This is a genomic window from Pseudomonas sp. UW4 (assembly GCF_000316175.1).
Taxonomy (GTDB): Bacteria; Pseudomonadota; Gammaproteobacteria; order Pseudomonadales; family Pseudomonadaceae; genus Aquipseudomonas; species Aquipseudomonas laurylsulfatiphila.
The window spans coordinates 1655053-1710341 of sequence record NC_019670.1 but is presented as its reverse complement, the minus strand read 5'-3'; the positions used below and the strand labels follow the sequence as shown (position 1 = coordinate 1710341).

Genomic DNA, 55289 nt, shown 5'->3' with positions numbered 1-55289 from the left:
CGGCAACAACGGCCCGATCACGCCCAAGGGCGCGAGCAAGGCCGCGCAGTTCATCCAGCTGTGCGATCAGAGCCAGACGCCGTTGCTGTTTTTCCACAACACCACCGGGTTCATGGTCGGCACCGAATCGGAACAGCAGGGGGTGATCAAGCACGGCGCGAAGATGATTCAAGCGGTGGCCAACGCCCGGGTGCCGAAGCTGACCATAGTCGTCGGCGGCTCCTACGGTGCCGGCAACTATGCAATGTGCGGGCGCGGCCTCGACCCGCGTTTCATCTTCGCCTGGCCCAACAGCCGCACCGCCGTGATGGGCGGCGCGCAAGCGGGCAAGGTGCTGCGCATCGTCACCGAGGCCAAACAGGCCAAGGACGGCCTGGTGCCCGATCCAAAAATGCTCGACATGTTGGAACAGGTCACCGCGCAGAAACTCGACAGCCAGTCCACGGCGCTCTACGGCAGCGCCAATCTGTGGGACGACGGTTTGATCGACCCGCGCGATACCCGGACCTTGCTCGGTTACTTGCTGGACATTTGTCACGAGGCCCAGGTGCGGCCATTGCAAGCCAACAGTTTTGGCGTAGCCCGGCTCTAGGCCGGCTCAAGGAGAACAATAAAAATGATCTTCACCCAGGAACACGAAGCACTGCGCCGCACCGTACGCCAATTCGTCGAGCACGAGATCAACCCGCACGTCGAGGAATGGGAAAAGGCCGGGCGCTTCCCCATCCACGACATCTTCCGCAAGGCCGGCGATCTCGGCTTGCTGGGCATTTCGAAACCGGAAAAATTCGGTGGCATGGGGCTCGACTACAGCTATTCGATCGTCGCCGCCGAAGAGTTCGGCACCATTCATTGCGGCGGCATCCCGATGTCCATCGGCGTGCAGACCGACATGTGCACGCCGGCACTGGCCCGGTTCGGTTCCGATGAGCTGCGCGAGGAATTCCTGCGCCCGGCCATCAGCGGCGAGCAGGTCGGCTGCATCGGTGTTTCCGAAGTCGGTGCCGGTTCCGACGTCGCCGGATTGAAAACCACCGCGCGCAAGGACGGCGACGACTATGTGATCAACGGCAGCAAGATGTGGATCACCAACTCGCCGAGCGCCGACTTCATCTGCCTGCTGGCCAACACCTCGGACGACAAGCCGCACATCAACAAGTCGCTGATCATGGTGCCGATGAATACGCCGGGCATCAGCTTGAGTTCGCACCTGGACAAGCTCGGCATGCGCAGCTCGGAAACCGCCCAGGTGTTTTTCGACAACGTGCGCGTGCCGCAGCGCAACCGCATCGGCCATGAAGGCGCGGGGTTCATGATGCAGATGCTGCAGTTCCAGGAGGAGCGCCTGTTCGGCGCGGCCAACATGATCAAGGGCCTGGAATATTGTGTCGACAGCACCATCGAATACTGCAAGGAACGCAAAACCTTCGGCAATGCGCTGATCGACAATCAGGTCATCCACTTCCGTCTCGCTGAGCTGCAAACCGAAATCGAATGCCTGCGGGCGCTGGTCTATCAGGCCACCGAGCAATACGTCAAAGGCCAGGACGTCACGCGCCTGGCTTCGATGGCCAAGCTCAAGGCCGGGCGGCTGGGCCGCGAAGTCAGCGACAGCTGCCTGCAATATTGGGGTGGCATGGGCTTCATGTGGGACAACCCGGTGGCCCGCGCTTACCGCGACGTGCGGCTGGTGTCGATTGGCGGCGGCGCCGACGAAATCATGCTGGGGATCATCTGCAAGTTGATGGGCATCCTGCCGGGGAAAAAGAAATGAACAACCTGCCGGTTTGCCAGACCTTGCTGCTGGAGCTGCACAACGGCGTGTTGCACGTCACCCTCAACCGCCCGGAATGCCGCAATGCGATGAGCTCGCAGATGGTCGCCGAGTTGCGCTCGGTGCTGGCGGCGGTACGCGATAAGCCAGGGGTTCGCGCGCTGGTGATCGGTGGCGTCGGCGGGCACTTCTGTGCTGGCGGCGACATCAAGGACATGGCCAACGCCCGAGCTCAAGGCCCCACTGCGCACCGGGACCTGAACCGGGTGTTCGGCGCACTGCTGCAAGAGGTGCAACACGCACCGCAAGTGGTGATCACGGTGCTGCAAGGCGCGGTACTCGGCGGCGGTCTCGGCCTGGCCTGCGTCAGCGATATCGCCCTGGCTGATCACCAGGCGCAATTCGGCCTGCCAGAAACCAGCCTCGGCCTGTTGCCGGCGCAGATCGCACCATTCGTGGTGCAACGCATCGGCCTGACCGAGGCCCGGCGACTTGCCCTGACCGCGGCGCGGTTTGATGGTCACCAGGCACGGCGCATGGGGCTGGTGCACTTTGTCGAACATGATCCGCAGGCCCTGGCCGAGCGTCTCGATGAGGTGTTGGCCCATGTCTTGTGTTGTGCGCCGGGGGCGAACGCGGCGACCAAGAAACTCTTGCTGGCGAGTGCGGGTCAGCCGTCGGATGAGTTGCTTGATCAGGCAGCCGAATGGTTCAGCGAAGCGGTGACCGGGGCAGAAGGCGTCGAGGGAACGATGGCCTTCGTGCAAAAACGCAAACCGGGGTGGGCCTCCTGAAAAGCTTCGCTGGCAAGCCAGCTCCCACACTGGAATGCATTTCAAATGTGGGAGCGGGCTTGCTCGCGAAGAGGCCAGCACTTTCACCGCACAATTTGAGAGACGCCCCCTATGCCCGGACTCAAGAAAATCCTCATCGCCAACCGCGGTGAAATCGCCTGCCGCATCCAGCGCACGGCCCAGGCGCTGGGCTATCGCACGGTTGCCGTGTTCAGCGACGCCGACGCCGATGCCTTGCACGTGCAGATGGCCGACGAGGCGGTCAACATCGGTCCGGCCGCGGTGCAACAGTCTTATTTGAACATCCCGGCGATCCTCGACGCCGCCCGGCGCACGGGCGCGGATGCGATTCATCCGGGCTACGGTTTCCTCTCGGAAAACGCCGGGTTTTCCCGCGCTTGCCAGGATGCCGGCATCACCTTCATTGGCCCCAGCCCCGAGGCCATCGAACTGATGGGCAGCAAGCGCCTGTCGAAGATTGCCATGATCGAAGCCGGTGTGCCCTGCATCAAAGGCTATCAAGGCGCCGAACAGGACGACGCCACCCTGAGCCGCGAAGCCGAACGCATCGGCTATCCGTTGATGATCAAGGCCAGTGCTGGCGGCGGTGGACGCGGCATGCGCCTGGTGCACGAAGCCGGCAACCTGCTGGAACAGATTCGCACTGCACGCTCCGAAGCCCTGAACGGATTTGGCAGCGGCGAACTGATTCTCGAACAGGCACTGATCGAACCCCGTCATGTCGAGGTTCAGCTGTTCGGTGACCGGCAAGGCAACCTGATTTACCTCGGCGAGCGCGATTGTTCGGTGCAGCGCCGGCATCAAAAAGTCATCGAGGAAGCACCCTGCCCGGTGATGACCCCTGAACTGCGCCAGGCCATGGGCGAAGCGGCGCTCAAGGCCGGCCGGGCAGTGCATTACGTCGGCGCGGGCACCGTGGAGTTTCTGCTGGATGCCTGCGGGCAATTCTATTTCCTGGAGATGAACACCCGACTGCAAGTCGAGCACCCGGTGACCGAATTGATCACCGGGCTGGACCTGGTGGCCTGGCAACTCAACATTGCCGAAGGGCAACCGCTGCCCTTGCGCCAGGAGCAGGTGCAACTCACGGGCCACGCCATGGAAGTGCGCCTGTATGCCGAAGACCCGGCCCAGGGTTTCCTGCCGCAAACCGGTCGCGTCGTGGCCTGGGAACCGGGATTGCAGGACGGCGTGCGGATCGACCACGGCCTGATCGAAGGTCAGCTCATCAGCCCCTTCTACGACCCGATGCTCGGCAAGCTCATCGCCCACGGCGCCACCCGCGAAGAGGCCCGGCGCAAATTGCTGCGAGCGGTGCAAGACAGCGTGCTGCTGGGGGTGCAAAGCAATCAGCGTTTGCTCGAAAGCCTGCTGGACCACCCGCAGTTCGCCAGCGGTGACTTCAGTACCGGGTTCATCGCGCAGCACTTTGCCGACCCTGCCTGCCTGCAGTCCCATGCCCCGGGCGCGCAACACCTGGCCATCGCAACCGCCCTCTTCTACCAGGCTTCGACACAGCCTCATCCCGCCCCGCTGGGCGGTTGGCGCAACAATGCCAGCGTGCCCCTGCACTATCGCATCAGCCTTGAGGATCAGGACTGGGTGGTGACGTTGCAGGCGATCCCGGGTGAACCATTGCGCATTCAGGTCGCCGAACGCAGCATCGAGCTGAAGATCCTCCACTGCGACGGGCGCCGTGCCACCCTCGAAATCGATGGCATCCGCCAGCGCCACGCCTATCGCCTGGAGGCAGGGCAACTCTGGCTGTTTACCCGGCCGGGCAGCTTGCAGTTTGCCGATCGCACTCAGGCGCAGGTTTCCAGCCGGGCCAGTGTCAGTTGCGGCACCCTCAAGGCCCCGATGGACGGTGCGATTGTCGACGTCCTGGTCAATGAAGGCAGCCCGGTCACCAAGGGCCAACTGCTGGTGGTACTGGAAGCGATGAAAATGGAGCACCCCTTGAAATCAGGCATCGACGGTGTCCTGAAACGCTTGCAAGTCAAAGTCGGGGATCAGGTGAAAAACCGGCAGATACTGTTGGAGGTCGAATAAGGCGCTAGGCGGAACCGCCGGGTTTGGCTACGCTCAAAGCCTATCAGGACGCGGATACCAGGAACCCTGCAATGCCTCATTGGCTGGTCATTGATCTGGAGGCCACCACCGATGAGGGTGGATGGCCCGTAACGGATATGGAAATCATTGAAATCGGCGCCACCCTGGTGGACCGCAAGGGACGCGAACTGGACCAGTTCCAGCGCTTCGTCCGCCCCTTGCGGCGGCCTTTGCTGACGCCGTTTTGCCGCGAGCTGACGCACATCACCCAAGCCAACATCGATGCGGCGCAACCGCTGGGCGAAGTCTGGCCGGCGTTTGAGCGCTGGCTCGGCAACCACCACACGCGACTTGAAGGCTGGGCCAGTTGGGGCGACTACGATCGCAAACAGCTGCTTCAGGATTGGCAGCGACTGGGGCTCGTCAGCATGCTGGCCAACGTGCCCCACATGAACCTCAAACAGCGCTTTGCCAAGGCCAGGCGTCTGGAACGCCCGCTGGGGCTCAACGGCGCCCTGCAACTGGCCGGCCTGCAATTCACCGGCCAGCAACACCGGGCGCTGGAAGATGCGCGCAATACCGCACGCCTGCTGCCGCTGGTTCTTGCGCTTTAGACAGGTGACGACACTCGGGGCCTTGTGCATACTGGCCGGCCCTTTTTAGCCCTTTTCGAGGAATCGCCCATGTTTAAAGTCAACGAGTACTTCGACGGCACCGTCAAGTCGATCGCCTTTGGCACCGCAGAAGGTCCAGCGACCATCGGCGTCATGGCTCCGGGCGAATACGAATTCGGCACCAGCCAGCGTGAAATCATGCACGTGGTCAGTGGCGCATTGACCGTCAAACTGCCAGACAGCAGCGACTGGGAAACCTTCGCCGCCGGCAGCCAGTTCAACGTGCCGGCCAACAGCAAGTTCCAGCTCAAAGTGGCCGTCGACACCGCTTACCTGTGTGAATACCGCGGCTAAACCGCAGGCTTTGCCGAAATAAAGGTCAGCGCAATAAAAATGCCCGTGTTTTTCGGCACGGGCATTTTTTTGTTCTGCGCAAAATTATTCGAGGATCTCCACCGACATGCCGACTTCGAGTCGACCGTTGCCGTCGTTGACCAGGTTCTGGCCAAACATCGCGCCGTCCGCCTGCGAACGGTATTTCTGCAAGGTTGCCAGGGGTTCTCGGTCGTCGCTGCGCTCGCCGGTTTGCGGGTCGATGGTGGTCAGGATGCAGCGTGAGCATGACTTGACCACGCGGAACTCGACATCGCCGATGCGAATACGCTTCCAGCCGTCCTCGGCGAAGGCTTCACTGCCTTCGATCACCAGGTTTGGCCGGAAACGCAGCATCTCCAACGGACGCCCGACCCGTTTCGACAAGTCCTCGAGGGAGGCCTGGCCAATCAGCAACAGCGGATAGCCATCGGCGAACGCCACCTGGTCGTCATCCTTGCCGTAGCCCGCCTCCGTCATCCGCGCCCGATCCAGTGGCACTTGCACCAGACGTGTCGGTTTACCAATAAATTCGCTGACCCAGGCTGCGGCGGCATCGCCTGCATCGGGGACCCGCAAGGTATCGCGCCAGATCGTCACGCCACGCAGTTCTGCATCAAGGCCGGGCAAGGCTACGTCGATCGGCGAATGACCAGGCGCACTGAGGGTCAGGCCGCCTTCGGCATTCCACAACGCCGACAACTGGCTCATCTGCGCCACCGCACGCTGGGTCAGGAAACGACCGCTGGCTTCATCCACCAGCATCCAGCGGCGATCGCCGTCCAGACCGAGTTTATCGAGACCGATCCGTTGCAGCGTCTCGCCCCTGGCGGACTTCAACGGATAACGATACAGCGCGCTCAGACGCAACATGGCCAGCTCCCTCTTAGGCAAAACGCCACCCTATACGAGCTTGATGATCGAATCAAAGAGTGACGATCAAACACTGCCCCCTGTGGGAGCGAGCCTGCTCGCGAAGTGGGAGTATCAGTCGATAACCATGCCAACTGTCACACCGCCTTCGCGAGCAGGCTCGCTCCCACAGGTTGTCCGCAGTTTTAATCAGGCCGGTACTTCGTCAAGCATCAGGCGCTGGCGTACCACGTCGACGAGTTTGTCCGGCTGGAATTTGGAGAGGAAATTGTCGCAGCCGACCTTTTTCACCATCGAATCGTTGAAGCTGCCGGACAAAGAAGTGTGCAGCACCACGTACAAGCCGCGCAGGCGCGGATCGTTGCGAATTTCGGTAGTCAGGCGATAGCCATCCATTTCCGGCATTTCCGCATCGGTGAAGATCATCAGCAGTTTTTCGGTCATGTCCACGCCGCTGTCCGCCCAGGCCTTGAGCATGTTCAAGGCCTTCAACCCATCGCTGGCGATGTGCATCTTCACGCCCAGCTGTCCCAGGGTATCGCGCAATTGCGCCAGGGCCACGTTGGAGTCATCCACCAGCAGCACCTCTCGGCCACGGGCGCGTTCCAGTACCGGGTCTTCGAGCTTGTCACGGGAGACCTTGGCGTTGTACGGGACGATTTCGGCCAAGACCTTTTCGACGTCGATGATTTCCACCAGTTGATCATCGACCTTGCTGATTGCCGTCAGGTAGTGCTGGCGGCCGGCGCTGCTCGGTGGCGGCAGGATGGCTTCCCAGTTCATGTTGACGATCCGGTCCACGCCGCCGACCAGGAAGGCCTGAACCGAACGGTTGTATTCGGTGACGATAATCGTGCTGCCAGGCCCCGGCACCAGCGGGCGCATGCCGATGGCCTGGGACAGGTCGATCACCGGCAGGGTCTGGCCGCGCAGGTTGACCACGCCGCAGACAAAAGGATGGCGCTGCGGCATCAGCGTCAACTTTGGCAGCTGCAGGACTTCCTGTACTTTGAAGACGTTGATCGCGAACAATTGCCGTCCGGCGAGGCGGAACATGAGGATCTCCAGGCGATTCTCACCCACCAGTTGCGTGCGTTGGTCTACCGTGTCGAGAATGCCGGCCATCAATGACTCCTGGTCTTGTTCGGATGAATTCACTTAGAGAAGGTTATCGGCTGTTTTTGCCGAAGCTTGACCCTCTCTAAAATGCCACGCACAGGCATTGATGTCACATTAACATCATGCTTTACTGGCGCTGTGATTACATCTGCGGCACTTCTGCACCGCGACCCCGGTTCTTGCGAAAGGTTCCGTTGCGTAAGGGATTCCCCTATCAACAATCAGGTGCAACCTGATGTTCGCAATATCCAATAGCCATTAATGTGACGCCATTCTCATTGCATGAACGGAGTCAGGCTTTTGTGTGCGATCGCAAGCCAGTGGCCAACCACCCTCTCGTGTTCCCCAGCCAGCCTCTGGGCCAGCCGCCGTTCGTTCACCCGACGACTCGGCAATGCCGGGGTTCCGACCGCCCTCGTCGACACACACGATATCCCCTCATTTGACATGACGTTGTGGAGATAAGTATGCCGAACGATCGTAAAGAGTGGGCCCAGCGGCTCCCGGAGTTTCTCGTCGAGGCTGAAACACTCCTGGCTAAAACCGAGGAATGCCTGAGCCATCTGCAGTTGATCAGCAATGACAAGGACGCCATCGACTGCATGCTCAGCACGCTGCTCAAGCTGGCCAACAAGGCCGATGCCCTGGCTTTGGCGGCCGTGTCTGAATTTTCGCTGCACATTCATGGTTTGCTGAACCACGCACAGAACACCATGAGCCTGCACGACGAGGCGCTGAGCGCCCTGAAAGACTGTCTGACCCTGATTGCCTGGCAACTCGAACTCATCGACCAGACCACCGGGCAACTCAGCCTCGACGACAGCGAGCAGGTCACCCTTATCGAAGCCTTTGCCTTTCAGGTCGGGCAAAGCCGGTTTCAACCACCGGCCAATTCCAGGCCGCTGACCCTCGTGCCCTATTCGGAACGACGGGCTTGAACTAATCCAACTATGCCGTATGGCGGGGTTTGGTTATCAGTACCGCACTGTTAATTGAGTGCGCATATGTCGCAAGTGAATATTTCATAGCTATAAGCGACATCCTTAAAACAACCACTATTGCCTATCGACAATTGCGCGCCAGCCTTGATCAGGTATTGCCTGGTATCAACAGCCCCCCCCCCCGGGGCTATCGGTATTTTGCGATGGCAACAACCAACTTGTTCCATTATGGAAGCATTGTCGAAACGACTGGATTCCTGACTTTTCGGACATGCATACGGACGCGACCAACGGTATCTTAAGTGCTACTATGCCGCCTGTTAGTTGACGCCAATTAATGGCTGCGTGATCGCAGCCGGACACAGCTCGCTGCAGTTCGCAGCTGAACTCGTCGGCGCTCCACATAAAAAACAGGGGCCTGTCAGCCAGCATGACCGGTCAGCCCGCAGCGAACATCCATTGGCTCCATCCGCTATGTACGCCAGCCTCAAGTCAATCGCCAAGTGGCCGCCCTCCCGGGAAAATGCTCGCAGATTCACGCTGTTGCTATGCGCCTGCTCGACCCTCGGCAGTTTGCTGGTCCATGGTTTGTCCATTCCGTTGCCCTTGTCATTGCTGGTGCTCAACATTGCAGCGCTGACCAGTGTTGCCGTGCAGTACTGCCTCTCGCGCAAATCGATCAAATTCGAGCCTCAGGAGCTGGCCGACCGGCTGTTGCAGGTCCAGGAAAACGAGCGTCACCGACTGAGCCGCGAACTGCATGACGACATCGGTCAATTGCTGACCGCCGCAAAATTGCAAAGTGACTGGCTCAAACGCCGGATGCCCGAAGAGCTCCGGGGACAATGCACGGTCCTGTGCGACACACTGGAAGAAACCCTGGCCAAAGTTCGTGACGTATCCGCCATTCTCAATCCCCGGCAGTTGACCAGCCTCGGGCTGGAAGCCAGTCTGCGGGCACACCTGCTCAAGACCCTGGCCAACACCCCGGTACACTGGAGCCTGGAATGCCAGCAGCGCCTGACCGGCATACCGGAGGAAATGGCCGTGGCGGCTTTTCGCATTACCCAGGAAGCGGTCACCAACATCCTGCGACATGCCCGGGCCAAGAACCTGCTGGTATGCCTGCAGCGCCTGCCCCAAGGCCTGAGGTTGCAGATCAGCGATGATGGCCAGGGCTTCGCACCCGCAACAGACCCAGGTCGCGAAGGGCAACGCGGTATGGCCGGGATGTCGGAACGTATCGATCAACTGGGCGGCACGTTGACCGTTACCAGCGAGCCGGGCAAAGGCACTCAAATCGAAGCTCTATTTCCCTGGGCGCCCCGTGCGCTCGAACGGGCCAGTTCGAATAAGGTTATGCATTGACTTGTAATTTACTACTGGTGGATGACCACTCGCTGATCAGGGCTGGCGTGCGCGCCCTGGTAATGGACCTGCCCGGCTACGCCGTCGTCGGTGAGGCCAATGACGGCTCGCAGTTACTCGAAATGGTCGGGCATCTGTCCCCGGATATTGTCCTGCTGGATATTTCGATGCGCCAGACCGGCGGCCTCGAAGCCTTGCAACAGCTCAAGCGGGTGCACCCGCAGAGCAAGGTGCTGATCCTGTCGATGCACACCGACCCGGCCCTCATCATGCAGGCCCTGGAGTCCGGAGCCCACGGCTATCTGCTCAAGGACACCACGGCGACCGAACTCGAGCACGCGCTGGACGCCTTGCGCAACAACGAGCGCTATCTGAGCCCGGCCATTGCCCACACGGTGATCACCCAGGCCCTGATCCGAAATCAGAAGCACCAACCCGAACCTGCCGACTCGCACAACCTGACGGCACGCCAGCTGGAAATCCTGCGGTTGATCGTTCGCGGCAAATCCACCCGAGAGATTGCCAACGGCCTGGGGTTGAGCGTCAAGACCGTCGAAACCCACCGTTCGCAGATCATGAAGCGTTTGCAGATCTACGATGTGGCCGGCCTGGTGCTGTTCGCCGTGCGTGAACAAATCATCAGCCTTGATGACTAGCCACTTCACTGGCCCGTAACAGCGGCGAGTCTTCAGGCAAATGCACGAGCAACGCCGCCGGGCGGACCGAGAAACGCAGGTTATCCCCGACCAGCGGCTCACCATCAAGGTTGATGCAGAGCCCTTCCGAGGCCTTGATCTCGACCCATGGCAGGCGCACCCGGACAAACATGCTGTCGATGCCAAAACCTTCGGTCAGCAGGTTTTTCAATGTACCGACCACCTCCTGCGGTGCCGGCAGGATACTGATGTCCAGCAAACCATCATCGACCAGGGCCTGTGGGCACAATTCCCGCCCGCCACCGGCCTGCCGGCCATTGCCGATGCCCAGCGCCAGCAGATCGCCGCTCCAGTGGAAATCCGGTCCCTGCAATTCACCGTAGGCGGTATGCAGCTCATTGAAGCGTGACAGGCCGGTGAACAGGTAAGCAGCACCACCGAGGATTTTCTTCAACTCCTCCGAGGTGTTCGCCGTGACATGACTGCCAAACCCACCGGTCGCCATGTTCAGGAATATCTGCCCGTCGACCTCCCCCAGATCAATGGGGGTCGGCGCGGTATCAAGCAACGCCAGCGCCTGATCAGGCTGCAGGGGCACGCCTGCCGCACGCGCAAAATCGTTGGCGGTTCCCAGCGGCATCAGTATCAGGCTGGCTTTTTTCGAGTGCTCCGCCATGGCCTCGGCGATATCCCGCAAGGTGCCATCGCCGCCACCGGCGATGATGTGTCGATAACCGGCCGCCAACGCTTCGCCCACCAGTCTCTGCGCATCGCCGGCTTCCCAGGTCAATCGCACAGCCAGCTCCCAGCCTTGTTCACGACGGTTTTCGACGGCGGCGCGAACCGCCTCGTTGAGTGCCTGTTTGCCATGCAGAATCAACAGCGCCTTGCGATCGCTCATTACTTCACTCCCGTTTGAATGGCATCTGGGAGATGTTGACCGCGCAGGCGCTGTTAAAGGTCGCCAGAAAACCAATTATTTCCAGTCAGGCAACTTGATCCCCTACGGCAGGATTTTTCTTACAGGACGTGAGGAATCAGCTCAATTGACCGCAAATCCGAATTGGTAGACCTTGGGGTTTCAGCAGGACACCACAGGGACGTGCCAAGCAAGGCCAAAACCCTGGATTACCGGCCAGCACAAGAGCCACGGGAGAAATTGATATGGAACCTCGCGTCACCGAGCTGGAAACACACCTCAAGCACATACGCAGGGACCTGGACGAAATCCGCGGTGACGTCAAATCCATCAAGCACAGGCTCGCCTACTCCGCCTGCGGAACGGTCGTGATCCTCGGACTTATTGGCTGGATCGCCAATAGCCGTTTCGAGCAGGTCATTTCATTGTTCCTGGCACATTGAATGGCCATCAAGCAAAAACCCGGTTCAATCAACCGGGTTTTTGCCTGGCTAATCCGCTGAAGCGGTCAACTCAGTACTTCGCTCAACGGAATGAAGAAAACGCTATCGCCCTGAACCAGCGTGCGACCTTCCAGGACTTCTACCAGTCCATCAGCCCAGGCAGCGCTGCGCAATACACCGGAACTCTGGTTTTTGTAGATCGTCGCCCTGCCGTTTTCCAGCCGTCCACGCAAATACTCCCGCCGATTGCCAGGTTGGGGCCAGTCAAACCCTGCCGGTACCTGCACCTTCAGCGGCTCGACTTCCTTTACACCCTGACGACGCAGGAGATAGGGCCTGGTCAACAAGGCAAAAGTCACAAGGGTCGATGCCGGATTGCCCGGCAAGCCGATCACGGGCACACCGCGAAAATGTCCGAACGTCAACGGTTTTCCGGGCTTGATGGCGAGCTTCCACAGCGTCAGTTCGCCCTCTTCACGCAAGGCGATACCCAGAAAATCGGCTTCTCCCACCGATACGCCACCGGTCGAGAGGATCAGGTCGACATCCTTCAACTCACCCAATCGGGAACGAGTGGTTTGCAGATCGTCCGGAAGAATGCCCGCGTCGACGACCTCACAGCCCAGACCCTGCAACCAGCTGCACAACAACACCCGGTTGCTGTTGTAGATCTGTCCCGGACCCAGCGTCTGGCCCGGCTCAACCAATTCGTCGCCGGTCGACAGCACCGCCACACGTACCTTGCGAACGACCTCCAGCTCGGCGTAGCCCAATGAGGCAGCCAATCCTTGCTCGATCGGCCCCAGGCGTGTGCCTGCCGGCAGAATCAACTCGCCGACGGTCGCTTCCTGGCCTTGCGGACGGATGTTCTGGCCCTGGGTAAAGGCTTGCGTGAAACGCACTCGCTCATCCGCCTGGACCTCGGCGTTTTCCTGCATCTCGACGCAATCGGCACCGGCGGGAACAGGCGCTCCGGTGAAAATGCGCGCACAGGTTCCAGGCTGCAACGGATCGGGGGCCTGGCCAGCAAACACCTTCTGGCTGACCACCAACGGCTCTCCCGTCCAGTCAGCCGTGCGCAGGGCATACCCGTCCATGGCACTGTTGGGCCAGGGCGGTAGATCAAGGGTCGACAGCAGATCTTCAGCCAGTACACGCCCCTGCACCTGCGCCAATGGCAAGCGTTCACGCTCGACAATCCTCGAAGCCTCGGCCATTTCCAGCAAGCGTGCCAACGCCACCTCGACGGGCATCAGGCTGCCGGTCTTGCCCGGCTTACCCACGGGATTCACAAGGCGCTGCCTGTTTCAGGTGGGGCACGAAATTGCACGGGCGATGCCGCGAATCCAGCTGTTCGGCCAGAATGCCGTCCCAACCGGTGCGCACGGCATTGGTCGAACCCGGCAAGCAGCAAACCAGCGTGCCATTGGCCAGACCGGCCAACGTCCGGGACTGGACGGTCGAGGTGCCGATATCGGCAACCGAGATCTGACGGAACAGCTCGCCGAATCCATCGACCTGCTTGTCCAGCAGGCAGCTGACGGCTTCCGGTGTGCTGTCACGCCCGGTAAAACCGGTTCCGCCGGTGATCAGCACCACCTGCACGACATCGTCGGCAATCCAGTTGGCGACTTGCGCACGAATTTTGTAGAGGTCATCTTTGAGCAACACCCGGGCTGCCAGGTAATGACCGGCGGCGCTCAGGCGATCGACAAAGAGCTGACCCGAGGTGTCGGTTTCCAGCGTGCGGGTATCGCTGACAGTCAGCACTGCAATGTTCAGCGGTGCGAAAGGTACATCAGCCTTGGCTTTCATAGGCTCGTCCAGTTGTAGGAGAAACAGCCCGGTGTTATATCACAGCGCTCCGTTTTTTCGCCGCTCCCATGGAGACCTGCCATGATCATGAATTCACAATTGCCACCCTGCTCCATTCTGCTCCTGGCAGGCGGTCGCGGCCAACGTATGGGGGGGCGGGACAAGGGGTTGCTGGACTGGCGAGGCGAACCGCTGATTGCTCACTTGCATCGCAAGACCCGCCCGCTGACCGATGACCTGATCATCTCCTGCAATCGCAACCTGGAGAAGTATGCGCCCTACGCCGACCAGTTGGTCCACGACGATGAAGGTGACTTCCCCGGGCCCCTGGCGGGAATTCGCGCGGGCCTGGAAGCGGCCCGCCATACCCATATGCTGGTCCTGCCCTGTGACGTTCCGGGCATTGATGCGGCGCTGATCGGCACCATGCGCGAGACCGCCAACCTGAATCCGGACAAGCCACTGATGGTGCGGCACGATGACCACTGGGAGCCGTTGTTGTGTGTAATTCCAGTGCTGCACAGGGCAGCCTTTGAAAAGGCCTGGAACGAGGGTGAGCGCAGCCCTGGCCGGTTGATGCGCAAGCTCGGCGCGACCGCGCTGCAATGCCCCGACAATGACCCTCGGCTGGCCAACCTCAACACGCCGGAACTATTAAGCGGTCATGCAAGCGGTCACGACACTGTGTCAGACTGACATTGATCAGGAACTTGCGCGGACGGTTCACGTCTCAAGTTCAGCAACCAAAGAATTCATATTCGGAGACACACTCATGATGCAACGGACACTCGCCACTTTCATGCTCGCACTGGGCCTCGCCACCCTCGCCGGTTGCGCGTCGCCTACGGTGATCACCTTGAATGACGGTCGCGAAATCCAGGCCGTCGACACGCCAGAGTTCGACAAGGATTCCGGCTTCTACGAATTCGAACAGCTCGATGGCAAACAGACTCGCATCAACAAAGATCAGGTCCGTACCGTCAAAGAGCTGTAACCGGGTGCCACCGGATACAGAAAAGCCCGCTTGATGCGGGCTTTTTCATGCCTGAAGAACAGCACTTCAGGGGCGCCGTTCAGGATCACCATTGCAGGGTAATTTCACTCTCGAACACTCGCTCCTGGCCTGTGACCGGATCGATGAATCTCAGCCCCTGGGCCAGCAGCTTCAAAGGATTGGCGTAGTCATCCTGCGCATCCTTGAGCACCTCGGGGTAAAACGGGTCGTTGCAGATAGCGGCGCCCAACGCCGCCATGTGTACCCGCAACTGATGTTTCTTGCCCGTCACCGGGTAAAGACCATACCGCCAGAGTTTCTCCTGTTTCTCCCTGACTTCGATCGCCGTCTCGGTGTTGCAGGCCCCAGGCCCTTCCTGCATGCGGAAGAATGGCTCGCCATCGACCAGCCGGCTTTTATGAACCAGCGGGAAGGCAAGTTCAGGCAACGCCGCTGCGATGGCCTCATAACGCTTTTCGATCTGCCGGGTTGGAAACAACGACTGATAAGCCGAACGACTCTGTGGATTGGCGGAAAACAGTACCAGCCCTGCGGTATGCCGGTCGATGCGATGCAATGGCACCAGATGCGGATTGTCCAGGCGACGGATCAAGCGCCTGAGCAGCGTCTGTTCGACGTATTCACCAGCCGGCGTCACCGGCAGAAAGTGCGGTTTGTCGGCCACCACCAGATGCTCGTCCGCGTACAGAATCGACTCGATCACCGGGATCGGCTTTTCATCCGGCACTTCGCGAAAATAATGAATCCGCAAACCTTCCCTGTAGGCCAAATCGAGGGCAATCGGCATGCCCTGCCCATCGAGGACCCGGCCACGGGCGATTCTGTCCAGCCATTGTTCCCGACCAATGGCGCTGAAATGCTCGCACAGGCAATCGACAACGGTCAGCCACGGGCCAGGTGGCAAGTACAGCGTACTGGCCTGGCTGTGTGCCGCGGAAAAAGAAGAAGTGGACATACGAAAGTTCTAACCCTCAGTGCAGGGCGGCATTATCCAACAGCACGGGGAGTGAGCCTAGCCTCAAGCCGGAATCCGTGTGCGCGCCGCCGCTTCGGTGTATTCCTTGAGCCAGCGCAGTACATCAACCGCCTCCCAGCGAGCGGGGTCATAGAGGGCATACAACAATCCCTGATAACCCACGACATCGAGTTGCCGGTGATAACCCGCGCGTTGAAACAAGGCTTCGATCTCTGCGAAACAGGTATTGAAATGCGTTTTGTTGAAGGGTGTCTTGCCCTCGGTCACCAGACCATCCAGACGCAACTCAAGAACAGCTTCACTCACGACGTCTGCGGACATCCGGTTCACGCTGTTCTTCAACTGTTCGACATTGACCACGATTCATCCCTCTCACGCCCGGGCTTGTCTGCTCGCTGCCGAAAATCAGCAGCGGCCATGCAAGCGCCACGAATAACTGTATGCGCATACAGTATCCGATCAGTACCGGATAAGCCAAGGGGATCAATCGCAAAGTTCGACAGACGGGAAACACCACCAGCGCAAAAGCCGCTCAAAGCAAGAACGCCACCACCTCATCGGCACTGAATGGCCAGCCCAGTTCAGCACCGGTGTCGACCCGCCGCAACACCGGGATGCGCAGGCTGTAGGCGGCGAACCAGGTTTCATCTTCGGCGATATCCACCAGCTCCACCAGCAGACCGCGCTCGACAAACTCCATCAACATGGCTTCGGCTACTTCACAGAGATGGCATCCAAGGGTGCCGAACAGCTGACATTCGGGAAGCATGAGCACTCAACCGGAAAATGAAGTGACCATTCTAGGCCTGCTCCGAAAAACCGTCGAGCCATTGAGTCTCCTGCCTGATGCCAGCGATGATCAGACCTGTGTCAGTCCTGGCTGACGGCGCCGATCTTGTGGATCGAAAGGTCCGCGCCGTAATACTCCTGCTCCTGACTCAGACGCAATCCATGCAGAGCCTTGATCACGCCATACACGGCGAACCCGCCGGCCAGAGCCACGGTGACGCCCAGTGCGGTGCCGATCAACTGGCTGATCAGGCTGACCCCACCCAGCCCGCCCAAAGCGCTCTGGCCGAAAATGCCGCAGGCAATACCGCCCCACACGCCGCACAAACCGTGCAGCGGCCAGACACCCAACACGTCGTCTATGCGCCACTTGACCTGAGCGGCGGTAAAGCACCAGACAAACAACGCCCCCGCGACGGCGCCGGTCACCAGCGCCCCCACCGGATGCATCAGGTCGGAGCCGGCGCAGATCGCCACCAGTCCCGCCAACGGTCCGTTGTGCAGAAAGCCGGGGTCGTTGCGCCCGACGATCAGCGCGGCCACCGTACCGCCCACCATGGCCATCAATGAGTTCACCGCCACCAGTCCGCTGACACCTTGCAGGGTTTGCGCGCTCATGACGTTGAAGCCGAACCAGCCAACAATCAGGATCCATGAGCCCAACGCCAGAAACGGGATGCTCGAGGGCGCGAACGCGACCAGCCGACCTTCGCGATAGCGGCCATTACGCGGCCCGAGCAACAGCACCGCCGCCAGTGCCAGCCAACCGCCCATGGCATGCACCACCACTGAACCTGCGAAATCATGGAAACCGGCGCCAAAACGCTCCAGCAGCCAGGCTTGCAAACCCAGGTTGCCGTTCCAGACCATGCCTTCGAAGAACGGATAGATGAACGCGACAATCAACGCAGTTGCACACAGCTGCGGGACAAACCGGGCGCGCTCGGCGATTCCTCCGGAAATGATCGCAGGGATAGCCGCGGCAAAGGTCAGCAGGAAGAAAAACTTCACCAATCCATAACCATGGTCGGCATTGAGCACGGCCGCCGGTTGCATGAAGGTCACGCCATAAGAAATCCAATAGCCTATAAAGAAGTAAGCCAGTGTCGATACGGCGAAGTCACTGAGGATTTTCGACAAGGCATTGACCTGGTTTTTCTGTCGCACGGTTCCGACTTCGAGAAAGGCAAAACCGGCGTGCATGGCCAGAACCATGACCGCACCGATCAGAATGAACAGCGTGTTGGAGCTATGGACCAGGGTGTCCACGGCGCTTTGCAAATTTTCCATGGGATGGGCAGACCTTATGGCAGAAAAAAGCACCAAAGCAGTTCGCGATGACCGCCCACGCACCAAGTTGCAGCTTCGAAGCATCAGAGGACTGATCTCGTTGAACCGCCATGGTGCACGGACACCGTCCGGGAAAAACGTGATCCGGACGTTTGCGCGCGTTTTTGATTGTTGGTCCTACGGTTTTACTGAAATCATGCCCGGCTATAGCGCAATGGTGCGGACCGGCGCACCACGACACAGCAAAAGTTGTACCAGTCATTTGTACTGAACCTTCGCAGAAGGCTCATACTCGAACCCATCAGAAAGCCACTTATGGAGATCCACCATGGCCCGCATCCAGGCAAAGACTGCTCAAGAAATCCTGATGAACGATTTTCAGACACTGGTCAGTGACACCGAACGGTTGCTGGAGCACACCGCGACCCTGGCCGGCGACCAGGCCGACGAGTTGCGCGAGCAGATTCACGAAAGTCTCTTACGTGCCCGTGAAACCCTGAAGCTGACCGAAGACTCCCTGCGCGAACGCGGCAAGGCGGCTGTCACCGCCACCGAAGACTATGTCCAGGCCAACCCTTGGCAATCGGTCGGAATCGCGGCCGGCGTGGGTTTCCTGATCGGCCTGCTGGCCAGCCGGCGCTGATATGTCGATCGGTGAATCCGGCCCGTCTGCGACGGGAACAAGCTCCTCATCGCGGCGCCTGGGTGCTGCCTTCCTGGGGTTGCTGCACAGCCATGTCGAACTGTTCGGCATCGAGTTGCAGGAACAGAAAGCCCGCACCGTCAGCCTGTTGCTGTTTGCCGGTCTGGCGCTGGTGTTTGCGTTGCTGCTGCTGGTAGGGCTGTCGACGCTGGTGCTGATCGTGTTCTGGGACACCTATCGCCTGACCGCCATCATCGGGCTCTGCGTGTTCTACACCCTCGCCGCCATATTCTGCGCGATGCGTTTGAGGGCAGCGATTTTCGATGAGTCCTCGCCCTTCCACGGGACGCTGGAAGAGCTGGCCAACGATCGGGAGCGCCTGCTGCCATGAACCTGCCTGAATTGCCACGCAACAGCTCACGCACGGAAATGCGCAAGGCGCTGATTCGCCTGCGCATGGAAATGCACCGCCAGGAAATCCGCCACGAATCCGCGCAACTGCTGCAACCGTTGCAACGCGTGCGCGGGATGACGCAGAACCTGCAGGACGGTTTCGGCATCAAACACGCGCCACTCTGGGGCGTGGCCGCCGTCACCTTGCTGGGTTTTCTGACCGGCAAGGGCGCAAAGAATGGCGGTGGCCTCAGCAGCCTGACCCGGCTCATCCGCCTCGGCACCACACTGGGGCCGCTGATCAGACTGATCATGCAGGGCTCTTCGCGCAAAGACTGATCAGTTTCTTTCTGGCTACGCTCTTGCAGTATCGACGGGATGCCCCCTCTATCGAGGGGGGGCAATCCTTTGCGCCTACCCGGTCAATTGCCCCCCTGCGAAAAAAGCTCTTGCAAGGTGGCCTAGATATCGACGGCGCCCGGTTGTAGTTCCGCTTGCAGGTCATGACGCGAAACGGGAAGCTAGGCCATCAGTCACCTGACGGAGAGTCCCGCCTTGGATTGGCACACCCTGCTTACCCGCGAACGCCTCGGAAAGCCTCTGCACAGCCCTGAAGAACTCGGCCGCAGCCCTTTTCACAAAGACCACGACCGCATCATTTTCTCGGGGGCTTTCCGCCGCCTCGGGCGCAAGACCCAGGTCCATCCGGTGTCCAGCAATGATCACATTCATACGCGCCTGACCCACTCGCTGGAAGTCAGTTGCGTGGGGCGCTCGCTGGGCATGCGGGTCGGCGAAACCATCCGCAACGCCCTGCCCGACTGGTGCGAACCCAGCGACCTGGGGATGGTGGTGCAATCGGCCTGCCTGGCACACGACATCGGCAACCCGCCGTTCGGCCATTCCGGTGAAGACGCGATCCGTCACTGGTTCCAGCAAGCCGCCGGCCGTGGCTGGCTGGATGCGATGAGTGAAGCCGAGCGCAATGACTTCCTGAACTTCGAAGGCAACGCCCAGGGCTTTCGGGTACTCACTCAACTGGAGTATCACCAGTTCGACGGCGGCACCCGACTGACCTATGCAACCCTGGGCACCTACCTGAAGTATCCATGGACGGCCAGGCACGCCGATTCGCTGGGCTACAAGAAACACAAGTTCGGCTGTTATCAGAGCGAGCTGCCGCTATTGGAGCAGATCGCCCATAAACTCGGCCTGCCACAACTTGAGGAACAACGCTGGGCGCGGCATCCGCTGGTGTACCTGATGGAGGCCGCCGACGACATCTGCTATGCGCTGATCGACCTGGAAGACGGCCTGGAAATGGAATTGCTGGAGTACGCCGAAGTCGAGTCCCTGCTGCTGGACCTGGTGGGCGACGACTTGCCGGAGACCTACCGCCAGCTCGGTCCCGGCGATTCGCGCCGACGCAAACTGGCGATCCTGCGCGGCAAGGCCATCGAACACTTGACCAATGCCGCGGCCCGCGCCTTCGTCGAGCAACAGCACGCACTGCTGGCCGGCACATTGCCCGGCGACCTGGTGGAGCACATGCACGGGCCCGCCAAGCGTTGCGTGTTGAACGCCAAGGACATGGCCCGCAAGAAAATCTTCCAGGACAAGCGCAAGACCCTGCACGAGATCGGCGCCTACACCACCCTGGAAATTCTCCTCAATGCCTTTTGCGGCGCAGCACTGGAGCAGCACAACGGCCGGACCCCGTCATTCAAGAGTCGCCGCATCCTTGATCTGCTGGGTAACAATGCACCCGACCCTCACGGCCCGTTGCACACGTCGTTTTTGCGCATGATTGATTTCATCGCCGGCATGACCGACAGCTATGCCAGTGACATGGCCCTGGAAATGACCGGACGTGCCAGCCACTGAGGTGCTTCGTTTGATCAGCCATTACGGCGTTCGTTTTGGCTGATCCCCCCCCTCAACCTCCAACAGCGCTCAAGTCTCGTCGAATCGCCCTACAACACATGGCGAGCGAACTGATCGCCTGTCCGGCACTCTCGCGAAACAATCGCCCTCCCTCTGTTCGACAGATGAAGTGTGCACCATGGCCGAAGACGATCTACGCATCCTCGTGGTGGAGGACCACCCCTTCCAACTGATAGCCACTCAATGCCTGCTGGAAAGTTATGGCTTCACCCGACTGACTACCGCCGACAGCGCCAGAAGCGCCATGCTGCAGATGCTCGGGGTCGACCAGCCATTCGACATCCTTTTATGCGATCAATGCCTGCCCGATCTGACCGGACTCGATCTGGTCCGGTTCGCCAGTCAGCGAGGGCTGATCAGACAGGCGATCATGCTGAGCAGCCTGACGACGTCTGAACTGGATGAACTTGTAAAAACGGCCAATGAACACGGACTGCCATTATTGGGCTACTTAATAAAACCATTGAAACAATCTGAATTGAGAGACCTGTTGACCCTGGCACCAACATAAACAAAAAGCACATATAAGAACCGACAAATACACAGCGTAAAACCTACAAACAACTTCCAAAAAAAATCCACCAGACCGCCAAATTCCCCAGACTTCCTAATAAGAAACCTAGTTAATACGTAGTCCTATTCCTTTTAATTTGTAGGATTTCTCCTATATTGCTGCTACAGCCCGGTCCGTTCATGCGTCCCTTCAAGCATCTGAGCTAAGGTGCGCGCTTTATTTGAGCTCGCATGGGACTTGATTATGAACTCCGTTTTTATTGTCGACGATCACCCGGTTATCCGCCTTGCCGTTCGAATGCTACTGGAACACGAAGGTTACAAAGTCGTCGGCGAAACTGACAATGGGGTCGACGCCATGCAGATGGTTCGCGAATGCATGCCGGACCTGGTCATTCTCGATATCAGCATTCCAAAACTGGATGGACTGGAAGTGCTGTCCCGGTTCAACGCAATGAGTAACCCTCCTAAAACACTGGTACTGACCGCACAATGCCCGACACTCTTCGGTATTCGTTGCATGCAATCCGGAGCCTCGGGTTATGTTTGCAAACAAGAGGACATCAGTGAACTGGTGAGTTCCATAAAAGCAGTATTTTCAGGTTACAACTATTTCCCGAGTGAAGCCTTGAACCCCATCCACGGAGATGAAACACGCTGCATCGAATTGGAACTGTTCAAGTCCGTAAACGACCGGGAACTGATGGTCCTGCAACTTTTTGCCCAAGGTCGCACAAACAAGGAAATCGCCAAGGGCATGTTTCTGAGCAACAAGACCGTGAGTACCTACAAAAAGCGACTCATGCAGAAACTCAAAGCCAAATCCCTGGTTGAACTGATCGAGATGGCAAAACGTAACGCACTCGTGTGAGAACCTGGATGCCCAGCCGTTTGAAGGTCTATCTGATTCAAGTGACCGCAGGTCTATGCGTGAGCACCTCGTTGTTCGGAGCACCGGGCGATGAATTCTACACACTGCTCAGTCGCGCGAAGGTCGGGGCGCTGGAGATTCGACTGGATGAATCCCAGCAACAATGGATAAACAACAAAAATCAACTGACGCTCGGCACGTCGGCCCCGGACTACCCCCCTTTCGACCTGACCACCAGTGGTCAGGACTATGAAGGCTTTACCGCCGATTACGCTGGCCTTCTGGAAAAAGCAACCGGGTTGCCGGTCAAGGTTCGGCGTTTCGAATCCCGAGGGGCCGCGATCGCTGCGCTGCAGAACGGCGATGTCGATCTGCTTGGCAGCGCCAATGGATTCGAAGCTGGAATTGCCGAGATTGCCCTGTCCATACCCTATGCCGTCGACCAACCCGTATTGGTGACCCGCGAAGGGGAAACCCGATCCCTCACCGATGGCCTGGCCGGATTGCGCCTGAGCATGGTGTATCACTATTTGCCGCTGGCGGAAGTCAAGGCGTTGTACCCAAAGGCGATCATCACGTCCTATCCGTCCTACCAGAATGCGATCAATGCCGTTGCCTTCGATCAGGCGGATGTGTTTCTCGGCGACACGATTTCAACTCACTACATGATCAACAAGGGGTACTTGAACAACATCCGGATGGCCAACTTCGGCAAACATGAAGCCCATGGCTTCAGCTTTGCCGTCAACAGGAACAACCCCGAGCTGCTCGGCATCATCAACACGATGATCAGGGCCATTCCCTCCAGTGAGCGAGAAAACATCGCCAAACGCTGGAGCGCCGGCAGCGACATTCTGCTGACCGATCAAAAGCTGCAACTCACTGACCGGGAAGAACGCTGGCTGGCACATCACCCGACAGTGCGCGTCGTCGTCAACGAAGCCTATGCGCCACTGACGTTTTTCGATAGCAATGACAACTTTCGCGGGATCAGCGCGGATTTGCTTGAGCTGATCAGGCTGCGCACCGGCTTGCGCTTTGACATCCAGCGCAGTCGAAACGATGACGAGATGATCAAACAGATCAAAAACAACCAGGCCGATGTGATCGCCGCATTGCTCCCCAGCACCAAACGTCAAACCCAACTGAACTTTACCCGCCCCTTCCTGGAAAACTCCTACGTCCTGCTGACCCGCAAAGCCGCCGACAGCCCGACCAACCTCGAGCAGTTGCAGGACAAACGCCTGGCCATTGCCCGCGGCAATCCACTCATGGATTACCTGCGCATGGAATTTCCCCGGATCAGGTTGATCGAAGCTCCAGATACCTTCAGCGCCGTAGAGTTACTCGACGAAGGTCAGGCCGAGGGCGCGGTGAACTCACTGGTCATTGCCAATTACTTCATTTCCTCGCGGCTGTTCGAACACACCTTGCAAATCAGCACCACCATCGGCACCGAGCAGGCAGCGTTCTCGCTGGCCACTGCACGGGACGCCAAAGAGCTGAACGCCATTCTGAACAAAGCGCTGCTGAGCATCTCGCCGGAGGAACTGGGCATCATCAACAGTCGCTGGCGCGGCTATTCGGCGTCCTCGCAAAGCACCTGGCGCAACTATCAAAGACTGTTCTACCAAATCGTCATTGGTGCCGGTGCGCTATTGCTGATTTCCATTGCGTGGAACGACTACATGCGACGCCAGATCAAGCAGCGCAAGACCGCCGAGCGTGCATTGAACGATCAGTTCGAGTTCATGCGATCGCTGGTCAATGGCACGCCCCATCCTATCTACGTACGTGATCGCCAGGGATTGCTGCAAAGTTGCAACGACAGTTACCTGCAAGCGTTCTGCGCCAGGCGGGAAGATGTCATCGGCAAAAGCGTCATGCAGGGGGCGATGAGCAATGTGTTCGAAGCCCGGGAGTACCAGGCTGACTATCAGCGCGTGGTGACCGAGGGCAGACCGTTGATCGTCGATCGCGAACTGCACATTGGTGGCCGGCGGCTGACGATCTATCACTGGATTCTTCCCTACCGCGATTCCAGCGCGACAGTGCAAGGCATTATCGGTGGCTGGATCGACATCAGCGAACGCCGGCAACTGCTCGATGATCTGCGTTGCGCGAAAGAACACGCCGATAACGCCAACCGGGCCAAAAGCACGTTTCTGGCAACGATGAGCCATGAGATCCGCACGCCGATGAATGCAATCATCGGCATGCTTGAACTGACACTTAAGCGTCTTGATCATCGGCACTCGGAGCGTCCGGCCATCGATGTCGCGTACAACTCGGCGAAAGGGTTGCTGGAACTGATTGGCGACATCCTCGACATTGCCAGAATCGAATCGGGACGCTTGAGCCTTAGCCCGGAGCGCGTCAATCCGGGTGAACTCGTGGCCTCGGTCGTACGGATTTTCGATGGCCTTGCCCGACAGAAGGAACTCGAACTGCAGCTGGAGTTTTCTTCGGCCAACCCGACCTTCGATGTGTTGCTGGACCCTTTGCGCTTCAAGCAGGTGCTGTCCAACCTGATCAGCAATGCCATCAAGTTTACCGAGCAAGGCAAGGTCCGGGTCATTGTCGACCTGCACCCGGCAATGCAGCCTGATCGTGTGCAAATGCGGGTGCAGGTTCACGACAGTGGAATCGGGATCAGCGAACAGGATCAATACCGACTGTTCGAGCCCTTCGCCCAGGCCGACAACGCCACTCAATCGGCCAGGGGGGGCGCAGGGCTGGGGCTGGTCATCAGCCGCAATCTCTGCGAGATGATGGGCGGCAGTCTGCAACTGCGCAGCGAGCCGGGTGTCGGCACTCAAGTGGAGGTATTGCTGCACCTGGAAACATTACCGCTGCAACCATCTGCCCAGGTGGCCGAGACGCAAATTGTCGTCGCCACAACCCCATTGAATGTTCTGGTCGTCGACGATCATTCGGCCAATCGCTTGCTCACCTGCCAGCAACTGGAGTTTCTAGGCCATCGATTTACCGTCGCGGCCGATGGCCAGGAGGGATTGGAGGCATGGAAAGACCAACCGTTTGATCTGGTGATCGCCGATTGCAACATGCCGGTCATGAACGGTTACGAGCTGGCCCGTGCCATTCGCCAGCACGAAAGACAAAACCATCGCCCTCCCTGCACCGTGCTCGGTTTCACCGCCAACGCCCAACCGGAAGAAATACAACGCTGCAAACAGGCCGGGATGGATGACTGCCTGTTCAAACCCCTGAGCCTCGGTGCCTTGAGCCAGTGGATGGAAAACATTGAGCCCCCCCATGCAACCCCGGCGTTCAGCCTGCACGGGTTGAAACTGCTGACCGGAGGCAACCCGATTTTGAACCGCAGATTGCTCAACGAGTTGGTCAACAGCAACCGCCAGGATCTGCAAACGCTGCAGACACTAGCCAGCTCCGGGGATACGCAGGCGCTGCAGGACATTGCCCACAAAATCAAAGGCGCAGCCCGGATAGTGCAAGCCTCCCCCCTGATCGACCGTTGCGAGGCGCTTGAAGCCGCCTGCCATGAGGATTTCGATCGCGAAAAAGTGGCCGGATGCTGCCAATCCATGGAACGCACCATGCTTGAGCTGGAGGAGGCGTTACTACGTCAGATCAAGCATTACGACGAAGGCACAATGACAGAGCCTTAACTATGCTTGGACCCTCAGCAGGGTGTTGACCCTCATGGAGAAACCCGCAATGCCTGACCCACTGCGCACGGATCCACGCCGGTTTCCACTGCATGTCCATATCAGCGTGATGTTCACCTTTCTGTTGTTGCTGACCGGAGTGCTGCTGGGGCTTTTCAACTACCGGCAAACGACCCAGATCATACTGTCCAGCAGTGAAAAACTCTTCAACCGTATCGAGCAGGATGTCCGGCTGGACCTGCACGCAACCTATGAACCCATTCGCCACCTGTTGAGCCTGCTGGCACTCAATCCGGCGGGCCAGTCCACTGATCTGGAACACCGCCTGGCACTGCTCGAACCGTTCAGCCAGTCACTCGAGGACAACCCCAATCTGGCGTCGCTGTACCTGGGCTACGACAACGGCGACTTTTTCATGGTCCGCCCGCTGCGTACTCCGCAGGTCAAAGCGCTGGTCAAGGCCCCGGACACGGCGTTTTACCAGGTCTGGAGCATTGAACACGACAGCAGCGGCCTGGCTCGTTCCCAGTCTTTGTTTTTCGACCGGGACCTGGCACTCGTCAGCCGCCAGGACAACCTGAACGACACCTACGACCCTCGCAGCCGTGCCTGGTTTACCAGCGCCCGTAGCGACAATGACCAGATCACGACCGAACCCTATATCTTTTTTTCCACCCATGACATTGGCACGACGCTGGCGCGACGCAGTGGCGACAAAGCAATCATGGCCGCCGACCTGACCCTGGCCGAACTCAGCGCGACCCTGGCCAAGCACGTCGTGACCCCCCATACCGAAATCGTGCTGTTCGATGCCGAAGGCAATGCCATTGCCTACCCCGACAGCCGCAAGCTGATCATCGATGATCAGACATCCCGCCTGATCAAGGCCGCGGACCTGAGCCCCAGCCTGGGTGCGCTGCTCAACAACCCCTCTCAAGGCAGCCGCCTGGATGCCAACGGCCGGCAGTGGATCGTGGCCCGCAGCAGCATGCAGGAGGGCGGCCCCCAAGGCCTGCAACTGGCGCTGCTGGTACCGGAAGACGAGTTGCTTGTCGATGCTTACCGAATGCGCTGGCAAGGTGCGCTCATTACCCTGGCAACGCTGCTGTTATGCGTGCCGCTGGGTTGGCTGACCTCCAGAGTCCTGGTCAAACCCTTGCGTGCGCTGGTGCAGGAAGCCGATGCGATTCGCAGTTTCGATTTCAATTTTCCGCTTTCCCGTCGCTCGCCGGTGCTCGAAGTCGACCAACTGAGCGTGTCGATGGCACGGATGAAAGACACGCTGGCGAGCTTCTTCCAGATCACTGACAGCCTCAGCGCCGAAACCCGTTTCGCCCCGCTGCTGGAACGCGTGTTGTTTGAAACCGTGAAAATCGGTCAGGCACAGGCCGGCCTGATCTATCTGCGCGAAGGTGATGGCGGGTACATGGAACCCCACGGACTGGTCATCAATGACACCACCGAAAACCTGCAATCCTTCGACATCCGCGGACACTCACTGGAAAACCCGCAAAGCCCCCCATGGCTGCAGCAACTGGCAAACGTCGACAACGTCGTCAGTAACCTGGGGTTCGAGCAAGCGGGCGACCTGCAGAAAGTCTTGCTTGCGCTGGAAAGTCCCCGAGTCCATTTGATCGGAATCCGCCTGCATAATCGTCACAACGAAACCGTGGGCCTGCTGGTGTTGCTATTGGCCGACAGCGGCGAGCACAGCGATCTGGACAAACTGCGACCGGACCGCATTGCGTTTCTCCAGGCGGTGTCCGGCGCGGCGGCCGTGTGTATTGAAAGCCAGCGCCTGCAGGCCCGGCAAAAACAGCTGCTGGACGCCTTCATTCAACTGCTGGCCGGTGCCATCGACGCCAAAAGTCCCTATACCGGCGGCCATTGCCAGCGCGTGCCGGAACTGACCCTGATGCTTGCCCGGGCGGCAGCAGCCAGCCAGGAACCCGCCTTCAGCGCCTATCAGCCGACCGAAGATGAATGGGAGGCACTGCACATCGCTGCCTGGCTGCACGATTGCGGCAAGATCACCACGCCGGAATACGTCGTCGACAAAGCCACGAAGCTGGAAACCCTGACCGATCGCATCCACGAAATCCGCACCCGCTTCGAGGTACTCAAGCGCGATGTCTGGATCAACTACTGGCAGGCCATTGCCCTGGGCGGTGACGAGCAAGCGCTGGCAGAACTGCGTGATGCCAGCCTGGCCGGGCTGGATGATGATTTCGCCTTCATTGCCCGTTGCAATCTGGGTGGCGAAGCCATGGCCGACGCTGACCTGCAACGCCTGCGCAGCGTGGCTGAACGCACCTGGACCCGAACCCTGGATGACCGGCTGGGCGTGTCCTGGGAAGAGAACCGGCGCCAGTCCAGAACGCCCGCCCCCACCCTGCCCGTCAGCGAACCCTTACTGGCGGACAAGCCCGAGCACCTGTTCGAACGCAGCGAAAACGAAGTGATACCGCAAGACAATCCCCTGGGTTTCAAACTCGACGTTCCGCCCCACAAATACAATCGGGGTGAGCTGTACAACCTGAGCATTGTCCGGGGCACCCTGACGAGCGAGGAGCGTTATGTCATCAATAACCACATCGTCCAGACGATTCTGATGCTCAACCATCTGCCGTTCCCCGGACACCTGCGCAGCGTCGCGGAAATAGCCGGCGGGCATCACGAAAAAATGGACGGCAGTGGTTATCCGAAACGCTTGAAGCGAGAAGACATGAGCCTGCCGGCGCGAATGATGGCGATTGCCGATATTTTCGAAGCGCTGACGGCCGCCGACCGCCCTTACAAAAAAGCCAAGACCCTGAGCGAGGCGCTGGGCATCATGGCGTTCATGTGCCGTGATGCCCACATCGACCCGGAACTGTTCGGGCTGTTCATCAGGGCACAGATCTATTTGCAGTACGCCAGGCGCTTCCTCGACCCTGCGCAGATCGACGCGGTGGACGCATCGGACCTGCTGGCCAAGGCAGGCCTGGCGTCTTGATCAGCAGTCGGTCAAACGCAGGAAAATCGCCGCCAGTTGCTCGATACCGGCCTGGTCCTGCGGAGTGAACCGCGCCAGTTTCGGGCTGTCGAGGTCGAGCACGCCGATCAATCGGCCGTCCTTGACCAGCGGCACTACCAGTTCGCTGTTCGAGGCGCTGTCACAGGCAATGTGACCAGGGAACGCGTGCACATCTTCGACCAACTGGGTCTGCAAGGTAGCGGCTGCCGTTCCGCAGACACCACGTCCGAACGGAATCCGCACGCAAGCGATCTGCCCCTGAAACGGGCCCAGCACCAGTTCCTCATTGCGGTTGAGGTAGAAACCGGCCCAGTTCAGGTCATCGATCTGATTGAACAGAAACGCCGAGAACTGCGCGGCATTGGCGATGAAATCCCGCTCGTCCGCCAGCAAGGACTCAAGCTGCGCGTGCAGCATGCCGTAGCCTTCGAGGCCCTGGCCGCTCTTTTGTAAATCGATCATGCCTTGTGCTCCAACAGTTTCAGCCCGACCCAGTAACGGGCAAATTGATAAGCGCAACGTCCATTGCGATTGCCTCTGCCGGTAGCCCAGCGTACCGCCAGGATGTCCAGCTCTTCGCTGCGCTGCCATGCCAGCCCGGCTTTGCCGGCCAACTGGCCGATCCAGTGTTCGACGACGTTGAGGAAGTGTTCCTGGGTAAACGGATAGAACGATAGCCACAGGCCGAAGCGGTCCGACAGCGCGATCTTGTCTTCCACCGCCTCGCTCGGATGCAGTTCGCCGTCGACCCGCTTCCAGTTCTCGTTGTCACTTTCCTTTTCCGGCACCAGGTGGCGACGGTTCGACGTGGCGTACAGCAAGACGTTGTCCGGCGCCTGTTCCAGCGAGCCATCGAGTACGCTTTTGAGCACTCGGTAATCGCCCTCGCCCGACTCGAACGAGAGGTCATCGCAAAACAGCACGAAACGCTGGGGCAGTTTGCCGATCTGTTCGACCACTCGCGGCAGGTCTGCCAGGTGATCGCGTTCAATCTCGATCAGACGCAAACCGACTTGAGCGTGCTCGGCCAACAAGGCGCGCACCAGCGAAGACTTGCCGGTGCCGCGCGAGCCCCAGAGCAAGGCGTGGTTGGCGGGCATGCCATCGAGGAACTGTCGGGTGTTGCGCCCAAGCTGCTCAACTTGCCGGTCGACGCCGATCAGGTCCGACAGGCGCATGTCGAGGCTGACCTGCAGCGGCATCAGATAACCGCCGCGAGACTCACGCTGCCAGCGCGCGGCCAGGCATTGCGTCCAGTCGATGGCTGGCCGGGGTGCCGGCAGCAACGGCTCGATACGCGCCAGAACGGCATCAGCGCGTTCAAGAAAAGCATTCAATCGGGAATCCACGACTTCTCCTCGGGCACGTTCACAGTAATGATGGTGATACAGCGACCAAACACAGCGTCACACAAGCGGCTGCCCCCGCAGTACAGGCCTCGCGAGAACATCAACAGGCAGGCATGATCGACTATGCTTGAGCAGCGAAAGGAAACGGAAGTGGTTCACCCCCCCATGGACATCAAATTCACCAACCGGCTGTCATTCAAGCAAGCCCGGCTTACCGTGCTGGTCGGTTTCATTCTGGGCACGCTGCTCAGCCTGCTGCAAATAGGCATCGATTATGCCAGTGAAGACGCCTCCATCAATCGTGAAATCCTTTCATTACTGGAAATCAGCCACAACCCGGCCTCGCGAATCGCCTACAACATCGACGCCGAACTCGCCAAGGAACTGACCCAGGGCCTGCTGCGCTCGCCGGCGATCATCGGCGCGAAACTGACCGACAACAACGGCACCGTGCTGGCGAACTCCAAGCGACCCGAGGTGCAAAACGGCTACCGGATGTTCAGTGACTTCCTGTTCGGTGCCAGCCGACAGTTCGAAGACCGGCTTTACCTGGATAATTTACCCAACGAATCCCTGGGTACGCTGCGGCTGAAGGTCGATACCTACGCCTTCGGCAACCGGTTCCTGCGCCGGGCCGAAGTGACCCTGATCAATGGCTTCGCCCGCAGCCTGCTGCTGTCCGGCATCCTGCTGGCGCTCTTCTATGTGATGCTGACCAAACCCCTGGTACGGGTAATCCGTGAGCTCAGCGGTCGCGACCCGGGCAACACCGAACCGACGTCGCTGGAGTGTCCTGCCGGGCACGCCAACGATGAGATTGGTGTACTGGTCAAGGTTGCCAACCAGCAATTCAAAAACATCGCCACCGAAATCCGGCAGCGGCGCAACGCGGAAAACCGCCTGACCGAATACCTTGGCCAACTGGAAAACATCGTCTCGGCCCGCACCGCCGAACTCAAGGCAATCAATGCCAGGCTCAGCCAATCCAACGAGGAACTGGAAGCCGCGCGCAGTACCGCCCTCGACATGGCCGAAGCCCGCTCGGTGTTCCTGGCCAACATGAGCCATGAAATCCGCACGCCCCTCAATGGCTTGCTCGGGATGATCGCGCTGTCCCTCGACGGACCGCTCAATGCCGAACAACAGCAACAGCTGTCGATTGCCCATGACTCGGGCAAGGTACTGGTGGAACTGCTCAACGATATCCTCGATTTGTCGAAGTTCGATGCCGGTCAACTCGAACTCGAACACATCCCCTTCGACCTCGGCTCACTGATCGAGGACACCGCCAACCTGTTGTCGCAGAACGCCGCCCCCAGCGTCGAACTGACCTGCCTGATCGATCCGCATTTCCCGACTCTGGTGCTCGGCGATCCGACCCGGGTGCGGCAGATCGTCAGTAACCTGCTGTCCAACGCCCTCAAGTTCACCCGTTTCGGTCGTGTCGACGTACGCCTGTCAACGTTCGGGGACGGCGTCAGAATCGAAGTGTGCGACACCGGCATCGGCATCCCTCAGGAAGCCCAGGCCAGGATCTTCCAGCCTTTCACCCAGGCCGGAGCCGGTATTACCCGCCAATTTGGCGGCACCGGGCTGGGCCTGGCGCTGACCTACAACCTTTGCGAAGCCATGCAAGGGCGCCTGACGATCAGCTCCGAAGCGGGTTTTGGCAGTCAGTTCTGCGCGGATCTGCCATTACCCAGCCATACCCGCGCAATGCCTGCTGTTGCGCTCAATGGCAAAGTCGTCGCCATCACGGCCGCCAGCAGCGGGCTGGGCGAACTGTTGAACAGCCTGTTGCCTGGCTGGGGGCTGGACTATGAACGGCGCTCCATGGATGACTCACTGCTTGGCCTGGCAGCCGACGTGCTCATCACCGACTGCCCCGAATGCCTGTTCAATTTGCGCCCTGCCCTCAGCGCGCCGATCCTGCTGATCACCGCTTATGGCAATTTCATGCCCAGCGAAGAGGTAAACACCCTCGCCCCTTTGCAACAACAGGCACGCCCCCTGGCCCGCAATACGCTGTATCAGAGCTTGCGGCGGATCCTGCAGCCACAACCCCAGCCGATCAACGATGTCCGGCTCGAAACGCAATGCCCGCTACGCCGCGGGCGCGTGCTGCTGGTGGAAGATAATCCGGTGAACCAGCTGGTGGCCAAGGGCATGCTCGGCAAACTCGGCTGCGAGGTCACCACCGCGGCTCATGGTGCCGAGGCTCTGGATCAACTCGAACAACGGGAGTTCGACCTGGTGCTGATGGACTGCAACATGCCGGTGATGGATGGCTATGAAGCCAGCCGGCAAATCCGCCGCAGCGGACGCTGGCCCCAACTGCCCATCGTCGCCCTGACGGCCAACGCCATGTCGGAGGAGCGCGAACGCTGTCGTGCCGCGGGTATGAGCGATTACCTGGCCAAACCCTTCCGGCGCGAAGAGCTGGCCGCCCTGCTGGACTTGTGGATCCCCGCTACGACAGCGCCCTGATCTGTCCCAACAGGTGGTCGAGACCATCGCGCAAGTCGTTGAGACGATTCAGGTCGACCCCGCTGTCGCACAACAACCGCGCCTTGAGTGGCCCGACCTGATCGCGCAAGGCCGTTCCGGCTGGCGACAGGCTCAGGTGCACTTCACGCTCATCGCGCGCCGAACGCTGACGCTGCACCAGATGCATTTGTTCGAGGCGCTTGAGCAAGGGTGTCAGCGTGCCGGAATCCAGGGCCAGACGCTCCCCCAATGCCTTCACGGTCGGTTGCTCGGGGGCGGCTTCCTGCCACTCCCACAGCACCAGCATCGCCAGGTACTGAGGGTAAGTCAGGCCCAACTGATCGAGCATTGGCTTGTAGGCGCGAATGACCGCACGGGAAGCGGCGTACAGCTTGAAACACAGCTGGCTGTCGAGCTTCAGGGAATCGACGGACAAGGTGTTCATTTGAGCAGGGCTTCAATCTCGCGGGTCAGGTCCTGCGGCTTGGTCGCCGGGGCGAAGCGCTTGACCAGTTGCCCGTCCTTGCCGATCAGGAACTTGGTGAAGTTCCACTTGATGCCCTGGGAACCCAGCACACCCGGAGCGCGCTTTTTCAACTGCACGAACAAAGGGTGTGCGCCGGCGCCGTTGACTTCGATCTTTTTGAACAGCGGGAAGCTGACACCGAAGTTCAGCTCGCAGAATTCGGAGATCGCCCCTTCATTGCCCGGCTCTTGCTTGCCGAACTGGTTGCAGGGAAAACCGAGCACCACCAGGCCCTGGTCCTTGTAGGTCTGCCACAACTCTTCCAGGCCTTTGTATTGCGGAGTGAAACCGCACTTGCTGGCCGTGTTGACCACCAGCACGGCCTTGCCGGCGAAATCCGCCAGGGTCTTTTGCTCTCCCTTGATCGTTGTGCAAGGGATGCTCAGCAGGTTGTCGCTCATGATGAAAGCTCCGGATTCGGGAAGATGAGCCAAACATAGCGAGCAATTGAATTGTGTGCAATTTAAATTATCGAACGCCAATCCACTGTAGGAGCGAGCTCGCTCGCGATGGTCGTCAACGATAACGCGGGAAGCCTGGTGCTCCGAGTTGCTCTCTGGTCCATCGCGAGCAAGCTCGCTCCTACAGGGCTCGCATTACTCGCGGGGCACCAGGTCCAGGCATACCGAGTTGATGCAATAACGCAGGCCAGTCGGCGGCGGACCATCAGGGAAAACATGCCCCAGGTGCGCGTCGCATCTGGCGCAGACCACTTCGGTGCGGATCATGCCGTGGCTGACATCACGGATCTCGGTCATGGCGCTGTCGCCGATCGGCGCGTAGAAACTCGGCCAGCCGCAGCCGGAATCGAATTTGGTCCTGGAGTCGAACAGCGGTTCGCTACAGCAGATGCAGCGGTAGATACCGTCGGTTTTGGTGGCGTTGTATTTACCGGAAAACGGACGTTCGGTGCCTTTGAGGCGGCACACGTTGTACTGCTCTGGATCGAGCATCGCCTTCCATTCTTCCAGGGTTTTTTCCAACTTTTCCATCATCACACCTCAGCGGCTGAAAAAGCCCGATCTGTACCTTTTCCACGGATCGGGCGGCACGTATGATTGCGCCTCGTCAAACGCCAGTCTGGCAGCCAGACCACGCGCATTCAAACGGAAATATGGGTGCTGCATTTCAAGGCGTCAGGCCTGTGTGAATACGCAGGATTCCCAGCACGGCTGTCCAAACGCCGTCTGGATCGTTCATTTTCGGGAACACATCGCCATGCAGGTCAGCAAATCGAACAAGCTCGCCAACGTCTGCTACGACATTCGCGGCCCGGTGCTCAAGCACGCCAAGCGCCTGGAAGAGGAAGGCCATCGCATCCTCAAGCTGAACATCGGCAACCCGGCGCCTTTTGGGTTCGAAGCGCCGGATGAAATCCTCCAGGACGTGATCCGCAACCTGCCGACCGCCCAGGGCTATAGCGACTCCAAGGGCCTGTTCAGTGCGCGCAAGGCCGTGATGCAGTATTACCAGCAAAAGCAGGTAGAAGGCGTCGGCATTGAAGACATCTACCTGGGCAATGGCGTTTCCGAACTGATCGTGATGTCGATGCAGGCCCTGCTCAACAATGGCGACGAAGTGCTGGTGCCTGCGCCTGACTACCCGCTATGGACCGCCGCCGTGAGCCTGTCCGGCGGCAATCCGGTGCATTACCTGTGCGACGAGCAAGCCAACTGGTGGCCAGACCTGGCCGACATCAAGGCCAAGATCACCCCGAACACCAAGGCCCTGGTGATCATCAACCCGAACAACCCGACCGGCGCCGTGTATTCGAAGGAAGTGCTGCTGGGCATGCTGGAACTGGCCCGCCAGCACAATCTGGTGGTGTTCTCCGACGAAATCTACGACAAGATCCTCTACGACGATGCCGTGCACATCTGCACCGCCTCCCTGGCGCCGGACTTGCTCTGCCTGACCTTCAACGGTCTGTCCAAGTCCTATCGCGTGGCCGGTTTCCGTTCCGGCTGGATCGCCATTTCCGGTCCGAAACACCACGCCCAGAGCTATATCGAAGGCATCGACATGCTGGCGAACATGCGCCTGTGCGCCAACGTGCCCAGCCAGCATGCGATCCAGACTGCCCTGGGTGGCTACCAGAGCATCAATGACCTGGTGCTGCCGCAAGGTCGCCTGCTCGAACAGCGCAACCGCACCTGGGAATTGCTCAACGACATTCCGGGCGTGAGCTGCGTCAAGCCGATGGGCGCGCTGTACGCATTCCCGCGCATCGACCCGAAAGTCTGCCCGATCCACAACGACGAGAAATTCGTCCTCGACCTGCTGCTCTCCGAAAAGCTGCTGGTGGTTCAAGGCACCGCATTCAACTGGCCATGGCCAGACCACTTCCGCGTCGTGACCCTGCCACGTGTCGATGACCTGGAGATGGCCATCGGACGCATCGGCGGCTTCCTCAAGTCCTACCGCCAGTAAGTGCCCTCCACCGTGCGACACGCCTGCGCGTCGCACGGGGATTTTCATCCGGCAACATTTGTTTGCATTGCGTCACTGGCAGTCGTTTTGCCCGCTGCCGAACAACGCCGTGCCTGCTCGCGCCTAACAAAGGCGGGGCATTCGACATGAATTGACTGACAAACACTTCCTGCACTCGCGTCGGAAATGCCCTGCAAGCAGCTAAACTATTGCCGTAGGACACAGTTTGAAATAGTCACCCGGTTGAATACCCCGGTGCAGCACCTTATATACCCCGCAGTACGCTACATCTTTAGCATGAGGAGATTTCTACAACCATGATGCGCATCCTGCTGTTCTTGGCCACTAACCTGGCGGTCGTGCTGATTGCCAGCATCACCCTGAGCCTTTTCGGCTTCAACGGGTTCATGGCGGCCAATGGGGTTGACCTCAACCTCAATCAGCTGCTGATTTTCTGTGCGGTCTTTGGTTTCGCCGGTTCACTGTTTTCGCTGTTCATCTCCAAGTGGATGGCGAAGATGAGCACCAGCACCCAGATCATCACCCAGCCACGCACCCGTCACGAGCAATGGCTGCTGCAAACCGTCGAGCAACTGTCCCGAGAAGCCGGGATCAAGATGCCCGAAGTCGGTATTTTCCCCGCCTACGAGGCGAACGCCTTCGCCACCGGCTGGAACAAGAACGACGCACTGGTCGCCGTGAGCCAGGGCTTGCTCGAGCGCTTTTCGCCCGATGAAGTGAAAGCCGTCCTGGCCCACGAAATCGGCCACGTGGCCAATGGCGACATGGTTACCCTGGCGCTGATCCAGGGCGTGGTGAACACCTTCGTGATGTTCTTCGCCCGGATCATCGGCAATTTCGTCGACAAGGTGATCTTCAAGAACGAAGAAGGCCAGGGCATTGCCTACTACGTGGCGACCATCTTCGCCGAACTGGTTCTGGGCATCCTGGCCAGCGCCATCGTCATGTGGTTCTCGCGCAAGCGCGAATTCCGTGCCGACGAAGCCGGTGCAAACCTGGCCGGCACCGCCGCAATGATTGGCGCCCTGCAGCGCCTGCGGGCGGAACAAGGCCTGCCGGTGCACATGCCCGACACCCTGAACGCTTTCGGCATCAATGGTGGCATCAAGCAAGGGTTCGCTCGCATGTTCATGAGCCACCCGCCACTGGAAGAGCGTATCGACGCCCTGGCTCGTCGCCGCGGCTAAGAGGCTCCACCGCAAATGAAAAGGCCCGCAGCGATGCGGGCCTTTTTTTCTGCTCGAAAGCTTCAGTGTTTTTCAGGGCCTCTTCGCGGGCAAGCCCGCTCCCACAGTTGACCAGGTTAAACCAAAACCTTATGACTGGCCCAATCCCATGTGGGAGCGGGCTTGCTCCGGGCGGCGTTCCGACGAAGAGGCCGGTGCTAACATCTGGATATTATCGACTGGAAACCCTATACACCCGCTCCTCAAGTCGCGTCACACCCGCCTCCAGGAACTTCCCGCTCTCACTCAATACGTCCTGATCCTCCAGAACCTTCAGCGACCATGACCCGCCCAACAATCGCTGCACCTCATCATCGAGCACGGCAAACGGCGGTCCGTCCATCTGTACCTGGTCATAGTCCAGCGTGATCAATAATCCGCGACACTCTTTCGGCAGAATCCGATTCAGGTGCGCTGCATATTGCTCACGCATCTTCGCCGGCAACGCAATCAACGCGGCGCGATCATAGAGCGCGGAGCAATCAGCCGTGTCACCGGCCGTCAGCTCAAAGAAATTGCCGCACCAAAGCTCGATGGAACCTGCCCGATAGACCTTGAACGGCCCCTGCTCACTGACGGCCGGATCAAAGCCATGCTCGCTGAAAAACTCCTCGATGGCTTTTTCCGACAGTTCGACTCCCAGGACCTCATGGCCTTGATGGGCGAGCCAAAGCAAATCCAGGCTTTTTCCACATAACGGCACCAACACGCGTGCCCCCTCTTCAAGGCTTAACGCTGGCCAGAACCGTTTCAGATAAGGGTTCACCTGCGGCAGGTGAAAGCCGATCTGATTCGCCGCCCATTTCTTGTGCCAAAACTCCGGCTGCATAAATAACCCCGAAAATTCGATCAAAACACCCTAAAACTTATATTAGATTTAGATTAATGATCTGACTGAAGATGTTGCATCTTAACTCTCAGGAGCTCATTCATGTTCCCCAGTCTGTACATATCCCACGGCTCCCCCATGCTCGCCCTGGAACCCGGTGCCAGCGGGCCGGCACTGGCTCGCCTGGCCGCCGAGATACCCAGGCCCAAAGCCATCGTGATTGTGTCTGCGCACTGGGAAAGCAATGAGCTGCTGGTCAGCGGCAATCCGCAGCCTGAAACCTGGCATGACTTCGGTGGATTCCCCAAAGCCCTGTTCGAGGTCCAGTACCCGGCACCCGGCGACCCGCGACTCGCCGCAGAGGTTACCGAGCTACTGAAAACCGCTGGCTTTCCTGCGCGCATCGACAACAATCGGCCTTTCGACCATGGCGTCTGGGTGCCTTTATCGCTGATGTACCCGCAAGCAGACATCCCGATTGTCCAGGTTTCGCTGCCCACCCGGGCCGGCCCCGCTCTACAGACCCGCGTTGGCCATGCGCTGGCCAGCCTGCGCGAGCACGGCGTCCTGCTGATCGGCTCCGGCAGCATCACTCACAACCTGCGGGAGCTGGACTGGCACGCCGGCCCCGAGAGCGTTGAGCCCTGGGCGCTGGCGTTTCGCGACTGGATGATCGAGAAACTCGCAGCGAACGACGAAGCCGCACTGCATGACTATCGCGCGCAGGCACCGCATGCCGTGCGCAACCACCCCAGCGACGAACACCTGTTGCCGCTGTACTTCGCCCGCGCCGCCGGTGGGCCGTTCAGCATTGCCCACCAGGGGTTCACCATGGGCGCACTGGGCATGGACATCTATCGTTTCGGCTAGCCAAATAGGCTGCGATCTTTTTTACAGACAAAAAAATCCCCGAACCAGTCGGGGATTTTTCATGTTCGATCAATCAGCCCGAGAGCGGATCAATCTTCGCGGTAGCGACGCAGCTTCAACTGCTTGCCGGCAACGCGAGTGTCCTTCAGCTTGGTCAGCAACTTCTCCAGACCATCTTCCGGCAGTTCGACGAGGCTGAAGCTGTCACGCACCTGGATGCGACCGATCGCTTCACGCGCCAGACCACCTTCGTTGAGGATGGCGCCCAGCAGGTTCTTGGCAGCGATACCATCACGCGCGCCCAGCGCGGTACGGCAACGTGCACGGCCTTCGCCCAGCGGCATCGGAGCACGACGCTCGCGGTCGCCACGCTCAGGACGATCACCGGAACGCTCTGGACGATCGCCACGCGGTGCATTGTTCGGCACCAGTGGACGCTCTTTCTCGATAGCGGCCAGGTTCAACGCTTGACCGTTGGTTGCCTTGCGCAACAGGGCTGCGGCCAGGGCACGCGGGCTGCAACCGATGTCGGCGGTCAGGCGATCGAGCAGATCACCGTGAGTCGATTCGGCCTCGGCCACCAGCGGCGACAGGCTGTTGGTCAGTTTCTTGATGCGCGCATCCAGAACGGCTTGAGCGTCCGGCAGGCGAACTTCAGCAACCTTCTGACCGGTTACACGCTCGATCACTTGCAGCATGCGGCGCTCACGCGGAGTCACCAGCAGCAGTGCACGACCTTCGCGACCGGCACGGCCGGTACGGCCGATACGGTGAACGTAGGACTCCGGATCGTACGGCATGTCAACGTTGAACACGTGAGTAATGCGCGGAACGTCCAGGCCACGAGCGGCAACGTCGGTGGCCACAACGATGTCCAGACGGCCATCCTTGAGGGAGTCGATCACGCGCTCACGCTGGTTCTGGGCGATGTCACCGTTCAGCGCAGCGGCTTTGTAGCCTTTGGCTTCCAGGGCACTGGCCAGGTCCAGGGTCGCTTGCTTGGTGCGCACGAACATGATCAGGGCGTCGAAATCTTCCACTTCCAGCAAGCTGAGAACGGCCGAAGTCTTCTGGTCAGCGTGAACCAGCAGGTGAGCCTGCTCGATCGCGGTAACGGTCTGGGTCTTGCTCTGAATCTTGACGTGCTTCGGATCGCGCAGGTGGCGTTCGGCGATTGCACGGATCGACTGAGGCAGGGTTGCCGAGAACAGTACGGTCTGACGGGTTTCCGGCATGGCCTTGAAGATGACTTCCAGGTCGTCCATGAAGCCCAGCTTGAGCATTTCGTCGGCTTCGTCGAGAACCAGGTGGTTCACGGTCGCCAGTACTTTTTCGTCGCGACGCAGGTGGTCGCACAGACGGCCCGGAGTGGCGACAACGATTTGTGCGCCATTACGGATTGCTTTCAGTTGTGGGCCCATCGGCGCGCCGCCGTAGACAGCCACAACAGTCACGCCCGGCATTTGCTTGGCGTAGGTTTCGAAAGCGGTTGCAACTTGTAGCGCCAACTCACGAGTTGGGGCCAGGATCAGAGCTTGCGGCTCGCGCTTGGACGGATCAATGCGGTGCAGAATTGGCAGGGCAAAGGCAGCGGTTTTACCGGTACCGGTTTGCGCCTGACCAATCATATCGTGACCGGCGAGAATGATCGGGATCGACTGCTGCTGAATGGCCGAAGGCTCTTCATAGCCGGTAGCGACTACTGCAGCGACAATATTTGGATGAAGTTCAAGAGCGGCGAAGCCGCCGATTTCCTGGGTCATGGGTCTGCCTCTAAGTGCATCCGCAAAGACCCATGCTCCAAAGCTGCACATGCCGTGTTGAGACTCAAGAGTCGCCCTGGCAGCTTTGTCGGCGGGGATTTGCGAAAACGAATGAATGAAAAGAATCGTAAAGGAAGAGTCCGCTGGGCGGACGTGCAGCCGAAGCTGGCTTCGGGGAATTGCGCTACCTAAACGCGGCCCGGTTAAAGGCCGGCGCGCACTATACCGGAATTCGTCAAAAAAGGGAGCTTTTTTTATCGGAAATCCAACGGATACACCGTTGTGTCACAGGCTTTGCGAATAATCGGTCAGCCGTCTATTTTTCAAAGGCCCGGCCTTGCGGGTGATGGCGCTAAAACGGTTCACCCTTTACCGTGCAGACCGCAGGTCCCCGCACGCCTTTCCCACCCCCGAGGACCGCTCCATGAATCAGTCCAGCTCCAGTCGAGTCAGCCGTGAACGGCGCGGCCATGTGTTCCTGATCGGCCTGGATCGGGTGGCCAAGCGCAACGCCTTCGATCTCGACCTGCTCAACGCGCTAAGCCTGGCCTATGGCGAATTCGAGGCCGACAGCGAAGCTCGCGTGGCGGTGGTGTTCGCTCATGGCGAGCACTTTACCGCCGGGCTCGACCTGGTCAATGCCAGCGTCGCACTGGCAGATGGCTGGCAGGTTCCACCCGGCGGCTGTGATCCCTGGGCGGTATTCGCCGGCCCCAGGGTCAGCAAACCGGTCATTATCGCCGCCCAGGGTTATTGCCTGACCATCGGCATCGAGCTGATGCTGGCCGCCGACATCAACCTGTGCGCCAGCAACACCCGGTTCGCGCAGATGGAAGTGCAACGCGGGATCTTCCCGTTCGGCGGTGCCACCCTGCGTCTGCATCAAGTGGCCGGCTGGGGCAATGCCATGCGCTGGCTGTTGACCGGGGATGAATTCGACGCCCGTGACGCCTTGCACCTGGGTCTGGTGCAAGAGGTCATGGCCAGCGAGGACTTGCTGCCCCGGGCGATTGAACTGGCCGAGCGGATCGCCCGTCAGGCGCCGCTCGGCGTTCAAGCGACACTGATGTCTGCGCGACAGTCCCGCTATGAAGGGGAAACTGCAGCGGCACAGGCGTTGCCGCTGCTGGTGAAGAAGTTGATGGCTAGCGAGGACGTCAAGGAAGGTGTGCGGTCGATGGTGGAGCGGCGGCCTGGGGTCTTCAAAGGGCTTTGATTTTTACATTGGCTTTGATGGCCCTTTCGCGGGCAAGCCCGCTCCCACAGAGTCCGGCGAGCTCCAAAGATCCACTGTGGGAGCGGGCTTGCCCGCGAAGGGGCCCGTCCAGACAATCAATTAATCAGGTTGCCGGGCGAATCGCCTTGATCAACGACTGCAACGAATACCCCAGCCGCGGCGCCAGCGTTTCGGCGCGGGCGATCAGGCCGTCCATGTCCAGCTCCTGATCCAGCTCCGAAGGCACGATCAGGATCACGTTGCCCTCCTTCACCGGCAGCTCCCAATAGTGCCGGTGATACAAACCGCGCAACAAGGCGGCGCCCAGGGGTTTGCCATCGTCGGTCGCCCACTGATTGATCACCAGCCAGCCACCCGGATTCAATCGTTTCTGGCAGTTTTCCAGGAAACTCCAGGCCAGATGCCCGACACCCGGGCCGACATCGGTATAAAGGTCGACGAAAATCAGGTCCGCCGATTCTGCGCTATCCAGCAACTCCAGCGCATCGCCAACGCGGATGTACAGGCGTGGATCGTCATCCAGCCCCAGATATTCAATGGCCAGGCGCGGCACGTCCGGGCGCAGCTCGATGGCTTCGACATCTTCCAGCGGCAGGAACTTGAGGCAGGCCTGGGTCAGCGTACCGGCGCCAAGACCGAGAAACAGTGCGCTTTCGGGCAGTTCATGGCACAACGCGCCGATCAGCATCGCCCGGGTATAGTCGTACTCGAGCCAGCTCGGATCGGCGGTGAACACGCAGCTTTGCTCGATGGCATCACCGAACTCGAGAAAACGGTAATCGGCCACTTCCAGCACACGAATCACACCGAACTCGTCCTGTACCTCGGCGAGCAGATGCTCGACGCGTTCCTCAGTCATTTCATCTCCTGACCGTCACCGGGGCCGGCAACGCAATAACACCGCGTGTAGAGAGCGGCAAAGGCGAGATTGTCAGCGATGCGAAGGGAACAGGTCACGCACTAATTTGCTGATAACATGGACGTCCGAGCGAAAACACCAGAGACCGTGATGAGCCAACCCTGGAGTCCTGACAGCTGGCGCGCCCTGCCGATCCAGCAACAACCCCGATACCCCGACGCCGCGCATTTGCAGCAGGTCGAGCAGACCCTGGCCAGCTATCCGCCGCTGGTGTTTGCCGGTGAAGCCCGTGAGTTGCGCCGTCAGTTTGCCGAGGTGACCCAGGGCCGCGCGTTTCTGTTGCAGGGTGGCGACTGCGCCGAAAGCTTCGCCGAATTCTCCGCGGCGAAAATCCGTGACACCTTCAAGGTGTTGCTGCAGATGGCCATCGTGATGACTTTTGCCGCCGGCTGTCCGGTGGTCAAGGTCGGGCGCATGGCCGGGCAGTTCGCCAAGCCGCGTTCGGCCAACGACGAAACCATTGATGGCGTGACCCTGCCCGCCTACCGTGGCGACATCGTCAATGGCATCGGTTTCGACGAAAAAAGCCGCGTGCCGGACCCCGAACGCCTGTTGCAGTCCTATCACCAGTCCACCGCCACGTTGAACCTGCTGCGCGCGTTCGCCCAGGGCGGGTTTGCCGATCTGCATCAGGTGCACAAGTGGAACCTGGACTTCATCGCCAACTCGGCGCTGGCGGAAAAATACAGCCACCTGGCCGATCGCATCGATGAAACCCTGGCGTTCATGCGCGCCTGCGGCATGGACAGTTCGCCGCAGCTGCGCGAGACCAGTTTCTTCACCGCCCACGAAGCGCTGCTGCTGAACTACGAAGAAGCTTTCGTGCGGCGCGACAGCCTGACCAACGATTACTACGATTGCTCGGCGCACATGCTGTGGATCGGCGACCGCACCCGCCAGCTCGACGGCGCCCACGTCGAATTCCTGCGCGGGGTGAACAACCCGATCGGGGTCAAGGTCGGCCCGAGCATGAACCCCGACGACCTGATTCGCCTGATCGACGTGCTCAACCCGGACAACGATCCCGGCCGCTTGAACCTGATCGCACGGATGGGCGCGAACAAGGTCGGCGATCACTTGCCGCAACTGATCCGTGCCGTCCAGTGTGAAGGCAAGCAGGTGCTGTGGAGTTCCGACCCGATGCACGGCAACACCATCAAGGCCAGCAGCGGCTACAAGACCCGCGACTTCGCGCAGATCCTTGGCGAGGTGAAGCAGTTCTTCCAGGTGCACGAAGCCGAAGGCAGTTATGCCGGGGGTATCCATATCGAAATGACCGGGCAGAACGTTACCGAGTGCATCGGTGGTGCGCGGCCCATTACCGAGGACGGTTTGTCGGATCGCTACCACACCCATTGCGACCCGCGGATGAATGCCGATCAGTCGCTGGAACTGGCGTTTTTGATTGCTGAAACCCTGAAGCAGGTTCGGCGCTAGTTATTGGCTGCCTGACAAGGCGCCTTCGCGAGCAAGCCCGCTCCCACACTTGATTTGTGAACGACACAGAACCAAATGTGGGAGCGGGCTTGCTCGCGAAGGGGCCAGTTCAGTCACCATCAATCTGTGCCAATGCCACCCGCAACCTTGCCGCGCTCGCCCGCGGGCAGTTCAACTGAACCTGCGCCAGCCCCAGCCAATCCGCCATCTGCCGCAGATTGACCGCCAACGCCAACATCCCCTCGTCATCCAGCCCCGTTTCTTCTTCATGCACCGCATGCACAGCCAAACGACCCGCCGCCCGCTCGGCACGCAGATCGACCCGTGCGGCAATCCGTTCGTTGTGCAGAAACGGCAGCACGTAATAGCCGTAAACGCGCTTGTCCTGCGGTGTGTAGATTTCCAGCCGATAACGGAAATCAAACAGCCGCTCCGTGCGGCTGCGCTCCCAGATCAGCGAATCGAACGGCGAGAGCAAGGCACTGGCCGCGACTTTGCGCGGCACCCTCGGCTCGGGCAGACAATAGGCTGGTTGTCGCCAGCCCTGGACTTCGCAGGTCAGCAATTCACCGGCCTCGACCAACTCGGTCAAACGTGGACGACTGTCCGCAGGGTTCAGGCGGAAATAGTCACGCAAGTCCTTCTCCGTACCGACACCCAAGGCCTTTGCCGCATGCCGTAACAGGCCGCGCTGGGCGTCAGCTTCATCGAGGACGGGCTGCGCAAGAACCGCCGAGGGAATCACCCGCTCCGGCAAATCGTAGAGCCTTTCGAACCCGCGCCGTCCGGCAACGGTCACTTCACCGGCAGCGAACAACCATTCCAGCGCATGCTTTTCCGCACTCCAGTCCCACCAGGGCCCGGCACGCTCCTGACGGGTCGACAGGCTTGCGGCACCCAGCGCGCCCTGCTGCTCGACCGACGCCAGCACGCGACGAATCGTGTCTTGCTGCTCACGCCCAAAACGCGCCAATTGCTGATAGATGTCTTCGCCACGGCTCGCTCGCTGCATGCGCCAACGCATCAGCGGGTATAGGGAAAGCGGTAACAACGAGGCTTCATGGCCCCAATACTCAAAGAGTGTTCGACGCCGGCCCTGGCTCCAGGCTGCCTGGTCGAGCAAGTCCGGGGAATAATGGCCGAGGCGGGAAAACAGCGGAAGGTAGTGCGAACGCACCACTGCATTGACCGAATCGATCTGCAAAATGCCCAGCCGTTCGATCAGGCGGTTGAGCGCAACAGCCTTGATCGCCGCTGGCGACTGCCGCCCGTTGAACCCTTGGGCGGCCAGCGCCAGACGCCGAGCCTGTTTGAGGGTAAAGGACAATGTTGCGGGCATGGGCATCTCCTTGTCTGCTCGCAACCTACCTCACCGGTAAGGGGTTTGTGTAGCGTGGCATTCATCATTTATTGATCGGGTCATTTGTGCATCGGGTCGCTCCAGAACGGTTTGATCGACTCGCTCTCCACATCCGCACGACTCATGCCGATGTCCTTGAGTGCTTCGTCGCTCAAGCTCGCCAGCAGTTCGCGCTCGCGATGCAGTTCGTACCAGCGGCCGACCTTGTGCAGCAGATCGGATATCAGGTGAATCGAGTGTTTTTCCGCACCGTGGAACTCATGTTGACCTTTCATCTTGTTGCCCTCCGTTTGGATGGCTCCAGTCTCGCGCCGGGTCTAAGATCAATCCAACGAATGTTTCTGATGTCACATATCTCGGAGATTGATGGATGTCGGCCTACCCGAGTATCGATACCGAAGTGCTGCGCACCTTCGTCGCCATCGCCGACCAGGGCGGCTTTACCCGCGCCGGCGAAATGGTCAACCGCACCCAGTCAGCCGTCAGCATGCAGATGAAACGACTGGAAGAAGATGTGCTGCAACGCCAGTTGTTCCAGCGCGACGGACGGCAGGTGCGGCTGACGGCCGAAGGCCAGGTGTTGCTGGGTTATGCGCGGCGGATCCTCAAGCTGCACAGCGAGGTCTTCAATACCCTGCGTGAGCCCGACATGGTCGGCATGGTGCGCATCGGTACACCGGACGATTATGTGATGCGGTTTCTCCCGGGGATCCTGCGCCGGTTTGCCCAGTCCTATCCGCTGATCCAGATCGAAGTGCACTGCGAATCATCGAAACAGCTGTTGATGCGCCAGGACCTGGACCTGTCCATCGTGACCCGCAAACCGGGCAGCGAAATCGGCCAGTTGTTGCGCAAGGAACGTTTTGTCTGGGCCGAGGCGCAATGCTACAGCGCCCACGAACAGACGCCGCTGCCGCTGGCGATGTTCAACAGCGATTGCTTCTGCCGCCAGTGGGCGTGCAATGCCCTGGATGCCCGGGGGCGCGATTACCGGGTGGCGTACAACAGCGACAGCCTGTCGGCGATCATGGCCGTGGTCAGCGCCGGCCTGGCAGTGACCGCGCAGCTTGAAAGCCTGATCACCGCGGACATGCGCATTCTGGGTGAAGCCGAGGATCTGCCGTTGCTGCCCGAGGCCAGTATCATGCTCGTGCGCAACCTGCATAACCCGTCACCGATCACCGAGTGCCTGGCCGAACACATCATTGATGGCTTCAAACTTTAAAAGCGAGCGTCACCGCACAGAACACCAGGAACCCGCAAAACAGCCCGCGCAGCAGCCGCTCCGGCAAGGCGTGGGCAACCTTCACGCCCCAACTGATGCTCATCAACCCCCCGACCGCCAAGGGTAAGCCGATCCCCCAGTTGACCTGATGGTGCACGGCATAAGTCACCAGCGTCACCCCCGTGCTCGGCAAGGCCAGCGCTAACGATAACCCCTGCGCAACCACCTGACTGGTACCGAACAGACTAGTCAACACCGGTGTCGCCACCACCGCGCCGCCCACGCCGAACAACCCACCCATTGTGCCTGATGCAGCGCCAAGCACGCCCAGCCAGGGCCATGAGTAGTTCATCTGTGACGCCGCTCGGGCGCTGGTGGCGAACATGCGAACGAAGTTGTACGCCGACAGTGCGATCAGAAACGCGACAAAACCTATGCGCATGGTTCGCGCATCGATGCCCACTGCCCAGATCGACCCGAGCCAGGCGAAGCAGAACCCCATGATGGCCAACGGTAGCGCGTGTTGCCGCTCGATCCGGTTGCGCTGATGGTAGCGCCACAGCGCCAGCATCACGTTCGGCACGACCATCACCAATGCCGTGCCTTGGGCAATCTGCTGATCGAGCCCGAACAGCACACCCAACAGCGGAATGGCAATCAGGCCACCGCCGATTCCGAACAAACCGCCAAGCGTGCCCAGTACGGCACCGAATACCAGGTACATCAGAAACTCAATCACGGCCAATTTCTCCTCACATCACGCCATTGATCCTACGCAGTTGCTTATGGCACGGAAACGCAAAGCGACGCACAATGGCTGTGCCAAATTCGCACAAGCACAGACTTGCCATGAATCCCAACCAATTGACCGACCAACTGGCTTTATTCCTCGATGTACTGGAAACCGGCAGTTTTTCCGCCGCCTCGCGCCGTCATCCGATGACTCCTTCGGCCGTGGCACGGCGTATCGACAGCCTGGAAAACGCGGTCGGCAGTCAGCTGTTCATCCGCAGCACGCATGCGGTGCGCGCTACCCCGGCAGGATTGGCCTTCGCCGAGCGAGCACGGCGGATCGTCGCCGAGTTGCGCCTGGCCCGGGCCGAGGCGGTGTCCTTGAGCAGCGCGCCGGAAGGCCTGATTCGTATCGATGCGCCAGCAGCCTTTGGGCGCCGGCACCTGGCACCGGTGATTGCCGACTTCCTCATGCTCTATCCGGGACTCGATGTGCAACTGCACCTGATCGACAGTTTCGTCGACATGCAGGGCCAGAACCTCGGCAAGGTCGATCTGGTGCTGCGCGCCGGGCAATTGGCCGACACCCGGCTGGTGGCCACGCCATTGGCGAGCATGGTGCGTATTGCCTGCGCCAGCCCTGACTATTTGCGGCGACGCGGCGTGCCGAGCGATCCGTCACAGCTGATTGAACACGACGGACTCGATTGGGATGGCCTGGCCCCGCCCTTCGCCTGGCGTTTCGAACGGGACGGGCAAATGCAGTTGCATCGGCCGGCACGGGTGCGCATGAGCGCCAACAATGCCGAGGCGCTGGTATGCGGCGCATTGGCCGGATTGGGTATCGCGCACCTGCCGACCTGGCTGGCCAGCGAGTACCTGTTACGGGGTGAGTTGCTGCCGCTGTTCTGCGACAGCGGCCTGCCGAAACCGGAAAACACCGGCATCTATGCCTTGCGCCTGGAACAACAACCCAACCCCCGTAGCCGCTTGTTGCTGGAGTACCTGAAAACCCGCTTCAGCCCGGTGCCGCCCTGGGATCTGCTGTTGCAAACCCATTTGCAACGGCACTGATCAAAATTATCTGGCGCATTAAAGATTCGCCCGCTAGATTCCAATGATCACAGATCAAGGCTTCGACATGAGCACCGAGCGCGACACCCCGGACAACTGCGACAACCTGCTACTGGATAATCAGGCCTGCTTCGCCCTGCACTCCACTTCGCTGATGATGACCAAGGTCTACAAGCCCTTGCTGCAAGCGCTGGGCCTGACCTACCCGCAATACCTGGCGATGATGGTGTTGTGGGAAAGGGACGGTTTGACGGTAGGCGAAATCAGCACGCGATTGCTGACCGACCCTGGATCCTTGACGCCGCTGCTCAAGCGCCTGGAAGCCGAAGGCCTGCTCAGCCGAACCCGCAGCCGCGAAGATGAACGCGTGGTGATCGTCGAGCTCACCGAACAGGGTCGGGCGTTGCGCGACAAGGCGCGTGATATTCCCCAATGCATCCTCGGCGCCAGCGGGATGACACTGGAGCGCCTGCAAAACCTGCAAGCGGAGCTGCAAGAGCTGCGTCGCCACCTGCAAGACAGCCTGTAATTTCAAAACCACCACTAATCCCCTGTGGGAGCGGGCTTGCTCGCGAAGGCGTCTTGTCATTCGAAATTTACATCGACTGACACACCGCCTCGCGAGCAAGTCGGATCGCCGCACCGCCGCTCCCACAGTTGCTTTGTGCGGTGCTATAGAACCCGCCGCCCCCCCAAAAAAAGTCGCCTGTAAAACCTCCATCCGCTCTAACTCAATAGTTTCAGCCAACCTCGTTTAACCGCTCGTCGTCCCTTGCAAATTTATTTTGTTTTTTATTGCGCGCTAAACATTAGCGCGATACATTTACTTCGCACTTACTTAGCGCGCAAACATTTAGCGCAAACAACTCAACCCCTGAACGAGGCTTTCACCATGCAAACTCTCTACACCGCAATCGCAACTTCCACCGGTGGCCGTGACGGTCGTGCGGTTTCCAGCGACAACATCCTCGACGTCAAACTCGCCACGCCGAAAGAACTCGGCGGTGCCGGCGGCGCAGCCACCAATCCTGAGCAACTGTTCGCCGCCGGCTACTCCGCCTGCTTCATCGGTGCCCTGAAATTCGTTGCCAGCCAGACCAAGCGCAGCATCCCGAGCGACGCTTCGATCACCGCCCATGTCGGCATCGGCCAGATCCCTGGGGGTTTCGGCCTGGACATCGACCTGCACATCAGCCTGCCGGGTCTTGAACAAGCCGATGCCCAGGCACTGGTCGACGCCGCCCACCAGGTCTGCCCGTACTCCAATGCCACCCGTGGCAACGTCGATGTGCGCCTGCACGTAACCGTCTAAGCGCTGACTACTCAGGCCCGAACAGGAAACGAACATGAACACTTTCAGCAAAGTCTTGACCGGTACCCTTCTCGCTCTGTCGATCAACGGTGCGTTCGCAAGTGATGGGGTTGAACACAACACCCAGGCGTTCCTCGATGTGCTGAATGCCGGTACCGGCAAGCCGCTTGAACAACTCAGCCCGAAAGACGCCCGCGCCGTGCTGACGGGCGCGCAGGCCGGGGTGAAACTGACACTGCCAAAAGCCGATGTCAGCCAGAAGACCATTCAAGTCGATGGCCAACCGCTGAACCTGACCATAGTCCGGCCGGCCGGGGTCAAGGGTGAGCTGCCCGTGTTCATGTTCTTCCACGGCGGTGGCTGGGTACTGGGGGACTTCCCGACCCACGAGCGGCTGGTGCGTGACCTGGTGACGGGTTCGGGGGCAGCGGCGGTGTTCGTGAACTACACGCCGTCGCCGGAAGCCCATTACCCGGTGGCGATCAACCAGGCTTACGCTGCGACAAAATGGGTGGCCGAGCACGGTAAAGAGATCAACGTCGATGGCAAGCGACTGGCGGTAGCCGGCAACAGTGTCGGCGGCAACATGGCGGCCGTGGTTGCACTGATGGCCAAGGACAAGGGAACCCCGGCGATCAAGTTCCAGGTGTTGCTGTGGCCGGTGACGGATGCCAACTTCGAAACCGCGTCCTACAACCAGTTTGCCGAAGGGCACTTCCTCACCAGAAATGCGATGAAGTGGTTCTGGGACAACTACACCACCGACGCCAACCAGCGTAACGAGATCTACGCCTCACCTCTGCGCGCAACCACCGCCCAGTTGAAAGGCTTGCCACCAGCGCTGGTACAGACCGCCGGTGCTGACGTGTTGCGCGACGAAGGCGAAGCCTACGCCCGCAAACTCGATGAAGCCGGAGTGCCGGTGACCTCGGTGCGCTACAACGGCATGATCCACGACTACGGTTTGCTCAACGTGGTGAGCCAGGTGCCGGCGGTGCGTTCGGCGATGTTGCAGGCGTCTGAAGAGCTCAAGCAACACCTGAAATAGAAACTGTAGGAGCGAGCTTGCTCGCGATGGACTTGCAGGCGACGCGTTTCACCGGGAAATACGCGTTATCGTTGACCTCCATCGCGAGCAAGCTCGCTCCTACATAGGATGGATGTTCCAGGCACAAAAAAGCCCGACTCAATGGTCGGGCTTTTTCATTCCTCAAGCAGTGCTTATTTGGCACGGCCTTTGTAGGAACCGCCTTCGCGGGTATCGATCTCGATCATGTCGCCGATTTCGATGAAGTCAGCAACCGACAGCTCGGTACCGTTCTTCAGTTTGGCAGGCTTCATTACCTTGCCGGAAGTGTCGCCGCGAGCGGAACCTTCGGTGTAGTCAACCTGACGCACGATGGTGGTCGGCAGCTCTACGGAAACCAGACGGCCTTCGAAGAACACGGCTTCGCAAACGTCGGTCATGCCTTCTTCCACGAATGGCAGAACGCTTTCGATGTCTTCGGCGTTCAGCTCGTACATGGTGTAGTCGGTGGTGTCCATGAACGTGTAGGAGTCGCCGCTGATGAAGGACAGGGTCGCTTCCTTACGGTCGAGGATCACGTCGTCCAGCTTGTCGTCCGCACCGTATACGGTTTCGGTCTTGTAGCCGGTCAGCAGGTTCTTCAGCTTGGTCTTCATGATCGCGCTGTTACGACCGGACTTGGTGAATTCAGCTTTCTGAACCAGCCAAGGATCGTTGTCGATACGGATCACGGTACCGGGTTTGAGTTCTTTACCAGTTTTCATTGCGAATATCCGAATTTGGATGGGATTTACAAAAATCTAGGCCGCGTATCATATCCAATTTCCATAAAACTGTACCAGCGCCGTGGCAAGATCGGCCTGCAAGGCCTGTTCCAGACACCACGCCTCGGCGTGTTTTTCCAGCTCTGGCCAGTGTTTACGGGTGGATTGCCAGTGGTCGGGCATTTTTTCACCGGCGTTCCAGGCCCGCCAGAGACCGCTGATCGCCTCTCGCGCAGCGTCCGATAGCCCCTTCACATAGAGTTCGAGGAAAGCATCGAGCTTGTCCAGATGGATATCTTCTTCCTGCCGGTAGATGTGCCAGAGAAATGGCCGGCCCGCCCATTGAGCGCGCACAAAGGAATCTTCGCCACGCACGGCATTGAAATCGCAGCACCACAGCAAGCTGTCGTATTGGTCCTGGCGGACGAATGGCAGCACTTGCACGGTCAAGGCGTCACGCACATGCACGGCACCGGCCGCCAGCCCCTGAACACCGAGCCAACGCTCGACGTCGCCGAGAATCCGCCCTTCCGGCACCAGCAGATGAGTGGCCGTCGAATCGCCAGCCATCGCATCGAGCCAACTGGCCAACCCGGTGTTTTCGTAGGCAAACAATGAGATCAACTGTGCACCGGGTGCAGGATCAATCCCTAAACCGTGCAGGAATTCTCTTTGAGCTTGCGGGTCCTGCTGAAATTGCCGACGACGCTCAAGCAATCCGCGCTCACGCAACAATCCGCCAGTGCCCTTCTGGAAACCCGGGAAAAAAAAGAACTTCTGTACGCTTTTGTACTTCACCGAGGGCAAACCGTGACAGCCGATCACCCAGTCCTCGGCACTCAGATAGTCGAGGTTCATCCACAGCGGAGTCTTTTCCCGTTCGACCATGGCATCCATATAGGCGCTCGGCAATTGGCAGGCGAATGCAGCAATCACCACATCGGCGGCTTCAGTCCGCTGCCACTCGGCTGGCCATTGGCGCACTTCGACGCCTTGCTGCCATTGCTGCGCAGCGTGGATGTCGATTTGCGGACACAGGCGCTCGAACGCTCGCAGATCATCGACCCATAGACGCACCGCCAGCCCATGTTCGGCCACCAGTTGCCGGGCCAGTCGCCAGGTCACGCCGATGTCGCCGAAGTTGTCGACCACGGTGCAAAAAATATCCCAGCGGGTTTTCAGTTCAGGCATTCCAGGCTCCCGTTGGCAAAGGCGCCGATTGTCCGCATAAATTACCCCGTGCAGAAGAGCCGACGACGATTATTCTTCATGCGACAATCGCCACTCGCCAGTGACCTTTCGCCAGGAAGCAACCATGCCCCACCGCCCCGCTCCGCGCCGATCCTTCCCGATCAGCCTCAATGCCCTGCAACTGACCGGCAGCATCGCCCTCGGCATGTGGCTGGGATTCATTGCCATTGTGCTGACCTGCTGGCTCGCTTCACGCCTGCTTTTCAGCGAACAATTGGCACCCGTGGCTGCAGCTGTGGAGCAACTGGCCAAACCACCGGTGGTGGCTCAACCGGTGCCGGACATCCCGCCACAGAGCCCGCTGTTCGAGCAATATGAAGAAAACCTGCGCAAGAGCGAACAGGCACAACGACTCGATCAGGCGCGCAGCAGCACTCGCAACCTGGCCAACCCGAACTGTCAGTTCTGGCTGCAACAGGACCGGACTGCACCCAGCGAAAAAAGTCGCGCCAACGTCCTGCAATTCTGCGATTGATCATGAATAAGCACACCGTCCACCAACTGATTCTCGACAAGCTGCAGATCGATCTCGACATCGCCGAACGGGCCGCGCAAACCGCCTACGAAACGGCGACCCACGAAGAAAACATCGCCGAGAACAAATACGACACCCTGGGGCTCGAGGCGTCCTATCTCGCGGCCGGGCAAGCCAAGAGGGTCGAGGAAATCCGCCAGTCACTGAGCCTCTGCCAGAACCTGGCCCTGCGCCCGTATGACGAACAGCGGGGCATCGAAGTCGGCGCGCTGCTCGGGCTCGAAGACGAAAAGGGGCGTGAACAATGGCTGTTCCTCGCCCCTGATGCAGCCGGGTTGAAAGTTGACCTGGTGGGGCAACTGATCACCGTCATCACCCCGCGCTCACCACTGGGCAAAAGCCTGCTGGGCAAGTTCGAGGGCGACGAGGTGGAAATTACGGTGGCGGGCGCTCGGCAACAGTTCGCTGTCACCGAGGTCGTATAAACGGGCTTAATGGACTGGCAGTTCAACACCTTCGAACAGCTCTTCCAGTTCCTGCTTGTTGTGGCATTGAATGGCCTTGGCCATGACTTCGCGGGTCAGGTGCGGCGCGAACTTCTCGATGAAGTCGCACATGAAACCACGCAGGAAGGTGCCGCGACGGAAGCCGATCTTGGTCACGCTGGACTCGAACAGTTCGCTGGCATCAAGTACGACCAGGTCGCTGTCGAGTTTGGTGTCGACGGCCATTTTCGCCACGATGCCCACGCCCAGACCCAGGCGAACATAGGTCTTGATCACGTCGGCGTCGGCGGCGGTGAACACCACTTTCGGCGTCAGGCCTCGATGGCTGAACGCTTCGTCGAGTTTCGAACGGCCGGTAAAACCGAACACGTAGGTAACGATCGGGTATTCGGCCAGCGCTTCGAGGGTCAGTTTCGACAGTTTGGTCAGCGGGTGGCCCTGAGGCACGACCACGCAGCGGTTCCAGCGGTAGCACGGCATCATCACCAGATCACCGAACAGTTCGAGCGCTTCGGTGGCAATGGCGAAATCCACGGTGCCGTCAGCGGCCATTTCGGCGATTTGCATCGGCGATCCCTGGTGCATATGCAGGGCAACGTCCGGGTATTGCTTGATGAAATTGCTGATCACCGGCGGCAACGCATAACGCGCCTGGGTGTGAGTGGTGGCAATCGACAGGGTGCCTTTCTTCTCGTTGGAGAATTCCTGGGCGATCTGCTTGATGCTTTCAACCTTGCGCAGAATCTCGCCAGCGGTGGTGATGATGCGCTCACCGGCCGGGGTGACCCGGGTCAAGTGCTTGCCGCTGCGGGCAAAGACTTCGACGCCCAGCTCATCTTCCAGCAGACGGATCTGTTTGCTGATGCCCGGTTGAGAGGTGTAAAGGCTTTGGGCTGTAGCGGAAACGTTGAGGTCGTGGTGCGCCACTTCCCAGATGTAGCGCAATTGTTGAAGCTTCATATGAATCCCTCAAAGCAGGTAGACGCCACGGGCATCAGCGACGATATATAACTATATTAATGGCTCGAAGAATAAATCTAGAACTTTTTTATCAGATTGCCATTATTCGGGCCCTAGAGGTCCCCTTGACGACGACGTTGCACCAATGGCACCAGATAGACCGGCACCTTGGACAGTTGCAACACACGGGCGGCGGTGCGGCCCAAAGGCGTTTCCGCACCCGCACCGTGGCTGTGACTTCCTACGATCAACAAATCCACGGAGAGTTTCTGCGCCTGATCCAGAATCACCTGCGAGGGGTCGCCCTGCAGCACCCTGACTGCCTGTATCCGCTCCAGGTCGTGCTCCCCTTCATCCCCCAGTTCCTCACGAAAACTGTCGAGCACCCGCTGCTCGATACTGGCAATCACTGTATTCAGGCCCTGGCTGTGAAACTCGTTCAGCGCCTGTTCATCGAGATAACTTTGCAGCACCGATTCGGCAAACAACCCCATGGGCTCAACCGCATGCACGACGTACAAATTGGCATTGAAGGTGCGGGCCAGCTCCAGGGCATGCTGCATCACCACGGGCGCGTACAGGCCAAGGTCAGTGGCGTACAGCATCGAACGAATCATATGACCTCCTCGACTGCCAACATGGCGGACA

General features: G+C 59.6%; 56 protein-coding genes and 1 pseudogene (1 of these 57 running past the window's edge). 33 read left to right on the top strand and 24 right to left on the bottom strand.

The annotated features are described in order from the left end of the window. The 6 genes from atuC to PPUTUW4_RS07515 all read left to right on the top strand — a co-directional run. Positions 1-592: the 3' end of a geranyl-CoA carboxylase subunit beta gene (gene atuC, locus PPUTUW4_RS07540; RefSeq protein ID WP_015094074.1), read on the top strand. 1025 nt of this gene lie to the left of the window's left edge; the window shows 592 of its 1617 coding nt (coding positions 1026-1617); its start codon lies beyond the left edge, outside the window; the stop codon is at positions 590-592. Between the two features lie 24 nt (positions 593-616). After that, positions 617-1774, top strand: coding sequence for a citronellyl-CoA dehydrogenase (gene atuD, locus PPUTUW4_RS07535; protein ID WP_015094073.1), 1158 nt, complete (start codon positions 617-619; stop codon positions 1772-1774). Further along, complete coding sequence (locus PPUTUW4_RS07530) at positions 1771-2568, top strand: enoyl-CoA hydratase-related protein (RefSeq protein WP_015094072.1); 798 nt, start codon at positions 1771-1773, stop codon at positions 2566-2568. Before atuD ends, PPUTUW4_RS07530 begins: the two co-directional genes overlap by 4 nt. A 111-nt stretch (positions 2569-2679) precedes the next feature. Next, the gene (locus tag PPUTUW4_RS07525; protein ID WP_015094071.1) at positions 2680-4641 is read left to right on the top strand and encodes an acetyl/propionyl/methylcrotonyl-CoA carboxylase subunit alpha; all 1962 of its coding nucleotides are present in this window, start codon (positions 2680-2682) and stop codon (positions 4639-4641) included. Between the two features lie 71 nt (positions 4642-4712). Next, positions 4713-5255: an exonuclease domain-containing protein gene (locus tag PPUTUW4_RS07520; RefSeq protein WP_015094070.1), complete on the top strand. Its 543-nt coding sequence runs from the start codon at positions 4713-4715 to the stop codon at positions 5253-5255. 69 nt (positions 5256-5324) lie between these two features. Then, on the top strand, positions 5325-5609 hold the full coding sequence (locus PPUTUW4_RS07515) for a pyrimidine/purine nucleoside phosphorylase (RefSeq protein ID WP_007940055.1): 285 nt from the start codon (positions 5325-5327) through the stop codon (positions 5607-5609). Between the two features lie 84 nt (positions 5610-5693). Here PPUTUW4_RS07515 and PPUTUW4_RS07510 read toward each other — a convergent pair whose 3' ends face one another. Both PPUTUW4_RS07510 and PPUTUW4_RS07505 read right to left on the bottom strand, forming a co-directional pair. Next, on the bottom strand, positions 5694-6500 hold the full coding sequence (locus PPUTUW4_RS07510; protein ID WP_015094069.1) for an MOSC domain-containing protein: 807 nt from the start codon (positions 6498-6500) through the stop codon (positions 5694-5696). 189 nt (positions 6501-6689) lie between these two features. Further along, complete coding sequence (locus PPUTUW4_RS07505; RefSeq protein ID WP_015094068.1) at positions 6690-7625, bottom strand: chemotaxis protein CheV; 936 nt, start codon at positions 7623-7625, stop codon at positions 6690-6692. Positions 7626-8086: 461 nt separating this feature from the next. Between PPUTUW4_RS07505 and PPUTUW4_RS07500 the strand changes: the two genes are divergently transcribed. From PPUTUW4_RS07500 to PPUTUW4_RS07490, 3 genes are all read left to right on the top strand, one after another. Then, positions 8087-8557, top strand: coding sequence for a hypothetical protein (locus PPUTUW4_RS07500; RefSeq protein WP_015094067.1), 471 nt, complete (start codon positions 8087-8089; stop codon positions 8555-8557). Positions 8558-9034: 477 nt separating this feature from the next. Beyond that, positions 9035-9928, top strand: a complete 894-nt coding sequence (locus PPUTUW4_RS07495; RefSeq protein WP_015094066.1) for a sensor histidine kinase — start codon at positions 9035-9037, stop codon at positions 9926-9928. Next, on the top strand, positions 9925-10584 hold the full coding sequence (locus PPUTUW4_RS07490) for a response regulator transcription factor (RefSeq protein ID WP_015094065.1): 660 nt from the start codon (positions 9925-9927) through the stop codon (positions 10582-10584). Before PPUTUW4_RS07495 ends, PPUTUW4_RS07490 begins: the two co-directional genes overlap by 4 nt. Here the strand turns inward: PPUTUW4_RS07490 and yegS are convergent. After that, positions 10568-11485, bottom strand: a complete 918-nt coding sequence (yegS, locus tag PPUTUW4_RS07485) for a lipid kinase YegS (protein ID WP_015094064.1) — start codon at positions 11483-11485, stop codon at positions 10568-10570. The two genes, PPUTUW4_RS07490 and yegS, sit on opposite strands and share 17 nt — an antisense overlap. 245 nt (positions 11486-11730) lie before the next feature. Between yegS and PPUTUW4_RS07480 the strand changes: the two are divergent. Continuing rightward, positions 11731-11946 (top strand): annotated as a pseudogene (locus PPUTUW4_RS07480) (hypothetical protein); the annotation flags it as partial. Between the two features lie 65 nt (positions 11947-12011). On the opposite strand, the gene glp reads toward PPUTUW4_RS07480, so the two are convergent. Together glp and moaB are read right to left on the bottom strand one after the other, a co-directional pair. Continuing rightward, the gene (gene glp / locus PPUTUW4_RS07475; RefSeq protein WP_162139259.1) at positions 12012-13199 is read right to left on the bottom strand and encodes a gephyrin-like molybdotransferase Glp; all 1188 of its coding nucleotides are present in this window, start codon (positions 13197-13199) and stop codon (positions 12012-12014) included. 22 nt (positions 13200-13221) lie between these two features. Then, positions 13222-13761 carry a molybdenum cofactor biosynthesis protein B gene (gene moaB / locus PPUTUW4_RS07470; RefSeq protein ID WP_015094061.1) on the bottom strand — a complete coding sequence of 180 codons (540 nt, stop codon included), beginning with the start codon at positions 13759-13761 and terminating at the stop codon, positions 13222-13224. Between the two features lie 81 nt (positions 13762-13842). Here moaB and mobA point away from each other — a divergent pair, with 81 nt between their 5' ends. Beyond that, positions 13843-14457, top strand: coding sequence for a molybdenum cofactor guanylyltransferase MobA (gene mobA / locus PPUTUW4_RS07465; RefSeq protein WP_015094060.1), 615 nt, complete (start codon positions 13843-13845; stop codon positions 14455-14457). Between the two features lie 76 nt (positions 14458-14533). Further along, positions 14534-14755 carry a YgdI/YgdR family lipoprotein gene (locus tag PPUTUW4_RS07460; protein ID WP_007973479.1) on the top strand — a complete coding sequence of 74 codons (222 nt, stop codon included), beginning with the start codon at positions 14534-14536 and terminating at the stop codon, positions 14753-14755. Positions 14756-14840: 85 nt separating this feature from the next. Here the strand turns inward: PPUTUW4_RS07460 and PPUTUW4_RS07455 are convergent, their stop codons facing one another. The 4 genes from PPUTUW4_RS07455 to PPUTUW4_RS07440 all read right to left on the bottom strand — a co-directional run bounded on the left by PPUTUW4_RS07455 (position 14841) and on the right by PPUTUW4_RS07440 (position 17831). Next, a complete protein-coding gene (locus PPUTUW4_RS07455) occupies positions 14841-15731 on the bottom strand; it encodes a pseudouridine synthase (protein ID WP_015094059.1) in 891 nt (296 codons plus the stop codon). Between the two features lie 63 nt (positions 15732-15794). After that, positions 15795-16112 carry a hypothetical protein gene (locus PPUTUW4_RS07450; RefSeq protein ID WP_015094058.1) on the bottom strand — a complete coding sequence of 106 codons (318 nt, stop codon included), beginning with the start codon at positions 16110-16112 and terminating at the stop codon, positions 15795-15797. Between the two features lie 172 nt (positions 16113-16284). Beyond that, positions 16285-16521 (bottom strand): glutaredoxin family protein, encoded by a 237-nt coding sequence (locus PPUTUW4_RS07445; RefSeq protein WP_015094057.1) that lies wholly within the window; start codon positions 16519-16521, stop codon positions 16285-16287. Positions 16522-16622: 101 nt separating this feature from the next. Continuing rightward, positions 16623-17831: an ammonium transporter gene (locus PPUTUW4_RS07440; protein ID WP_007973484.1), complete on the bottom strand. Its 1209-nt coding sequence runs from the start codon at positions 17829-17831 to the stop codon at positions 16623-16625. Between the two features lie 328 nt (positions 17832-18159). Here PPUTUW4_RS07440 and PPUTUW4_RS07435 point away from each other — a divergent pair, with 328 nt between their 5' ends. The 8 genes from PPUTUW4_RS07435 (at position 18160) to PPUTUW4_RS07400 (ending at position 28840) form a co-directional block, all read left to right on the top strand. Then, positions 18160-18474: a YqjD family protein gene (locus PPUTUW4_RS07435; RefSeq protein WP_015094056.1), complete on the top strand. Its 315-nt coding sequence runs from the start codon at positions 18160-18162 to the stop codon at positions 18472-18474. A gap of 1 nt (position 18475) precedes the next feature. Further along, on the top strand, positions 18476-18865 hold the full coding sequence (locus tag PPUTUW4_RS07430; protein ID WP_015094055.1) for a phage holin family protein: 390 nt from the start codon (positions 18476-18478) through the stop codon (positions 18863-18865). Further along, positions 18862-19206: a hypothetical protein gene (locus PPUTUW4_RS07425; protein ID WP_015094054.1), complete on the top strand. Its 345-nt coding sequence runs from the start codon at positions 18862-18864 to the stop codon at positions 19204-19206. The genes PPUTUW4_RS07430 and PPUTUW4_RS07425 overlap by 4 nt, the downstream gene beginning before the upstream one ends. Positions 19207-19422: 216 nt before the next feature. Beyond that, positions 19423-20751 carry a deoxyguanosinetriphosphate triphosphohydrolase gene (locus PPUTUW4_RS07420; RefSeq protein ID WP_015094053.1) on the top strand — a complete coding sequence of 443 codons (1329 nt, stop codon included), beginning with the start codon at positions 19423-19425 and terminating at the stop codon, positions 20749-20751. A 178-nt stretch (positions 20752-20929) separates the two neighbouring features. Continuing rightward, positions 20930-21322 carry a response regulator gene (locus PPUTUW4_RS07415; RefSeq protein ID WP_015094052.1) on the top strand — a complete coding sequence of 131 codons (393 nt, stop codon included), beginning with the start codon at positions 20930-20932 and terminating at the stop codon, positions 21320-21322. Between the two features lie 246 nt (positions 21323-21568). Beyond that, positions 21569-22195 carry a response regulator transcription factor gene (locus tag PPUTUW4_RS07410; protein ID WP_007973494.1) on the top strand — a complete coding sequence of 209 codons (627 nt, stop codon included), beginning with the start codon at positions 21569-21571 and terminating at the stop codon, positions 22193-22195. 8 nt (positions 22196-22203) lie between these two features. Next, positions 22204-25845: a transporter substrate-binding domain-containing protein gene (locus tag PPUTUW4_RS07405; RefSeq protein WP_041474801.1), complete on the top strand. Its 3642-nt coding sequence runs from the start codon at positions 22204-22206 to the stop codon at positions 25843-25845. Positions 25846-25894: 49 nt separating this feature from the next. Continuing rightward, entirely contained in the window at positions 25895-28840 is a 2946-nt protein-coding gene (locus PPUTUW4_RS07400) for an HD domain-containing phosphohydrolase (RefSeq protein WP_015094050.1), read from the top strand. Here the strand turns inward: PPUTUW4_RS07400 and PPUTUW4_RS07395 are convergent, their stop codons facing one another. Beyond that, positions 28841-29323 (bottom strand): GAF domain-containing protein, encoded by a 483-nt coding sequence (locus tag PPUTUW4_RS07395; protein ID WP_015094049.1) that lies wholly within the window; start codon positions 29321-29323, stop codon positions 28841-28843. Beyond that, positions 29320-30210, bottom strand: coding sequence for an ATP-binding protein (locus tag PPUTUW4_RS07390; RefSeq protein ID WP_015094048.1), 891 nt, complete (start codon positions 30208-30210; stop codon positions 29320-29322). Before PPUTUW4_RS07390 ends, PPUTUW4_RS07395 begins: the two co-directional genes overlap by 4 nt. 165 nt (positions 30211-30375) lie before the next feature. On the opposite strand from PPUTUW4_RS07390, the gene PPUTUW4_RS07385 reads away from it, so the two are divergent. Beyond that, entirely contained in the window at positions 30376-32697 is a 2322-nt protein-coding gene (locus PPUTUW4_RS07385) for a response regulator (RefSeq protein ID WP_041474800.1), read from the top strand. Here PPUTUW4_RS07385 and PPUTUW4_RS07380 read toward each other — a convergent pair. From PPUTUW4_RS07380 to msrB, 3 genes are all read right to left on the bottom strand, one after another. Then, the gene (locus tag PPUTUW4_RS07380) at positions 32681-33142 is read right to left on the bottom strand and encodes a MarR family transcriptional regulator (RefSeq protein ID WP_015094046.1); all 462 of its coding nucleotides are present in this window, start codon (positions 33140-33142) and stop codon (positions 32681-32683) included. The genes PPUTUW4_RS07385 and PPUTUW4_RS07380 overlap by 17 nt on opposite strands. After that, on the bottom strand, positions 33139-33624 hold the full coding sequence (locus PPUTUW4_RS07375; protein WP_008002671.1) for a glutathione peroxidase: 486 nt from the start codon (positions 33622-33624) through the stop codon (positions 33139-33141). Before PPUTUW4_RS07375 ends, PPUTUW4_RS07380 begins: the two co-directional genes overlap by 4 nt. 195 nt (positions 33625-33819) lie before the next feature. Then, positions 33820-34215 carry a peptide-methionine (R)-S-oxide reductase MsrB gene (msrB, locus tag PPUTUW4_RS07370; RefSeq protein ID WP_015094045.1) on the bottom strand — a complete coding sequence of 132 codons (396 nt, stop codon included), beginning with the start codon at positions 34213-34215 and terminating at the stop codon, positions 33820-33822. Between the two features lie 226 nt (positions 34216-34441). Here msrB and PPUTUW4_RS07365 point away from each other — a divergent pair, with 226 nt between their 5' ends. After that, complete coding sequence (locus tag PPUTUW4_RS07365) at positions 34442-35653, top strand: pyridoxal phosphate-dependent aminotransferase (protein ID WP_007973513.1); 1212 nt, start codon at positions 34442-34444, stop codon at positions 35651-35653. Between the two features lie 317 nt (positions 35654-35970). Next, entirely contained in the window at positions 35971-36861 is an 891-nt protein-coding gene (gene htpX, locus PPUTUW4_RS07360; RefSeq protein WP_007973520.1) for a protease HtpX, read from the top strand. Positions 36862-37072: 211 nt separating this feature from the next. Here the strand turns inward: htpX and PPUTUW4_RS07355 are convergent, their stop codons facing one another. Further along, a complete protein-coding gene (locus PPUTUW4_RS07355; protein WP_015094044.1) occupies positions 37073-37729 on the bottom strand; it encodes a thiopurine S-methyltransferase in 657 nt (218 codons plus the stop codon). 102 nt (positions 37730-37831) lie between these two features. Here PPUTUW4_RS07355 and PPUTUW4_RS07350 point away from each other — a divergent pair, with 102 nt between their 5' ends. After that, complete coding sequence (locus tag PPUTUW4_RS07350; RefSeq protein WP_015094043.1) at positions 37832-38599, top strand: class III extradiol ring-cleavage dioxygenase; 768 nt, start codon at positions 37832-37834, stop codon at positions 38597-38599. Between the two features lie 89 nt (positions 38600-38688). Here PPUTUW4_RS07350 and PPUTUW4_RS07345 read toward each other — a convergent pair whose 3' ends face one another. Further along, entirely contained in the window at positions 38689-40362 is a 1674-nt protein-coding gene (locus PPUTUW4_RS07345) for a DEAD/DEAH box helicase (RefSeq protein WP_007973525.1), read from the bottom strand. 424 nt (positions 40363-40786) lie between these two features. On the opposite strand from PPUTUW4_RS07345, the gene PPUTUW4_RS07340 reads away from it, so the two are divergent. Further along, a complete protein-coding gene (locus PPUTUW4_RS07340) occupies positions 40787-41578 on the top strand; it encodes a crotonase/enoyl-CoA hydratase family protein (protein WP_015094042.1) in 792 nt (263 codons plus the stop codon). A gap of 124 nt (positions 41579-41702) precedes the next feature. Here PPUTUW4_RS07340 and PPUTUW4_RS07335 read toward each other — a convergent pair whose 3' ends face one another. Then, entirely contained in the window at positions 41703-42458 is a 756-nt protein-coding gene (locus PPUTUW4_RS07335; protein WP_015094041.1) for a spermidine synthase, read from the bottom strand. A 150-nt stretch (positions 42459-42608) separates the two neighbouring features. Here PPUTUW4_RS07335 and PPUTUW4_RS07330 point away from each other — a divergent pair, with 150 nt between their 5' ends. Then, complete coding sequence (locus PPUTUW4_RS07330) at positions 42609-43955, top strand: 3-deoxy-7-phosphoheptulonate synthase class II (protein WP_015094040.1); 1347 nt, start codon at positions 42609-42611, stop codon at positions 43953-43955. A gap of 109 nt (positions 43956-44064) precedes the next feature. Here the strand turns inward: PPUTUW4_RS07330 and PPUTUW4_RS07325 are convergent, their stop codons facing one another. Both PPUTUW4_RS07325 and PPUTUW4_RS07320 read right to left on the bottom strand, forming a co-directional pair. Then, positions 44065-45294, bottom strand: coding sequence for a winged helix-turn-helix domain-containing protein (locus PPUTUW4_RS07325; RefSeq protein ID WP_015094039.1), 1230 nt, complete (start codon positions 45292-45294; stop codon positions 44065-44067). An 80-nt stretch (positions 45295-45374) separates the two neighbouring features. Beyond that, complete coding sequence (locus tag PPUTUW4_RS07320) at positions 45375-45590, bottom strand: DUF1127 domain-containing protein (RefSeq protein ID WP_015094038.1); 216 nt, start codon at positions 45588-45590, stop codon at positions 45375-45377. Between the two features lie 95 nt (positions 45591-45685). Between PPUTUW4_RS07320 and PPUTUW4_RS07315 the strand changes: the two genes are divergently transcribed. Then, positions 45686-46540 carry a LysR substrate-binding domain-containing protein gene (locus PPUTUW4_RS07315; protein WP_015094037.1) on the top strand — a complete coding sequence of 285 codons (855 nt, stop codon included), beginning with the start codon at positions 45686-45688 and terminating at the stop codon, positions 46538-46540. On the opposite strand, the gene PPUTUW4_RS07310 is transcribed toward PPUTUW4_RS07315, so the two are convergent. Beyond that, the gene (locus PPUTUW4_RS07310) at positions 46530-47279 is read right to left on the bottom strand and encodes a sulfite exporter TauE/SafE family protein (RefSeq protein ID WP_015094036.1); all 750 of its coding nucleotides are present in this window, start codon (positions 47277-47279) and stop codon (positions 46530-46532) included. The two genes, PPUTUW4_RS07315 and PPUTUW4_RS07310, sit on opposite strands and share 11 nt — an antisense overlap. 110 nt (positions 47280-47389) lie before the next feature. Here PPUTUW4_RS07310 and PPUTUW4_RS07305 point away from each other — a divergent pair, with 110 nt between their 5' ends. The 4 genes from PPUTUW4_RS07305 to PPUTUW4_RS07290 all read left to right on the top strand — a co-directional run bounded on the left by PPUTUW4_RS07305 (position 47390) and on the right by PPUTUW4_RS07290 (position 50706). Beyond that, positions 47390-48346 carry a LysR family transcriptional regulator gene (locus PPUTUW4_RS07305; RefSeq protein ID WP_015094035.1) on the top strand — a complete coding sequence of 319 codons (957 nt, stop codon included), beginning with the start codon at positions 47390-47392 and terminating at the stop codon, positions 48344-48346. Between the two features lie 67 nt (positions 48347-48413). Then, positions 48414-48875, top strand: a complete 462-nt coding sequence (locus PPUTUW4_RS07300; RefSeq protein WP_015094034.1) for a MarR family transcriptional regulator — start codon at positions 48414-48416, stop codon at positions 48873-48875. Positions 48876-49238: 363 nt separating this feature from the next. Next, entirely contained in the window at positions 49239-49658 is a 420-nt protein-coding gene (locus tag PPUTUW4_RS07295) for an organic hydroperoxide resistance protein (protein ID WP_007973539.1), read from the top strand. 34 nt (positions 49659-49692) lie between these two features. Continuing rightward, positions 49693-50706, top strand: a complete 1014-nt coding sequence (locus PPUTUW4_RS07290) for an alpha/beta hydrolase (protein ID WP_015094033.1) — start codon at positions 49693-49695, stop codon at positions 50704-50706. Positions 50707-50879: 173 nt separating this feature from the next. Here PPUTUW4_RS07290 and PPUTUW4_RS07285 read toward each other — a convergent pair whose 3' ends face one another. Both PPUTUW4_RS07285 and earP read right to left on the bottom strand, forming a co-directional pair. Then, positions 50880-51449, bottom strand: coding sequence for an elongation factor P (locus tag PPUTUW4_RS07285; protein ID WP_007955690.1), 570 nt, complete (start codon positions 51447-51449; stop codon positions 50880-50882). Between the two features lie 48 nt (positions 51450-51497). Further along, on the bottom strand, positions 51498-52640 hold the full coding sequence (gene earP, locus PPUTUW4_RS07280; RefSeq protein WP_015094032.1) for an elongation factor P maturation arginine rhamnosyltransferase EarP: 1143 nt from the start codon (positions 52638-52640) through the stop codon (positions 51498-51500). A 124-nt stretch (positions 52641-52764) separates the two neighbouring features. On the opposite strand from earP, the gene PPUTUW4_RS07275 reads away from it, so the two are divergent. Both PPUTUW4_RS07275 and PPUTUW4_RS07270 read left to right on the top strand, forming a co-directional pair. Next, on the top strand, positions 52765-53175 hold the full coding sequence (locus PPUTUW4_RS07275; RefSeq protein WP_015094031.1) for a hypothetical protein: 411 nt from the start codon (positions 52765-52767) through the stop codon (positions 53173-53175). Between the two features lie 2 nt (positions 53176-53177). Further along, complete coding sequence (locus tag PPUTUW4_RS07270; RefSeq protein ID WP_015094030.1) at positions 53178-53660, top strand: GreA/GreB family elongation factor; 483 nt, start codon at positions 53178-53180, stop codon at positions 53658-53660. Positions 53661-53666: 6 nt separating this feature from the next. On the opposite strand, the gene cysB is transcribed toward PPUTUW4_RS07270, so the two are convergent. Further along, the gene (gene cysB / locus PPUTUW4_RS07265) at positions 53667-54641 is read right to left on the bottom strand and encodes an HTH-type transcriptional regulator CysB (RefSeq protein WP_015094029.1); all 975 of its coding nucleotides are present in this window, start codon (positions 54639-54641) and stop codon (positions 53667-53669) included. Positions 54642-54754: 113 nt separating this feature from the next. Next, on the bottom strand, positions 54755-55258 hold the full coding sequence (locus PPUTUW4_RS07260) for a universal stress protein (RefSeq protein ID WP_008023285.1): 504 nt from the start codon (positions 55256-55258) through the stop codon (positions 54755-54757). Positions 55259-55289: the final 31 nt, after the last annotated feature.

Excerpts from the sequence above, each read along its gene's own strand:
- atuD (WP_015094073.1), top strand. The coding sequence starts at position 617 with ATGATCTTCACCCAGGAACACGAAGCACTGCGCCGCACCGTACGCCAA.
- PPUTUW4_RS07530 (WP_015094072.1), top strand. The coding sequence starts at position 1,771 with ATGAACAACCTGCCGGTTTGCCAGACCTTGCTGCTGGAGCTGCACAAC.
- PPUTUW4_RS07525 (WP_015094071.1), top strand. The coding sequence starts at position 2,680 with ATGCCCGGACTCAAGAAAATCCTCATCGCCAACCGCGGTGAAATCGCC.
- PPUTUW4_RS07520 (WP_015094070.1), top strand. The coding sequence starts at position 4,713 with ATGCCTCATTGGCTGGTCATTGATCTGGAGGCCACCACCGATGAGGGT.
- PPUTUW4_RS07515 (WP_007940055.1), top strand. The coding sequence starts at position 5,325 with ATGTTTAAAGTCAACGAGTACTTCGACGGCACCGTCAAGTCGATCGCC.
- PPUTUW4_RS07510 (WP_015094069.1), bottom strand. The coding sequence starts at position 6,500 with ATGTTGCGTCTGAGCGCGCTGTATCGTTATCCGTTGAAGTCCGCCAGG.
- PPUTUW4_RS07505 (WP_015094068.1), bottom strand. The coding sequence starts at position 7,625 with ATGGCCGGCATTCTCGACACGGTAGACCAACGCACGCAACTGGTGGGT.
- PPUTUW4_RS07500 (WP_015094067.1), top strand. The coding sequence starts at position 8,087 with ATGCCGAACGATCGTAAAGAGTGGGCCCAGCGGCTCCCGGAGTTTCTC.
- PPUTUW4_RS07495 (WP_015094066.1), top strand. The coding sequence starts at position 9,035 with ATGTACGCCAGCCTCAAGTCAATCGCCAAGTGGCCGCCCTCCCGGGAA.
- yegS (WP_015094064.1), bottom strand. The coding sequence starts at position 11,485 with ATGAGCGATCGCAAGGCGCTGTTGATTCTGCATGGCAAACAGGCACTC.
- glp (WP_162139259.1), bottom strand. The coding sequence starts at position 13,199 with ATGCCCGTCGAGGTGGCGTTGGCACGCTTGCTGGAAATGGCCGAGGCT.
- moaB (WP_015094061.1), bottom strand. The coding sequence starts at position 13,761 with ATGAAAGCCAAGGCTGATGTACCTTTCGCACCGCTGAACATTGCAGTG.
- mobA (WP_015094060.1), top strand. The coding sequence starts at position 13,843 with ATGATCATGAATTCACAATTGCCACCCTGCTCCATTCTGCTCCTGGCA.
- PPUTUW4_RS07460 (WP_007973479.1), top strand. The coding sequence starts at position 14,534 with ATGATGCAACGGACACTCGCCACTTTCATGCTCGCACTGGGCCTCGCC.
- PPUTUW4_RS07455 (WP_015094059.1), bottom strand. The coding sequence starts at position 15,731 with ATGTCCACTTCTTCTTTTTCCGCGGCACACAGCCAGGCCAGTACGCTG.
- PPUTUW4_RS07445 (WP_015094057.1), bottom strand. The coding sequence starts at position 16,521 with ATGCTTCCCGAATGTCAGCTGTTCGGCACCCTTGGATGCCATCTCTGT.
- PPUTUW4_RS07440 (WP_007973484.1), bottom strand. The coding sequence starts at position 17,831 with ATGGAAAATTTGCAAAGCGCCGTGGACACCCTGGTCCATAGCTCCAAC.
- PPUTUW4_RS07435 (WP_015094056.1), top strand. The coding sequence starts at position 18,160 with ATGGCCCGCATCCAGGCAAAGACTGCTCAAGAAATCCTGATGAACGAT.
- PPUTUW4_RS07430 (WP_015094055.1), top strand. The coding sequence starts at position 18,476 with ATGTCGATCGGTGAATCCGGCCCGTCTGCGACGGGAACAAGCTCCTCA.
- PPUTUW4_RS07425 (WP_015094054.1), top strand. The coding sequence starts at position 18,862 with ATGAACCTGCCTGAATTGCCACGCAACAGCTCACGCACGGAAATGCGC.
- PPUTUW4_RS07415 (WP_015094052.1), top strand. The coding sequence starts at position 20,930 with ATGGCCGAAGACGATCTACGCATCCTCGTGGTGGAGGACCACCCCTTC.
- PPUTUW4_RS07410 (WP_007973494.1), top strand. The coding sequence starts at position 21,569 with ATGAACTCCGTTTTTATTGTCGACGATCACCCGGTTATCCGCCTTGCC.
- PPUTUW4_RS07405 (WP_041474801.1), top strand. The coding sequence starts at position 22,204 with ATGCCCAGCCGTTTGAAGGTCTATCTGATTCAAGTGACCGCAGGTCTA.
- PPUTUW4_RS07400 (WP_015094050.1), top strand. The coding sequence starts at position 25,895 with ATGCCTGACCCACTGCGCACGGATCCACGCCGGTTTCCACTGCATGTC.
- PPUTUW4_RS07395 (WP_015094049.1), bottom strand. The coding sequence starts at position 29,323 with ATGATCGATTTACAAAAGAGCGGCCAGGGCCTCGAAGGCTACGGCATG.
- PPUTUW4_RS07385 (WP_041474800.1), top strand. The coding sequence starts at position 30,376 with ATGGACATCAAATTCACCAACCGGCTGTCATTCAAGCAAGCCCGGCTT.
- PPUTUW4_RS07380 (WP_015094046.1), bottom strand. The coding sequence starts at position 33,142 with ATGAACACCTTGTCCGTCGATTCCCTGAAGCTCGACAGCCAGCTGTGT.
- PPUTUW4_RS07375 (WP_008002671.1), bottom strand. The coding sequence starts at position 33,624 with ATGAGCGACAACCTGCTGAGCATCCCTTGCACAACGATCAAGGGAGAG.
- msrB (WP_015094045.1), bottom strand. The coding sequence starts at position 34,215 with ATGGAAAAGTTGGAAAAAACCCTGGAAGAATGGAAGGCGATGCTCGAT.
- PPUTUW4_RS07365 (WP_007973513.1), top strand. The coding sequence starts at position 34,442 with ATGCAGGTCAGCAAATCGAACAAGCTCGCCAACGTCTGCTACGACATT.
- htpX (WP_007973520.1), top strand. The coding sequence starts at position 35,971 with ATGATGCGCATCCTGCTGTTCTTGGCCACTAACCTGGCGGTCGTGCTG.
- PPUTUW4_RS07355 (WP_015094044.1), bottom strand. The coding sequence starts at position 37,729 with ATGCAGCCGGAGTTTTGGCACAAGAAATGGGCGGCGAATCAGATCGGC.
- PPUTUW4_RS07350 (WP_015094043.1), top strand. The coding sequence starts at position 37,832 with ATGTTCCCCAGTCTGTACATATCCCACGGCTCCCCCATGCTCGCCCTG.
- PPUTUW4_RS07345 (WP_007973525.1), bottom strand. The coding sequence starts at position 40,362 with ATGACCCAGGAAATCGGCGGCTTCGCCGCTCTTGAACTTCATCCAAAT.
- PPUTUW4_RS07340 (WP_015094042.1), top strand. The coding sequence starts at position 40,787 with ATGAATCAGTCCAGCTCCAGTCGAGTCAGCCGTGAACGGCGCGGCCAT.
- PPUTUW4_RS07335 (WP_015094041.1), bottom strand. The coding sequence starts at position 42,458 with ATGACTGAGGAACGCGTCGAGCATCTGCTCGCCGAGGTACAGGACGAG.
- PPUTUW4_RS07330 (WP_015094040.1), top strand. The coding sequence starts at position 42,609 with ATGAGCCAACCCTGGAGTCCTGACAGCTGGCGCGCCCTGCCGATCCAG.
- PPUTUW4_RS07325 (WP_015094039.1), bottom strand. The coding sequence starts at position 45,294 with ATGCCCGCAACATTGTCCTTTACCCTCAAACAGGCTCGGCGTCTGGCG.
- PPUTUW4_RS07320 (WP_015094038.1), bottom strand. The coding sequence starts at position 45,590 with ATGAAAGGTCAACATGAGTTCCACGGTGCGGAAAAACACTCGATTCAC.
- PPUTUW4_RS07315 (WP_015094037.1), top strand. The coding sequence starts at position 45,686 with ATGTCGGCCTACCCGAGTATCGATACCGAAGTGCTGCGCACCTTCGTC.
- PPUTUW4_RS07305 (WP_015094035.1), top strand. The coding sequence starts at position 47,390 with ATGAATCCCAACCAATTGACCGACCAACTGGCTTTATTCCTCGATGTA.
- PPUTUW4_RS07300 (WP_015094034.1), top strand. The coding sequence starts at position 48,414 with ATGAGCACCGAGCGCGACACCCCGGACAACTGCGACAACCTGCTACTG.
- PPUTUW4_RS07295 (WP_007973539.1), top strand. The coding sequence starts at position 49,239 with ATGCAAACTCTCTACACCGCAATCGCAACTTCCACCGGTGGCCGTGAC.
- PPUTUW4_RS07290 (WP_015094033.1), top strand. The coding sequence starts at position 49,693 with ATGAACACTTTCAGCAAAGTCTTGACCGGTACCCTTCTCGCTCTGTCG.
- PPUTUW4_RS07285 (WP_007955690.1), bottom strand. The coding sequence starts at position 51,449 with ATGAAAACTGGTAAAGAACTCAAACCCGGTACCGTGATCCGTATCGAC.
- earP (WP_015094032.1), bottom strand. The coding sequence starts at position 52,640 with ATGCCTGAACTGAAAACCCGCTGGGATATTTTTTGCACCGTGGTCGAC.
- PPUTUW4_RS07275 (WP_015094031.1), top strand. The coding sequence starts at position 52,765 with ATGCCCCACCGCCCCGCTCCGCGCCGATCCTTCCCGATCAGCCTCAAT.
- PPUTUW4_RS07270 (WP_015094030.1), top strand. The coding sequence starts at position 53,178 with ATGAATAAGCACACCGTCCACCAACTGATTCTCGACAAGCTGCAGATC.
- cysB (WP_015094029.1), bottom strand. The coding sequence starts at position 54,641 with ATGAAGCTTCAACAATTGCGCTACATCTGGGAAGTGGCGCACCACGAC.
- PPUTUW4_RS07260 (WP_008023285.1), bottom strand. The coding sequence starts at position 55,258 with ATGATTCGTTCGATGCTGTACGCCACTGACCTTGGCCTGTACGCGCCC.